At 31.8% G+C, this 57,671-nt stretch carries 62 protein-coding genes (2 of these 62 running past the window's edge); 36 read left to right on the top strand and 26 right to left on the bottom strand.

Annotated features, from left to right (window positions below; all coding sequences use genetic code 11):
• A protein-coding gene (locus Q0912_RS04200; protein ID WP_299112374.1) for a sodium:proton antiporter crosses the window boundary here: on the bottom strand, positions 1–986 show its 5' portion. It extends 262 nt beyond the left edge of the window; the window shows 986 of its 1,248 coding nt (coding positions 1–986); its start codon is at positions 984–986; its stop codon lies off the left edge, out of view.
• Positions 987–1,070: 84 nt separating this feature from the next.
• Between Q0912_RS04200 and Q0912_RS04195 the strand changes: the two genes are divergently transcribed.
• Genes Q0912_RS04195 through Q0912_RS04185 form a run of 3 tightly spaced genes read left to right on the top strand, consistent with a single transcriptional unit; the run spans position 1,071 to position 3,442 of the window.
• Positions 1,071–1,427 (top strand): ArsC/Spx/MgsR family protein, encoded by a 357-nt coding sequence (locus tag Q0912_RS04195; RefSeq protein WP_299112373.1) that lies wholly within the window; start codon positions 1,071–1,073, stop codon positions 1,425–1,427.
• Positions 1,417–2,310: a DMT family transporter gene (locus tag Q0912_RS04190; protein ID WP_299112372.1), complete on the top strand. Its 894-nt coding sequence runs from the start codon at positions 1,417–1,419 to the stop codon at positions 2,308–2,310. Before Q0912_RS04195 ends, Q0912_RS04190 begins: the two co-directional genes overlap by 11 nt.
• Before the next feature lies 1 nt (position 2,311).
• Positions 2,312–3,442: a peptidogalycan biosysnthesis protein gene (locus Q0912_RS04185; protein ID WP_299112370.1), complete on the top strand. Its 1,131-nt coding sequence runs from the start codon at positions 2,312–2,314 to the stop codon at positions 3,440–3,442.
• 3 nt (positions 3,443–3,445) lie between these two features.
• Here Q0912_RS04185 and Q0912_RS04180 read toward each other — a convergent pair whose 3' ends face one another.
• Entirely contained in the window at positions 3,446–3,925 is a 480-nt protein-coding gene (locus tag Q0912_RS04180; RefSeq protein ID WP_299112368.1) for an acyl-CoA thioesterase, read from the bottom strand.
• Positions 3,926–4,010: 85 nt separating this feature from the next.
• Here Q0912_RS04180 and Q0912_RS04175 point away from each other — a divergent pair, with 85 nt between their 5' ends.
• The 4 genes from Q0912_RS04175 (at position 4,011) to Q0912_RS04160 (ending at position 6,498) form a co-directional block, all read left to right on the top strand.
• The gene (locus Q0912_RS04175) at positions 4,011–4,868 is read left to right on the top strand and encodes a YicC/YloC family endoribonuclease (RefSeq protein WP_299112366.1); all 858 of its coding nucleotides are present in this window, start codon (positions 4,011–4,013) and stop codon (positions 4,866–4,868) included.
• A gap of 40 nt (positions 4,869–4,908) precedes the next feature.
• Entirely contained in the window at positions 4,909–5,499 is a 591-nt protein-coding gene (gene gmk, locus Q0912_RS04170; RefSeq protein WP_299112364.1) for a guanylate kinase, read from the top strand.
• Between the two features lie 2 nt (positions 5,500–5,501).
• Positions 5,502–6,086, top strand: coding sequence for a nicotinate (nicotinamide) nucleotide adenylyltransferase (gene nadD, locus Q0912_RS04165; RefSeq protein WP_299112362.1), 585 nt, complete (start codon positions 5,502–5,504; stop codon positions 6,084–6,086).
• A 73-nt stretch (positions 6,087–6,159) separates the two neighbouring features.
• Positions 6,160–6,498 carry a hypothetical protein gene (locus tag Q0912_RS04160; RefSeq protein WP_299112360.1) on the top strand — a complete coding sequence of 113 codons (339 nt, stop codon included), beginning with the start codon at positions 6,160–6,162 and terminating at the stop codon, positions 6,496–6,498.
• Here the strand turns inward: Q0912_RS04160 and Q0912_RS04155 are convergent.
• Complete coding sequence (locus Q0912_RS04155) at positions 6,495–6,854, bottom strand: YraN family protein (protein ID WP_299112358.1); 360 nt, start codon at positions 6,852–6,854, stop codon at positions 6,495–6,497. The two genes, Q0912_RS04160 and Q0912_RS04155, sit on opposite strands and share 4 nt — an antisense overlap.
• Before the next feature lie 45 nt (positions 6,855–6,899).
• On the opposite strand from Q0912_RS04155, the gene Q0912_RS04150 reads away from it, so the two are divergent.
• From Q0912_RS04150 to Q0912_RS04135, 4 genes are all read left to right on the top strand, one after another.
• Positions 6,900–8,105: an AraC family transcriptional regulator gene (locus Q0912_RS04150; RefSeq protein ID WP_299112356.1), complete on the top strand. Its 1,206-nt coding sequence runs from the start codon at positions 6,900–6,902 to the stop codon at positions 8,103–8,105.
• A 72-nt stretch (positions 8,106–8,177) separates the two neighbouring features.
• Positions 8,178–10,286 (top strand): serine hydrolase domain-containing protein, encoded by a 2,109-nt coding sequence (locus Q0912_RS04145; RefSeq protein WP_299112354.1) that lies wholly within the window; start codon positions 8,178–8,180, stop codon positions 10,284–10,286.
• A gap of 9 nt (positions 10,287–10,295) precedes the next feature.
• The gene (locus tag Q0912_RS04140; RefSeq protein WP_299112352.1) at positions 10,296–11,015 is read left to right on the top strand and encodes a CPBP family intramembrane glutamic endopeptidase; all 720 of its coding nucleotides are present in this window, start codon (positions 10,296–10,298) and stop codon (positions 11,013–11,015) included.
• 192 nt (positions 11,016–11,207) lie between these two features.
• The gene (locus Q0912_RS04135; RefSeq protein ID WP_299112350.1) at positions 11,208–12,206 is read left to right on the top strand and encodes an alpha/beta hydrolase; all 999 of its coding nucleotides are present in this window, start codon (positions 11,208–11,210) and stop codon (positions 12,204–12,206) included.
• A gap of 17 nt (positions 12,207–12,223) precedes the next feature.
• On the opposite strand, the gene Q0912_RS04130 is transcribed toward Q0912_RS04135, so the two are convergent.
• A complete protein-coding gene (locus tag Q0912_RS04130) occupies positions 12,224–12,991 on the bottom strand; it encodes a HEAT repeat domain-containing protein (protein ID WP_299112348.1) in 768 nt (255 codons plus the stop codon).
• 2 nt (positions 12,992–12,993) lie between these two features.
• A complete protein-coding gene (locus Q0912_RS04125; protein WP_299112345.1) occupies positions 12,994–14,022 on the bottom strand; it encodes an LD-carboxypeptidase in 1,029 nt (342 codons plus the stop codon).
• A gap of 84 nt (positions 14,023–14,106) precedes the next feature.
• Here Q0912_RS04125 and metG point away from each other — a divergent pair, with 84 nt between their 5' ends.
• The 3 genes from metG to Q0912_RS04110 are packed head-to-tail and all read left to right on the top strand — an operon-like array spanning position 14,107 to position 19,485.
• A complete protein-coding gene (gene metG / locus Q0912_RS04120) occupies positions 14,107–16,161 on the top strand; it encodes a methionine--tRNA ligase (RefSeq protein ID WP_299112343.1) in 2,055 nt (684 codons plus the stop codon).
• Positions 16,162–16,218: 57 nt separating this feature from the next.
• Entirely contained in the window at positions 16,219–18,582 is a 2,364-nt protein-coding gene (locus Q0912_RS04115) for a hypothetical protein (protein WP_299112341.1), read from the top strand.
• Positions 18,583–19,485: a histone deacetylase gene (locus Q0912_RS04110; RefSeq protein WP_299112339.1), complete on the top strand. Its 903-nt coding sequence runs from the start codon at positions 18,583–18,585 to the stop codon at positions 19,483–19,485. It abuts the gene before it with no gap.
• A 2-nt stretch (positions 19,486–19,487) separates the two neighbouring features.
• Here the strand turns inward: Q0912_RS04110 and Q0912_RS04105 are convergent, their stop codons facing one another.
• The 3 genes from Q0912_RS04105 to Q0912_RS04095 are packed head-to-tail and all read right to left on the bottom strand — an operon-like array spanning position 19,488 to position 23,384.
• Complete coding sequence (locus tag Q0912_RS04105; RefSeq protein WP_299112337.1) at positions 19,488–21,782, bottom strand: TonB-dependent receptor plug domain-containing protein; 2,295 nt, start codon at positions 21,780–21,782, stop codon at positions 19,488–19,490.
• A complete protein-coding gene (locus Q0912_RS04100) occupies positions 21,766–22,674 on the bottom strand; it encodes a FecR family protein (RefSeq protein WP_299112335.1) in 909 nt (302 codons plus the stop codon). The genes Q0912_RS04105 and Q0912_RS04100 overlap by 17 nt, the downstream gene beginning before the upstream one ends.
• Positions 22,675–22,721: 47 nt before the next feature.
• On the bottom strand, positions 22,722–23,384 hold the full coding sequence (locus tag Q0912_RS04095; RefSeq protein WP_366125119.1) for a sigma-70 family RNA polymerase sigma factor: 663 nt from the start codon (positions 23,382–23,384) through the stop codon (positions 22,722–22,724).
• Between Q0912_RS04095 and Q0912_RS04090 the strand changes: the two genes are divergently transcribed.
• From Q0912_RS04090 to Q0912_RS04065, 6 genes are read left to right on the top strand one after another with little or no spacing between them, the layout of a single operon-like run.
• Positions 23,350–24,420 carry a hypothetical protein gene (locus tag Q0912_RS04090; RefSeq protein ID WP_299112333.1) on the top strand — a complete coding sequence of 357 codons (1,071 nt, stop codon included), beginning with the start codon at positions 23,350–23,352 and terminating at the stop codon, positions 24,418–24,420. The two genes, Q0912_RS04095 and Q0912_RS04090, sit on opposite strands and share 35 nt — an antisense overlap.
• A 12-nt stretch (positions 24,421–24,432) precedes the next feature.
• Positions 24,433–24,822, top strand: coding sequence for a hypothetical protein (locus Q0912_RS04085; protein ID WP_299112331.1), 390 nt, complete (start codon positions 24,433–24,435; stop codon positions 24,820–24,822).
• 20 nt (positions 24,823–24,842) lie between these two features.
• Positions 24,843–25,586 (top strand): T9SS type A sorting domain-containing protein, encoded by a 744-nt coding sequence (locus tag Q0912_RS04080; RefSeq protein ID WP_299112329.1) that lies wholly within the window; start codon positions 24,843–24,845, stop codon positions 25,584–25,586.
• A 55-nt stretch (positions 25,587–25,641) separates the two neighbouring features.
• Entirely contained in the window at positions 25,642–26,496 is an 855-nt protein-coding gene (locus Q0912_RS04075; protein ID WP_299112328.1) for a DUF5777 family beta-barrel protein, read from the top strand.
• A gap of 11 nt (positions 26,497–26,507) precedes the next feature.
• Positions 26,508–26,870: a hypothetical protein gene (locus Q0912_RS04070; RefSeq protein ID WP_299112326.1), complete on the top strand. Its 363-nt coding sequence runs from the start codon at positions 26,508–26,510 to the stop codon at positions 26,868–26,870.
• 49 nt (positions 26,871–26,919) lie between these two features.
• The gene (locus Q0912_RS04065) at positions 26,920–27,468 is read left to right on the top strand and encodes a YceI family protein (protein WP_299112324.1); all 549 of its coding nucleotides are present in this window, start codon (positions 26,920–26,922) and stop codon (positions 27,466–27,468) included.
• A 21-nt stretch (positions 27,469–27,489) separates the two neighbouring features.
• On the opposite strand, the gene Q0912_RS04060 is transcribed toward Q0912_RS04065, so the two are convergent.
• Positions 27,490–30,069, bottom strand: a complete 2,580-nt coding sequence (locus Q0912_RS04060) for a phosphoenolpyruvate carboxylase (protein WP_299112322.1) — start codon at positions 30,067–30,069, stop codon at positions 27,490–27,492.
• 135 nt (positions 30,070–30,204) lie between these two features.
• Between Q0912_RS04060 and Q0912_RS04055 the strand changes: the two genes are divergently transcribed.
• The 6 genes from Q0912_RS04055 (at position 30,205) to Q0912_RS04030 (ending at position 33,302) form a co-directional block, all read left to right on the top strand.
• On the top strand, positions 30,205–30,723 hold the full coding sequence (locus Q0912_RS04055) for a ferritin (RefSeq protein WP_299112320.1): 519 nt from the start codon (positions 30,205–30,207) through the stop codon (positions 30,721–30,723).
• A gap of 165 nt (positions 30,724–30,888) precedes the next feature.
• Positions 30,889–31,065 carry a hypothetical protein gene (locus tag Q0912_RS04050; RefSeq protein ID WP_299112318.1) on the top strand — a complete coding sequence of 59 codons (177 nt, stop codon included), beginning with the start codon at positions 30,889–30,891 and terminating at the stop codon, positions 31,063–31,065.
• A 50-nt stretch (positions 31,066–31,115) separates the two neighbouring features.
• Positions 31,116–31,958, top strand: a complete 843-nt coding sequence (locus tag Q0912_RS04045; protein ID WP_299112316.1) for a helix-turn-helix domain-containing protein — start codon at positions 31,116–31,118, stop codon at positions 31,956–31,958.
• 90 nt (positions 31,959–32,048) lie between these two features.
• Positions 32,049–32,204, top strand: a complete 156-nt coding sequence (locus Q0912_RS04040) for a hypothetical protein (RefSeq protein WP_299112315.1) — start codon at positions 32,049–32,051, stop codon at positions 32,202–32,204.
• A 130-nt stretch (positions 32,205–32,334) separates the two neighbouring features.
• On the top strand, positions 32,335–32,883 hold the full coding sequence (locus Q0912_RS04035) for a carboxymuconolactone decarboxylase family protein (RefSeq protein WP_299112313.1): 549 nt from the start codon (positions 32,335–32,337) through the stop codon (positions 32,881–32,883).
• A 29-nt stretch (positions 32,884–32,912) separates the two neighbouring features.
• Entirely contained in the window at positions 32,913–33,302 is a 390-nt protein-coding gene (locus tag Q0912_RS04030; protein WP_299112312.1) for a cupredoxin domain-containing protein, read from the top strand.
• 78 nt (positions 33,303–33,380) lie between these two features.
• On the opposite strand, the gene ssb is transcribed toward Q0912_RS04030, so the two are convergent.
• A complete protein-coding gene (gene ssb, locus Q0912_RS04025; RefSeq protein ID WP_299112310.1) occupies positions 33,381–33,713 on the bottom strand; it encodes a single-stranded DNA-binding protein in 333 nt (110 codons plus the stop codon).
• A 1,202-nt stretch (positions 33,714–34,915) separates the two neighbouring features.
• On the opposite strand from ssb, the gene Q0912_RS04020 reads away from it, so the two are divergent.
• The 4 genes from Q0912_RS04020 to Q0912_RS04005 all read left to right on the top strand — a co-directional run bounded on the left by Q0912_RS04020 (position 34,916) and on the right by Q0912_RS04005 (position 37,053).
• Positions 34,916–35,101, top strand: coding sequence for a hypothetical protein (locus Q0912_RS04020; RefSeq protein ID WP_299112308.1), 186 nt, complete (start codon positions 34,916–34,918; stop codon positions 35,099–35,101).
• 403 nt (positions 35,102–35,504) lie between these two features.
• The gene (locus Q0912_RS04015; protein ID WP_299112307.1) at positions 35,505–36,149 is read left to right on the top strand and encodes a fused MFS/spermidine synthase; all 645 of its coding nucleotides are present in this window, start codon (positions 35,505–35,507) and stop codon (positions 36,147–36,149) included.
• A 26-nt stretch (positions 36,150–36,175) separates the two neighbouring features.
• Positions 36,176–36,697, top strand: coding sequence for a DinB family protein (locus Q0912_RS04010; protein ID WP_299112304.1), 522 nt, complete (start codon positions 36,176–36,178; stop codon positions 36,695–36,697).
• A gap of 5 nt (positions 36,698–36,702) precedes the next feature.
• On the top strand, positions 36,703–37,053 hold the full coding sequence (locus tag Q0912_RS04005; RefSeq protein WP_299112301.1) for a hypothetical protein: 351 nt from the start codon (positions 36,703–36,705) through the stop codon (positions 37,051–37,053).
• 4 nt (positions 37,054–37,057) lie between these two features.
• Here the strand turns inward: Q0912_RS04005 and Q0912_RS04000 are convergent, their stop codons facing one another.
• Positions 37,058–37,540, bottom strand: a complete 483-nt coding sequence (locus Q0912_RS04000) for a CBS domain-containing protein (protein ID WP_299112298.1) — start codon at positions 37,538–37,540, stop codon at positions 37,058–37,060.
• Between the two features lie 113 nt (positions 37,541–37,653).
• Here Q0912_RS04000 and Q0912_RS03995 point away from each other — a divergent pair, with 113 nt between their 5' ends.
• Positions 37,654–38,463 (top strand): SDR family NAD(P)-dependent oxidoreductase, encoded by an 810-nt coding sequence (locus Q0912_RS03995; protein WP_299112296.1) that lies wholly within the window; start codon positions 37,654–37,656, stop codon positions 38,461–38,463.
• Positions 38,464–38,552: 89 nt separating this feature from the next.
• A complete protein-coding gene (locus Q0912_RS03990) occupies positions 38,553–39,257 on the top strand; it encodes a hypothetical protein (protein WP_299112295.1) in 705 nt (234 codons plus the stop codon).
• A 73-nt stretch (positions 39,258–39,330) separates the two neighbouring features.
• On the opposite strand, the gene Q0912_RS03985 is transcribed toward Q0912_RS03990, so the two are convergent.
• Together Q0912_RS03985 and Q0912_RS03980 are read right to left on the bottom strand one after the other, a co-directional pair.
• Positions 39,331–41,397 carry a M13 family metallopeptidase gene (locus Q0912_RS03985; RefSeq protein ID WP_299112293.1) on the bottom strand — a complete coding sequence of 689 codons (2,067 nt, stop codon included), beginning with the start codon at positions 41,395–41,397 and terminating at the stop codon, positions 39,331–39,333.
• A 97-nt stretch (positions 41,398–41,494) separates the two neighbouring features.
• A complete protein-coding gene (locus Q0912_RS03980; RefSeq protein WP_299112291.1) occupies positions 41,495–42,022 on the bottom strand; it encodes a hypothetical protein in 528 nt (175 codons plus the stop codon).
• Positions 42,023–42,191: 169 nt separating this feature from the next.
• On the opposite strand from Q0912_RS03980, the gene Q0912_RS03975 reads away from it, so the two are divergent.
• Entirely contained in the window at positions 42,192–43,142 is a 951-nt protein-coding gene (locus Q0912_RS03975) for an NAD-dependent epimerase/dehydratase family protein (RefSeq protein WP_299112289.1), read from the top strand.
• 77 nt (positions 43,143–43,219) lie between these two features.
• Here the strand turns inward: Q0912_RS03975 and Q0912_RS03970 are convergent, their stop codons facing one another.
• A complete protein-coding gene (locus Q0912_RS03970) occupies positions 43,220–43,708 on the bottom strand; it encodes a helix-turn-helix domain-containing protein (protein WP_299112287.1) in 489 nt (162 codons plus the stop codon).
• Positions 43,709–43,796: 88 nt separating this feature from the next.
• Here Q0912_RS03970 and Q0912_RS03965 point away from each other — a divergent pair, with 88 nt between their 5' ends.
• Positions 43,797–45,284: a serine hydrolase domain-containing protein gene (locus tag Q0912_RS03965; RefSeq protein WP_299112285.1), complete on the top strand. Its 1,488-nt coding sequence runs from the start codon at positions 43,797–43,799 to the stop codon at positions 45,282–45,284.
• A 151-nt stretch (positions 45,285–45,435) separates the two neighbouring features.
• Here the strand turns inward: Q0912_RS03965 and Q0912_RS03960 are convergent, their stop codons facing one another.
• From Q0912_RS03960 to Q0912_RS03915, 10 genes are all read right to left on the bottom strand, one after another.
• Entirely contained in the window at positions 45,436–46,569 is a 1,134-nt protein-coding gene (locus tag Q0912_RS03960; RefSeq protein ID WP_299112283.1) for a type II secretion system F family protein, read from the bottom strand.
• Positions 46,569–47,027 (bottom strand): hypothetical protein, encoded by a 459-nt coding sequence (locus Q0912_RS03955; RefSeq protein WP_299112280.1) that lies wholly within the window; start codon positions 47,025–47,027, stop codon positions 46,569–46,571. Before Q0912_RS03955 ends, Q0912_RS03960 begins: the two co-directional genes overlap by 1 nt.
• Positions 47,024–47,350 (bottom strand): hypothetical protein, encoded by a 327-nt coding sequence (locus tag Q0912_RS03950; protein WP_299112277.1) that lies wholly within the window; start codon positions 47,348–47,350, stop codon positions 47,024–47,026. The genes Q0912_RS03955 and Q0912_RS03950 overlap by 4 nt, the downstream gene beginning before the upstream one ends.
• A complete protein-coding gene (locus Q0912_RS03945; RefSeq protein ID WP_299112275.1) occupies positions 47,338–48,588 on the bottom strand; it encodes a hypothetical protein in 1,251 nt (416 codons plus the stop codon). The genes Q0912_RS03950 and Q0912_RS03945 overlap by 13 nt, the downstream gene beginning before the upstream one ends.
• A complete protein-coding gene (locus Q0912_RS03940) occupies positions 48,588–49,043 on the bottom strand; it encodes a hypothetical protein (RefSeq protein WP_299112272.1) in 456 nt (151 codons plus the stop codon). The genes Q0912_RS03945 and Q0912_RS03940 overlap by 1 nt, the downstream gene beginning before the upstream one ends.
• Positions 49,033–49,392, bottom strand: a complete 360-nt coding sequence (locus Q0912_RS03935) for a hypothetical protein (RefSeq protein WP_299112270.1) — start codon at positions 49,390–49,392, stop codon at positions 49,033–49,035. Before Q0912_RS03935 ends, Q0912_RS03940 begins: the two co-directional genes overlap by 11 nt.
• A gap of 161 nt (positions 49,393–49,553) precedes the next feature.
• Complete coding sequence (pilO, locus tag Q0912_RS03930; protein WP_299112268.1) at positions 49,554–50,066, bottom strand: type 4a pilus biogenesis protein PilO; 513 nt, start codon at positions 50,064–50,066, stop codon at positions 49,554–49,556.
• Positions 50,050–51,261: a hypothetical protein gene (locus Q0912_RS03925; protein ID WP_299112266.1), complete on the bottom strand. Its 1,212-nt coding sequence runs from the start codon at positions 51,259–51,261 to the stop codon at positions 50,050–50,052. Before Q0912_RS03925 ends, pilO begins: the two co-directional genes overlap by 17 nt.
• Positions 51,261–53,405 carry a general secretion pathway protein GspD gene (locus tag Q0912_RS03920; protein ID WP_299112264.1) on the bottom strand — a complete coding sequence of 715 codons (2,145 nt, stop codon included), beginning with the start codon at positions 53,403–53,405 and terminating at the stop codon, positions 51,261–51,263. The genes Q0912_RS03925 and Q0912_RS03920 overlap by 1 nt, the downstream gene beginning before the upstream one ends.
• A 41-nt stretch (positions 53,406–53,446) precedes the next feature.
• Complete coding sequence (locus Q0912_RS03915) at positions 53,447–54,856, bottom strand: GspE/PulE family protein (protein ID WP_299112262.1); 1,410 nt, start codon at positions 54,854–54,856, stop codon at positions 53,447–53,449.
• 132 nt (positions 54,857–54,988) lie between these two features.
• Between Q0912_RS03915 and Q0912_RS03910 the strand changes: the two genes are divergently transcribed.
• A complete protein-coding gene (locus tag Q0912_RS03910; RefSeq protein ID WP_299112260.1) occupies positions 54,989–55,189 on the top strand; it encodes a hypothetical protein in 201 nt (66 codons plus the stop codon).
• Positions 55,190–55,337: 148 nt separating this feature from the next.
• Here the strand turns inward: Q0912_RS03910 and Q0912_RS03905 are convergent, their stop codons facing one another.
• Both Q0912_RS03905 and Q0912_RS03900 read right to left on the bottom strand, forming a co-directional pair.
• Entirely contained in the window at positions 55,338–55,751 is a 414-nt protein-coding gene (locus Q0912_RS03905; protein WP_299112258.1) for a prepilin-type N-terminal cleavage/methylation domain-containing protein, read from the bottom strand.
• Positions 55,738–56,415, bottom strand: a complete 678-nt coding sequence (locus Q0912_RS03900; protein ID WP_299112256.1) for a response regulator — start codon at positions 56,413–56,415, stop codon at positions 55,738–55,740. The genes Q0912_RS03905 and Q0912_RS03900 overlap by 14 nt, the downstream gene beginning before the upstream one ends.
• Positions 56,416–57,222: 807 nt before the next feature.
• Here Q0912_RS03900 and Q0912_RS03895 point away from each other — a divergent pair.
• Positions 57,223–57,671, top strand: partial view of a hypothetical protein gene (locus tag Q0912_RS03895; RefSeq protein ID WP_299112254.1) — the 5' end (the start) only. The gene runs 1,162 nt beyond the window's last position; the window shows 449 of its 1,611 coding nt (coding positions 1–449); its start codon is at positions 57,223–57,225; its stop codon lies off the right edge, out of view.

Genomic DNA, 57,671 nt, shown 5'->3' with positions numbered 1-57,671 from the left:
ATAATTGGGATTGCTAATAGCCCTGCATAAATATAATTTTCTTCCAGGGTAAGTACTAGCATTTCCATTCCAATCATTATAAACAGAATTGTATTTAAAAGCACATCTATGAGCTCCCAAAATTTATCAACATAAGCTTCTGTAGTTTCTGACATTGCAGAATTTCTCACTGTATCATTACCAACTATTAAACCCGCTGTAACCATAGCCAAAGGTGCGGACAAATGAAATTTATGAGCTAGCATAGTTCCTCCCATCACTGTAGAAATAGTTAATATAACTTCAATTTCATAATTATCTATAGATTTCATTAAGCGGTAAGTAATCCAGCCTAAAAACAACCCTAAAGCTACACCACCTATAACTTCTTGCCCAAATAAAGTTGCGATATCAGAAAATTCTATAGCAGCTTCAGGTTTTGCTGCAATAGCAAAAATGGTTAAGAATACAACAACACCGACACCATCATTAAAAAGCGACTCTCCAACGATTTTAGTCTCCAATTTTTTTGGAGCTCCTGCTTTTTTCAAAATGCCTAAAACAGCAATTGGATCGGTAGGCGAAATTAAAGCCCCAAATAATAAACAATTTATAAAAGTGACTTCTATTCCTATCCAGCGCAATACATAAAACATAATAATACCTACTAAAAACGTAGACACCAAAACACCTAATGTTGCAAAAGCCAATATTGGACCTCTCTGTACCTTAAGCTGATTAAAATTAGTGTGCAAGGCGCCAGCAAATAGCAGGAAACTCAGCATTATATCTAGTAGAACAGTTTCAAAATCAATACTATTTATAAATGCCTTTTCCCTTAACAATAAGGTATCATCAAACTGCGCAATACCAACTAAAACCACAGTAAAAACAATTGTTATCAGCATTAGGCCAATGGTAATAGGCAATTTTAAAAAACGGACATTTATATATCCAAAAACAGCTGATAAAACAATTAAAATTGTTGCGATTGAGTAATACTCCATGTGATTATATTTTTCTTAAAAGTAACTATTTTTCAATTCAAATACGGTTACTTTGTAGTGCTTAAAATTAATTAGAATCTTAGGATGAAAAAAATATACTATTTAAGTACTTGTAATACGTGTATGAGAATTATTGACGAGCTTGGATTAACAGATGATTTTATGCTTCAGGATATAAAGACCGAAGTTATAACTGAAGCTCAAGTAAAGGAAATGCGAAGTTTAACGGATAGTTACGAAAGTTTATTTAGCAAACGTGCAAGACTTTATAAAGAACTCGACTTAAAAAACAAATCACTTTCTGAAGACGATTACAAGAATTATATTTTAGAACATTATACATTTTTAAAGCGACCTGTAATATGTTATAATAATCAGATCTTTATTGGTAATTCTAAAAAAACAGTAGAAGCAGCAAAACAAGCTATACATGAACAGTAGAGGTTTTGCCATTTTTGCATTATTTATGGTCCAATTGTTATATGGGCTTAACTATACTTTTGCTAAGGTAGTTATGAATGAGAACTTTGTTAAACCTTTTGCTTTTGTGGTTTTAAGGGTTGGTGGAGCTACGGTTTTATTTTGGCTTTTTAGTGTGTTTTTACCTAAAGAAAAAATTGAACGCAAAGATTATATAAAGTTTTTTACCGCTGCTGTTTTTGGCGTAGTCATTAATATGCTTCTATTCTTAAAAGGCTTAGAATTAACAACACCAATACATGCCTCTGCAATTGTAACGATTACCCCTGTTATTATACTTGTTCTATCTGCTATAATTTTAAAAGAAAAAGTTACAGCATTGAAAGTTACTGGCATCGTTTTAGCACTTTGTGGTGCTTTGGCTCTAACTATATATGGTAAATCTACCCGAACTGCGGATAATGTTGTTTTAGGCAATACCTTTATATTTATTAATGCGATTTCTTATAGTATTTATATTATTCTTATAAAACAACTTACAGCCAAATACCATCCGTTTACATTTATAAAATGGCTGTTTTTATTTGGTTTTTTTATGGTGCTACCATTTGGCTATAACGAGGTTTTAGAGGTAAAATGGGAAACTTTTACTCCTTACGTGTCTTTTTCTGTAGGTTTTGTAATTGTTGGTGCTACTTTTGCAACTTATATCTTAAACCCATTAGCATTAAGTAAATTAAAGGCTTCAACTGTCGGAGTATTTATTTATTTGCAGCCTGTAATTGCTGGTTTATTCGCCATTATAATGGGAGTTGACGCTATAGATATTATTAAAGTCATTGCTATGGCATTAATATTTTCTGGTGTTTACCTTGTATCTATAAAACCTAAAAAGACGAACTAGTTTGTCATTAACCACAGAAATATTTAGAACTGTAGACAGCATTCCCAAGGCTTATTGGGAAAGCCTTAATTGTACACCTAACATCTATTATTCTCCAGAGTTTTTAAGGGCTTTCGAAATTGGAAACACCGATATTGAATTCAATTATATTTTTATTCTAAAAAATGCCCAAACTGTTGCTTTCGCTAATACACAGCTTGTTACTATTGGTGTAGAAACAATTACGAAAAATATTAAAATGTCTGGCAAAATTAAACGTGTTGTTAATAATGTGTTCTGTAAAAATCAGATTCGGGTGTTGTTTTGTGGTAATGTATTTTTAAGTGGCGAATATGGTACGTTTTTAAAAGAAGGTGAACCCAAAGTTGAAACTTTTAATGCCATAGCAAAAGCCGTTAAAAAACTCTATACATGCAAACGACTCAGTACGATTTTTATTAAAGATTTTGAAGATGAGTCGCTTTACATCACAGATCATTTAAAAGCGTTTGGTTATGCCTCAATGCATGTAGAACCAAACATGTTTATCTATCTAAAACCCGAATGGCACTCGTTTGATGACTATAAAAAAGCATTAAAGTCTAAGTATAGAGTAAAAGCCAACAGGGCTGATACCAAAAGTGAAGCTTTGGAGGAGAAGTTGTTTTCTCAAAACGATATTAAAACCTATAAGGATGAGCTTCAAGAGTTGTACCAAAACACTATTGATAATGCAGATTTCAATGCTCAAATTTTAAATCTCAACACTTACATTCATCTTAAAAACACATTCAAAGATAAATTTATTGTAAAAGGTTATTTTTTAGATAACAAGCTTGTTGGTTTTCTTTCTGCTATGCAAAACAGAGCACACTTAGACGCACACTTTATTGGTATTGATTATTCTAAAAACAAAGATTATTCAATATACCCAAGAATCCTTAACGATTATGTAAGACTTGGCATAGAAACTAAATCCGATCAAATAAATTTAGGAAGAACCGCTTCAGAAATTAAAAGCACCCTAGGCGCAAAACCAGAAACGTTGACTTGTTATTGTAGACATAAACGTTATCTTCCAAATCAAATCTTAAAGCCTTTTATTAAGAATGTGCAGATAAAATCGTTTAAGCAGCATCAGCCATTTAAGTAAAATTTAAATTTCTATAGGCTTTGGTCGTATTCCATGCTTTCGCGTATCTGCTTTAGTCAACGCTTTAAAATTTTCGGATTTTGGGAATTTTTCAGCTAAGTTCAAAAGCGCTTTTGGTAAGCCAATCAATTTTCTAGATGTCATATCTATCCAAGCTCCCTGCATTTCACAATATGCCAAATGATCCCCTTTTTCGTTGTGAAAATTATGCTCAAACATAAAAAGCATACCATCTTCACTTAAACCTGAAACTTCAATAGTTACGGTAATTGGAGCACCTATAAACGACTCTTTAAAATAATACATGTGCTCATAAAATACTACAGGACCTATGTTGTACTTTCGTATTTCTGGCATTGAGAACCCTTTATTTCCAAAAAAAGACATTCTGGCATGGCTCATAAAATTAGTATATGCAGAATTTGCTAAATGACCATTAGCATCTACATCGCTCCAGCGAATTTCAAATTGTTTTTTGTACATAGTAAATTAATAAATGAACTTGCAAAGTTAAACTTTAAAACCGTTCAATTTTGTACCTTTGCGCAACTTTAATTTCATTATCTTAATGATACAATCCATGACAGGTTATGGGAAAACTGTACTACAGCTCCCAACTAAAAAAATATCTATAGAGTTAAAATCCCTTAATAGTAAAAACTTAGATGTTAATGCGCGTATGCCATCTATGTATCGTGCTAAAGAACTCGATATAAGAAAGCAAATTGCAAAGCACTTAGTACGAGGGAAGGTGGATTTCTCACTTTATGTAGAAATTACGGGAGAAGACACAAGTTCTAAAATCAATAAAACAGTTGTCAATGAATACATAAAACAACTCAAAGAGGTGGTTAATGGAGATGCTACAGAGCTTCTAAAAATGGCTATTCGATTACCAGACGCTATAACTACAGAACGTGATGACATAGACGAAGAAGAGTGGATACAGATTGCTAATGGTATTAAAGAAGCTATTTCTAATATAATAGCTTACAGAAAAGATGAAGGTGCTATTTTAAAACAAGATTTCACGAATAGAATTTTAACCTTAAGAACGCTACTACAAGAAGTTATAATTATGGATCCCGATCGTATCGATGGTGTAAGAGCACGATTAGAAAAAGGTATAGCAGACATTAAAGAAAAGGTTGACGAAAACCGTTTTGAACAAGAATTAGTCTACTATATCGAGAAATTTGATATCACTGAAGAAAAAGTAAGATTAGACAACCATTTAGATTATTTTATAAAGACCTTAAACTCTGATGATTCTAACGGAAAAAAACTTGGTTTTATTTCACAAGAAATTGGTCGCGAAATTAATACTATAGGCTCTAAATCTAATTATGCACCTATGCAAAAACTTGTAGTACAAATGAAAGACGAGCTCGAAAAAATTAAGGAACAATTATTAAATGTACTTTAATAAAGCTAACGGTTGTAGTATTAAGTAAAAAGTTTAAAAAGTGTCAGAAATTAAAAACAAAAATCAAGGCAAACTTATCGTATTCTCAGCGCCATCGGGTTCAGGAAAAACTACTATTGTTCGTCATTTATTAAAACAAAAAGAGCTAAATCTAGAATTTTCAATTTCTGCTACATCTCGCGAAAAACGTGGTAATGAAGCGCATGGTAAAGATTATTATTATCTCTCTCTCAAGGAATTTAAAAGCAAGATAAAGAATGATGAATTCTTAGAATGGGAAGAGGTTTACAGAGATAACTTTTATGGCACTTTGAAAACTGAAATAGAGCGTATCTGGTCTAAAGGCAAACATGTAATCTTTGATATTGATGTATCTGGAGGTTTACGTATTAAACGAAAATTCCCAGAACAAACCTTGGCAGTTTTTGTAAAACCCCCAGATTTGAATGAACTGGTAAGACGTCTAAAAGATAGAGGAGAAGAAAGCGAAGAAAAAATAAGTATGCGAGTGGCAAAAGCACCAGCAGAATTAGCAACAGCTCCACTTTTTGATGAAATTGTTATTAATTCTAATTTAGAAGAAGCCCTAGAAAACGCTTACAACCTGGTTTTGAGCTTCATAAATGAATAATCATGAAAATTGGTCTATATTTCGGAACTTTTAACCCAATTCATGTTGGGCATTTAACTATCGCCAATCATTTGGCAGAACATAGCGATTTAGATCAAGTATGGTTTGTAGTTACACCTCAAAGTCCTTTTAAAAAGAAAAGCACATTATTAGACAATCACCAACGATTAGAAATGGTGTATCGCGCCACAAAGGATTACACTAAACTTAGACCTAGTGATATAGAGTTTGGATTAAAACAACCCAATTATACTATTAATACGCTAACATATCTTATTGAAAAATATCCTGAACATGAGTTTGCATTAATTATGGGAGAGGATAACTTAAAAAGCTTTCATAAATGGAAAAATTACGAACTCATTTTAGAAAATCATAGCATCTATGTCTACCCAAGATTATCGGAAGGAAAAATTGAAACGCAGTTTAGTAATCATCCGAAAATTTTTAACATTTCTGCGCCAATAATGGAGCTATCTTCTACGTTTATAAGACAAGAAATTAAAGCTGGAAGAAATATAAGGCCTATGTTATCCGATAATGTGTGGCATTATATAGACGAAATGAATTTTTATAAACAATTTTAAAGTTATTGCTTTCAAGTTTTTTTCTTTTTAAATAGAATATCTATTTTTATAATCCTATAACAAAGAATAAAGAATGACCTTTACTATAGTTTTTTTGACAGCTATCATTACCCTAATTGCATCAAAAACCAGAACTATTGTGCTTAGAAACAATTTAGATACAAAAAAAGAAAAGCGTATCTTAATTACTGGTGTTTTATTGGCGCTCTTTTTAATCACAAATGCTACCTTACCTTATCCTCAGTCGCTATATTGGTTCATTGGGTTAGGAGTTGCCTTTACAAGCATTATCTTATCATATAGCGTAGTTAAAATTGAGATTAAGCGATTTCTATCTTTAAAAACCAAAGATAAAATCGTTAATATATTATTTTATAGTCTTTTAATTGTAATTACAAATATTTACCTCTAAAAGTGGTAAAAAGCATTTTTTAAATGCTCAATATCGTAACCGTTTTTCGCTTTTACAATTGCTATAATATCAAATCTCGCTTCAATATTTAGGTCGTTTTCTATGACATAAGCATCAACTGCTTTGACTAGGTTTTTTATTTGTTTTGGTTTTACAAAATCTTGAGGGTTTCCAAAATCTGCTGTAGAACGTGTTTTTACTTCAACAATAGCTAGAACATCATTTTTTTTGGCAATGATATCAACTTCCGCTTTTTCAAATCGGTAATTCTGCTCAACAATCTCATAATTATTTTTAACCAAAAAATCTACTGCTAGTTGCTCTCCTTTTTTTCCCAGTTCATTGTGTTGTGCCATGTTACTAAAATAGAAAAATAGTATTACTTTTAAATCATAAACCAAATGCTTATATCTATCAATTTAATATTTGACTTCCCTTTTAGTTTCGGGCAAAAAAGTTCTTTACTTTTAATATTCTTCTTTCATGGAATAGTCTTTTCATTTTTACTTTATAGAAAAGGAATTATTCATAATAATAAAGCGAGCAAATGGCTAAGTTTATTATTATTCTTATATGCCATGTATATAACGCCCTATATGTTGGGTTATGCGAATTGGTATTCAGAGAAATTAACAAGAGAAATCCTCTTCTTTGTGCCTTTTATGCAAGTTCTATTAATTGGCCCAGTGGTTTATTTTTACACTAAAAGCTTGTTGAATGCAAGCTTTAAACTTTCAAGAAAAGACTATATTCATTTTATACCAGCACTATTATATGTTATATATAGTTTAATTGTTTTTATTACAGATAAACTGATTTTAGATGAATTCTTTTTCTATGCAGATGGTAGAGATAAAGATTTAGCCAATTGGTATCAGATTACTGGTTTAATCTCTATGGCATTTTATTTAGTCTTAAGCCTTCGTTATTATTTTGATTACAAAAAACTACTTTTTGATAAGGTAAGTTATGCTGATACCTTATTGTTTAAATGGATTCGCAATTTTATGATTGCTTTTTTAAGTATTCTAATATTAAGAGTGCTATTCTTTATACTTAACCCAGAATGGGGTGAATTTGGAAGCCAGTTTTGGCATTATATTGCTTTTTCTTTTGTCTTTTATTATATCGCTGTTACAGGTTATAGTAACATTATAAAGCAGACTACTTTATCTGCTGAAAAATTCAAAGTAGTTAATGTTTTTGAAGATGAAGTTTCCGTTTCTAAAGATGAATCTAGGATAAATGATAATGAAAAAGATAATATTATCTGGAAAGAGAAACTTTCTAAATTAATGATAGAAAATCATTTATTTGAAAATCCACGTTTAACACTTTCTGATGTAGCTAAAGAATTAAATACTACGACAAAGACCATATCCTCAGTTGTAAATTCTGGTTTTAACATGAATTTCAATGACTTTGTAAACCATTACAGAATTGAAGCAGTAAAAGATAAATTGAATAAAGGCGAACAAACTAAATCTACCCTTCTAGGGATAGCTCTGGATTGTGGTTTTAACAGTAAAGCTACATTTAACAGAGCTTTTAAAAAAAGTACTTCACTATCACCTAAAGATTACATAGAAAAATTGACAAACAAATAGGTCTCAAATCAAGATTTGAAGCGTTTAGCATTCTTTTTACCATGACATTTGTATCAAATTAAATTTTTAGTCATGAAAAAAACAATCGCACTACTCGCTTTTCTTGTCTCAATTTCAACATATACTCAGGAACAATTAAGAAAGATTGATTCTATTGTTAATTCAAAACTATCAGACAACGATCCTAGTTTATTTGTTGGTGTTGTAAAAGATGGAAAGATTATTTATGAAAATTATAAAGGCTTAGCAAGTCTACAGCATAAAGTAAAAGCAGATGCCAATTCTCGTTCAAACATTGCTTCAACGGCAAAACAGTTTACAGCATTAATGGTGCTAGACCTTACACTAAAAGAAAAGCTAAGCTTAGAAGACGATATTAGAAAATATTTACCAAAATTATATCCTAATGTAAGAGAAAAAATTAAGATTAGACATCTACTAAACCATACAAGCGGTGTACGCGACTTTTACGATTTAATGAGCATACAACAAGAACCATGGTGGAGAAGAGAAGGCCTAGATAATAATGATGCGATAGAGTTACTAGAAAAACAAGAAGATTTGGCTTTTAAACCAGGGTCAAGATACATGTATAGTAATTCTGGCTATACTTTACTAACCAAAATTATAGAGGTTGCATCTGGTGAAGACTTTCATGATTACTCGGAAAAATTCTTTAAAAATCTTGGTATGGATAACACCACTTTTCTCAAAAACTATATGGCCGTTATTCCAAATCAAGCTTTACCATATTCTGATTGGGGAGATGGTGTTTGGCAACAATATCCTATGATAACAAATCTTTATGGAGATGGGTTTTTGTTTACTTCACTTAAAGATCAATTAACATTTGAGCAGGCTGTACAAAATGCAAAATTCAATAATAATAGACTGCTCATTGAAAGCCAGCAGCCAATACCTAATAGCGAGATTACAACTTATGGATTTGGGTTAGAATTAGGAGATAGATTAAACTTTAGGTCCGTACATCATTCTGGAGGAACAGGCTCTTACCATTCTCAAACTATTCGTTTTCCAGAAGAGAAATTATCCGTTTTTGTGATGAGTAACAATAGTAGGATTTGGAGTGGAGGTATTGCTGATGAAATTGCAAAGCTTTTTCTACCAAAAAAAGAAGCAGTTATTGCTTACGACCAGCGTTTGAAAGAAGTCTCTAATGATATTGCTACATCTGAAATTTTGGGGCAATACCTTTCACCTGGAAATTATTTGATTCGTATTGAAGAAAAAGACAAAAAAATAACATGGAGAAATGGTAATAATAACCCAATAGAACTTAAAAAAGAAGAACAAAACCTATACAGTATATCATATGACTCTAAAATTAAAATAGGATTTTATAAAAACAAATTAATCTTATTCTATCCATCTGGTAAACTAAGAATTTATAGTAAAATTCCTAAGCAGGATGTAACACTTGCGGATTTAGAGAGTTATGTTGGTCAATATTATAGTAGAGAATTAGATGTTGAATTTTCTATAAATTATAAAAGCGAGAAGTTATCTATTTCGTTACATGGCTGGGATGAAGCTCAGCACCTAGAAGTATTAAACAGAAATGAGCTTTTAGTTTTTGACTATATCTTAAAAATCGAGCGCGATCAATTTAACAGAGTTACAGGTATTCTTTTAACAACTAACCGAGTGTTAAACAATAAATTCATCAAAAAAACGAACTTAAAATTTCAACCCAAAATAGAAACAGATAATGGCTCTATTAATGTGACTACTATTGGGTCTAGAGATGGAAATTCATCTCAGATCTTACTAACAAAAAATTATCCTAATGGTAATGAAATATGGTCGCAACAATTTGGTGGCAAAAGCTACGATAAAGCAAGTTCTATATTAGCAACAGATGATGGATATCTTATCATCGGTTCTACAAGTTCTTATGGCAAAGGTAACTATGATATGTTTGTTATTAAAACAGATAAGAAAGGTAATAAGATTTGGCAAAACACCTATGGTGATTTCTATAACGAGTATGGGTATTCAGCTGAAAAAGTAGAGAACGGTTATATTATCAAAGGTACGATACAGAATTGTTCTTCTAATACTGATGTCTTCAATAGAACTTGTACAACTAATGTCTGGTTTGTTTCTATTGATGAAAATGGAAAGGAATTATCCAATAAAATTCTGGAAGAGATTAAGTAATAATAGTCAATGACAGAAACAAATCAAAAAAGAATTAACAAAACAAAGACAATTATTGTTTTTATTTTAACCATCGTAATTGGGTACGCTCTTTTCATAATTCCTGACATATTCTTTGGCGTTACCAAAATTAATGCCGGAAAGATTGGAATAAATTTACTATTTATTGCTTTGTTTCAGTTTTTCTCGATTGCTGCTTTATTATATGTATCACTTAAGGTTTTAAAAAGAGATTTTAGGTATATCGGACTTCAATTTGCAAATATCAAAAAGGATGTTTTAATAGGTGCTATTTTTGGCTTTTTGTGGACAATTCTTCAATTTGCCTTAATAATTCCCAACACTGGTGGGATTAACCGAACCGACATCAAAGGGATGTTGGAAATGTATGATGGTAGTTTAATAGGAACGCTCTCATTCATTGGGTTAGGCGTAATAGGAGGAGGAATTATAGAGGAACTCTTTAACAGAGGGTATTTCATTAATGTTCTTAAAGATGTCTTTAAAAATCCGAAAATAGGATTATGGTTTTCTGCAATTTTATCTATTGTAATTTTTGCATTTGGTCATATACCTAGTACTATACTAGATTGGTTTGATATTTTAATTCCGACTATTATGTACACTTTATTATTTATAACAAGCAAACGATTGACAGCTTCTATGGTGGCTCACGGAATTTACAATATGACAGCTATAGTACTGGTTTATTATATGTATTTTAATTAATAACTGAGTAAATATTGTATAAGCGCATTATAAGCTTAGCGGCTAAAAGTGAATATCTAGAAATCAACGAACATCACGGCAAATTGAAACTATATAGTTCGAAAATACTCTCTTAGCTGATACTTGCTTTTGGTAGTAATTTTCACTGTAACAAACTTCTGAGAATGATATCTTTAAAATAAACTGCAAAAAATGAAATTAAACCTTGGAATTAAACAATTTAGAATAGCGATTTTTATAATTATCGCTACAGCAACCTTTGAACTGGGTCATGCTCAAAAAAAATCAGAGGAAAAAATAATTGACCAATGGTTTCTATCTACTGGTGACTGGGAAAATGACCCACAGATTTATGTAAGAGAAGTTGGGACTGGAACTGAACCAGTAATTATGCTTCATGGAGGCTGGGGTGCAGAACATAGTGGATTAGTAGAAGCAATAAGCGGACTTAAAGATGAATTTAGGTTTATTTTTTATGAACAAAGAGGTTCATTGAGGTCTCCGTTTCCAGATTCCTTAATTTCATTTGAAGAACACATTAAAGATTTAGAGTTACTAAGAGTTGAACTGAATCTGGATAAGATGACAATTATAGGGCATTCAATGGGAGCTGTTTTGGCTTCTGCTTATGCCTCGAAATATCCTGAACATGTTAAAAAACTTGTTTTAATGAGCCCTGCTCAACTGAAAGAACCATTTCCAGAGGAGGACAAAGAAATTCAACATCAACAGTTCTTAGCGAATAAAAAATTTCAAAACAGAATTGAAATAATTCAAGAGCTCGAAAAATATAACCTAAACAGAGCTGATTCTTTATTAAACTCCAGAGAAAGAACAATAAAATCGAGAATCAACTTCGGTAAATTAATGCTATACGATATAACAAAATGGACTCAATTAGATAACGGAAAAGCTTTATATAAAGGTAAAGTTTACGATTTAACTGCTAAAACTTATCCAGAAAAAGGATGGAATTACTTTTTGGAATTCAACAAACACACATATCCCATAAGTATTATCATTGGCGACCATGACTGGCTGGATTTTGGAAATGGATTATATAAAAAATGGACTAAAGAAGTGCCAAGAATAAAAATGACCAGTATAAAAAATGCTGGACATATGCCATGGATAGAGCAACCCAAAGAAGTGACCAAAGCATTAAGAATTAGTTTGAATTTAAAAAGATAGATCGATGACCATAATATTCAATTGTTGGAATTGTAATTAGCATCAATATAAGCAATAGCTTCTTGCTGAGTTAAAACTGCAAACTTTTTGTAACGCTCATGAACATCTACAATTTCATCCAAAGCCTTTTGTACTAGAGTCTTATTTTTCCAAGTGTTCAAATGTGCAACTACTGTTTTTAGACAACCTTTCTTATATGTGATTTGCCCTAAGACATGGATTAAAGTATCTGACACGCGCTTGGTTTTATCAAACTCTAATTCTTTTAACAATGGTAAAATATCTTGTGGATGCGTTCGTCCTCTAAGTTCTATACCATGGCAAATCTCTCTTCTAATTTCTTTATCAGGATGTTTAAGATAAGGTTTTGCCCAAGCTAAAACAGGAACAGGGTTGCGTTCGCCCATTTTCTTTATTGAACCAATAACGGCATTACGAACACGATGATGATCATCAAACAACCCAATATCCATAAAATCTCGAATTTTATCAAAATGGAATTTCCCAATTTCTCCAGCAGCATTAATTACGGTTTGGCGTATTAATTCATCATCAGATTTAAGGAGCAATTTTAATGTTGAGAAAATTGTGTTTTGTAACTGTGGCGTTGCATAAAAGATTTTACCTATAGCTAAATAAGCTGTTTTACGAATGTAGGTATCGTCATCCGAAAAGTAGTATATAATACGTTCTTCTTTAGCCTCTATTAGATCTTTAGCTACCTCTTGGTTAATTTTTTTAACCAGTAGATTACGTTCTTCTTTATTAAGATCGTAAAACCCCATTATTACTCTTTTTTAAAACTAATCATAGTCTTATCTCCCTCTACCTGTAAATCAACAGTCATACCTAAAGTCATGGCTAAATTTTTCTTTTCATGCCCAGCTGGCATACCGAATGCAATTGGAAAATCATAATCCGCTAAAGCATCACGTATTAATTGCTCAACCGAAGTTCCCCAAAGTGTTGTGTTTTTTCGCAATCTAGACATATCACCAACGATGAGTCCATTTAAATTATCAAAATAGCCTGCACGCTTCATACTTTGTAGCATCCGGTCAATATGGTATTTGTACTCACCTATTTCCTCTATAAATAAAATTTTCCCTGAAGTATCTATAGTCTCTTTAGAGCCTAACATTGTATGTAACATGGTAAGATTACCCCCAACTAATTCTCCAGAAGCCTTACCTTCTCTATTATAGGTTATAGGCTCTAAATCATAGTTTGTTGGGTTACCAAACAATGCCATCTTAAATGTCTCAATAGTATATGCGATCTCACTCAAATCTTTTGTAAGACTCACACACATTAATGCATGTATAGACATAAATCCTTTATTATGCAATTGATTGTGAAACGCTGTGATATCGCTATAGCCAACAACCCACTTTGGGTTTTGTTTAAATTTAGTATAATCTAACTTATCTAAGATACGAACGGTTCCATAACCTCCTCTGGCACACCATATGGCACTAATTGTTGGATCATCCATGGCTTTTTGTAAATCCTCACAGCGTTCATCATCTGTACCAGCAAAATGATTGGCTTTACTAAATACATGCTTGCCTACAACAGCATGTAAACCCCAACTCTTTAACAAGTCTATGGCTTGTTGTACTTCACGTTCTCGGTTTTTTAAAATTCCAGAAGGCGCAACAATCGCAACTGTATCCCCTGCTTTTAGATAAGGTGGTCTTATTAATTCTGATGTCATCTTAGTAGAATTATCTGTTTTACTTTGAGCACATATTGCTTCATTAAAAACCAAAATAATGGCAAAAAAAGATACTATAATAGCTGGTCTCAAAATCATAAAAACTGCTTTTTGTAAATGTACATTTTTTTTCTTACTCGCCTTTATATTGCGTACTTTTGTAGCTTTCAAAATATTGAAATTATGTCAAAAAGATATACCATTACAGCAGCATTACCCTATACCAATGGACCAATACATATTGGTCACCTGGCTGGCGTGTATGTTCCTGCTGATATATATTCAAGATATTTAAGGTTAACTGGTAATGATGTTGCTTTTATATGTGGCAGTGATGAACATGGAGTGCCAATTACTATTAAGGCAAAAAAAGAAGGAGTAACTCCTCAGGATATTGTAGACAAATACCATAAGATCATTAAAGATTCATTTGAAGATTTTGGTATTTCCTTTGATAATTACTCAAGAACCTCAGCAAAAATTCATCACAATACAGCTTCTGAGTTTTTTAAGATACTATATGATAAAAACGAATTTGTAGAAGAAGTAACTGAACAGTTATATGATGCCAAAGCCAATCAGTTTTTAGCCGATCGTTTTGTTGTAGGTACTTGCCCAAATTGTGGTTATGAAGAAAGTTATGGTGACCAATGCGAAAACTGTGGTACTAGCCATAATGCTACGGATTTAATTAACCCAAAATCTGCCATAACAGGTAATAAACCTTCATTAAAAGAAACTAAACATTGGTTTTTACCTTTAAACAAATACGAAACTTTTTTGACGGATTGGATACTAAAAGGGCACAAAAAAGATTGGAAACCTAATGTATATGGACAAGTAAAATCATGGGTTGATGATGGTTTAAGACCTAGAGCGGTAACACGTGATTTAGATTGGGGTATACCTGTACCTATAGAAGGAGGGGAAGGTAAAGTCTTATACGTTTGGTTTGATGCACCAATTGGTTATATCTCAGCAACCAAGGAATGGGCTGAACGCGAAGGCAAAAACTGGGAAGATTATTGGAAAGATGACAATACAACATTGGTTCACTTCATTGGTAAAGATAATATTGTATTTCATTGTATTATTTTCCCTTGTATGTTAAAGGCTGAAGGCTCTTATATACTACCTGAAAATGTACCCGCAAATGAGTTTTTAAATCTTGAAGGTAATAAACTATCAACCTCAAAAAACTGGGCAGTTTGGTTACCCGATTATTTAGAAGATTTTCCAAATCAGCAAGATGTATTGCGCTATGCTTTAACAGCCAATGCGCCAGAAACTAAGGATAACGATTTTACATGGAAAGACTTTCAAGCGAGAAATAATAATGAATTAGTTGCCATTTTCGGAAACTTTATAAATCGTGTTATAGTGTTAACTAACAAGTATTATGATGGTGTAATCCCGCAACCTTCTGCATACAATAAAGTTGACGAAGACACTTTAGCTGCACTTAAAGCTTATCCCGCTGTGATTGCAAGTTCTATTGAACGCTATCGCTTTAGAGAAGGAAGCCAGGAATTGATGAATTTAGCACGTCTCGGAAATAAATATTTAGCAGATGAAGAACCTTGGAAAACTATAAAAACTGATGAGGATCGCACTAAAACTGTGATGTTTATTGCATTACAAATAGCATCTGCCTTAGCAGTTTTATCCGAACCTTTTTTACCGTTTACTTCAAAAAAGTTAAAGGGTATTTTAAATTCTAATGAAAACTCATGGGGCGATATTTCCGAGAAAGATACCCTATTGGCTTCTGGTCATTCTATCCAAAAAGGGAAATCTGAGTTGTTATTCTCTAAAATCGAAGACTCAGAAATACAAAAACAGCTAGATAGACTTGAAGCGAGTAAAAAAGCCAATGAGGCTGCAAAAAAAACTGTAGAACCTCAAAAAGACGAAATCTCTTTTGATGACTTCATAAAGTTAGATCTTAGAGTTGGTACAATTCTCGAAGCGGAAAAAATGCCAAAAACCAAGAAACTTTTGGTATTAAAAGTAGATACAGGTATTGATACACGAACTATTGTTTCTGGTATAGCAGAAAGTTTTACACCAGAAGAAGTGATTGGTAAACGTGTTACCGTTTTAGTGAATCTGTCACCTAGAGCATTACGAGGAGTGGAAAGCCAAGGTATGATTTTAATGACCGAAGACGAAAGCGGTAATTTGGTGTTTGTTAATCCAGATATTGATAATGTCTCTAATGGGTTAAAGATTAGTTAATTGCATATAGTTGATGAGGTTTTTATCCTATCTTTATGGATAAGAACCTTACCGATTATGAAAAACTTAATTACCCTATTTGTCTTCATTCTCATTAACTCGTTTGTAAATGCTCAAACCGATACAAAATTTGATAATGTAGCTAACGCTTTCGAAGACTATTCTACTCCATATAGAGAAGTCGTTTTCACTCATCTTAACAAATCTATTTACATTAAAGGCGAAATGCTTGGATATAGTAGCTATATTCTCGAAAAAGATGCGCATGTTTTATCAAAATCGTCCAAAAATTTATATTGCGTCATTACGGATAGCAATGATAATGTTATTAAAAGCAAGTTGATTAAGGTTACTAATGGATTTGCAAATAATGTATTCGATATTGATAGCTCCTTCTCATCTGGATATTATACATTTAAAACCTACACTAACTGGATGCGGAATTTTAATGAAAAAAATGCTGATATTCAGAATTTTAGAGTCATAGACCCTGAGATAGAGACGCATAATCAAATGCAAAGAATTACAAATGAACTAGATGTTCAGTTTCTACCCGAAGGTGGTCATTTTATAGATAAGGTTAAGACCAATGTTGGTGTTATTGTTAAAAATAAATTAGGGTTTGGAGTGCCTGATTTAGACGGTATTATATACGATAAAAATGATAACGTAATTACGAGTTTTAAAACTAATGCTATGGGAATAGGCAGGTTTGGTCTTATGACAGATATAAGTAAAGCTCATAAGGCAAAGATTAATTACTTAAATGAGAACTTTACCTATAACTTAGGAGATGTAAAACCTCAAGGAATTTCCATAACCGTAAATAACTTTAGAAATAAAGAGGTGTTTTTAATGCTCTCTACCAATGACAGAACATTGAATTTAATTAAAGATAAAACCTACAAACTAGCCATTCATAACGGTAAATCCCTAAAAGTAATGGATGTAAGTTTTAATGATAATGATTTATTAATACAATTTGATCCAAAAAACTTATTTGAAGGAGTAAATATTTTCACTTTATTTGATGATCAAAATCAACCCATTTTAGAACGTCTTGTATTTAATTATAATGGCTTAGACTTAGCAAAATTGGATACGCCTAGTATTGGCAAAGTCAAAGATTCTGTTCAAATTAGTATGAAGATTGATGCGCTAGTAAATAATTTAGAAGATGTAAACATTAGTATTTCTGCACTTCCAAAAGGCACAAAATCTTATAGCGGTCACCATAGTATTATTTCTCAGACGTATTTACAGCCTTATGTCAATGGATTTATTGAAAATGCCTCTTATTATTTTAATAATGTAAACCAGAAAAAAGCCTTTGAATTAGATAATTTACTAATTACTCAAGGCTGGAGTAGTTATGATTGGAACATTATTGTTAACAGTGATGTTTACACTAATCATGTTTTTGAGGATGGCATAGTCGTGCAGGTAAATAATAATAACCCAAAAGATTCTGAATTTTTAATACATCCTATAGGTGAAGAAGGTGGTTATATTGTGAACCTTAGTGATGACAATAAAAGTTTTATAAAACAAGGGTTCTTTCCTACTGAGACTGAAGATTTAAATATTTCTGCCGTAAATAAAAGTAGTGGTATAAGCACACCTAGTGTTTATGTGCAGTATGCTCCGTCTAGAGTACCAAACTTTAATGAGACTTATGACGTTTTAAATCCTAAAGCGCCAGTAATAACAGAGTTTGCATATGGTAATAATGCATTAACACTAGAGAAACCTAAACTGAGTAAAAATAGTATGCTAGATGAAGTCGTCGTTAAAGCCAATACGCAACGACAAAACAAAATTGAAAGCTTGGTGAATAGTCCTTTTTATAGTTACACTGATGTTTTTGAAGAAAACACTCCTTTCTTATATACTACAATTTCTAATTACTTATTGTCTAGAGGAATAAGAGTTAACCAACAAACTACATCTTCTTTTCTCGGTACTCCTGCAAATGTGATTTATTATGTTGATGATGTCCGTTTGATGGAAGAAGATCAAATCTTAAATTTTGATATGTTTTCCATAGATTACATTGCAATTAATCGTTGGGGAATGGGGAATGGCCTCCTAGATGGTATTTCTCCAGTGGTTAAAATTTACACCAAAAGAGGAGGAAGAGCTGCAAATGGTCCAAAGCGTTACCAAACGTATAAATTCCCATTGCACTTTTCTAAATCCAAAAAATTCTACACCCCAAAATATAATGATTATAGTAGTGATTTCTACACTAATTTTGGTGTAGTTGACTGGCTACCAAATTGCAAAATTGATGAGAATGGGTATTTAACTTTTAAACTAAGTGATTTAGCCAATGATGTCACCCTTTATATAGAAGGTATTGCTGGTGATGGGCGCTTTTTGTCTACCAGTAAAACCATAAGTCTTGAAGACTTTAATTAAATGCTAAAGGTAGCGTTTCACCAAATTTACAAACACCCACTACCAAAAGGACATCGTTTTCCTATGGTAAAGTATGAGCTCTTACCTGAACAATTACTGCACGAAGGCACATGCATTGATGATAATTTTTTTGAGCCGATAAAGCCTAATGACAAGCACATTTTAACCGTTCATGACCCAGAATATTATTATGACTTGGTAAATATCACCTTAGATCAACGTGCTGCTCGAAAAATAGGTTTTCCGCTCAGTGAAGTTTTGGTAGAACGCGAAGTTATTATTGCAGATGGCACCATTAAAGCCAGTGAATTTGCATTAAAAAATGGTATTGCCATGAATATCGCTGGTGGCACGCATCACGCCTATACTAATCGTGGTGAAGCATTTTGCTTACTTAATGACCAAGCTATTGGAGCACGTTATCTGCAACATAAAAGTTTGGTTAATAAGGTCCTTATTGTAGATTTAGATGTACATCAAGGGAATGGAACAGCTGAAATTTTTCAAAATGACAGTTCCGTTTTTACATTTTCCATGCATGGAAAAAGTAATTACCCCTTTAAAAAAGAACAAAGTGATTTAGACATTGCTCTGGAGAATAGCACAGATGATATTACCTATCTAAACATTCTTAAAGAAACACTCCCAAAACTAATTAATACGCATCAACCCGATTTTATTTATTATTTAAGCGGAGTCGATGTGATAGCATCAGACAAATTAGGGAAACTAAGTATGACAACAGAAGGCTGTAAAGAACGTGACCGCTTTGTACTAGAGCAGTGTAAAACAAATAACATTCCCGTAATGTGTAGTATGGGTGGTGGTTATTCTCCAGACATAAAGACTATTGTAAATGCTCATGCCAATACATTTCGTTTAGCACAAGAAATTTTCTTTTAAACTCAAAAGCTAACCCTAAACACTAAATTAGGAGTTATGCCTAATGAACGCTGTTTTATTTCAACAACATCATTATTATTGATACGATAAAAACTATTGATAATATTCTTTCTGTCTAAAAGATTCCATATAGATAATCCTAGATTAGATTTGGTTTTTGAGCCTAGCTTAAAGTCGTACAAAGCTGAAACATCAACTCTTAGATAATCTTGAAGATTTGATGAATTGGTGCTATCATAGTTAATCTCGTTACTAATGATTTCATTTCCAGTAACGGGTTGAGATATAGGTCGTCCTGAATTCCAATTTAAACCTGCTGATATTTTTAACCGATTAGAAGTATAATTTGTCCCCAAGGTTATGGCATGTTTTATGTCGAAATTGCTTGGAAACCTATTCTCTGGTAATTCATTAAACTCATACTCACTATTTAGATAAGAGTAACTTAACCATGAATTGAAATTGCTTAACCGCTTCCTTACTATAAAATCTAAACCTATAGCTTCGTTAAAACCACGCGTTCTTATAAATTCATATTGATTCTGAAACCCTTGGCTTTGGGTGGCTATACCTTTTACTTTTTTATAATATCCTTCTGCACTGATTAACCATCCATTTTTACTAAAGGATAATCCAACCGAAGCTTGTCGACTCCTAATTACAGGAATATCATTATCATTAGACAATTGCCATCTTCGCTTTTCAATACCTAAAAAATCGTTTTGAAAGTTAATGACTTGAGACGTGTTTTGATGCTTAAATTCACCTAAAACTTCTAGTGAAAAATAATCTAAAAACTTATGTGAAAAACTTAATCTAGGCTCTAACAAATGCTTACTGAATTTATCTATGTAATTATATCTAAATCCTGTTGACAGGTTTGTTTTTCTATCTTTAGACTTATAGGATATTTGCGAAAAAACACCATGTGTTCTCACCACTTCCGAGATTAATAATTTAAATCGCGGAATATCTACATCATCTAAATTGGTGATCTCAGTTTCAACAAAATGATAACCGCTAAGTAATTGCAGCCTGTCATTAATTTTGTTATTAACCTTTAGTTTTAGACTTGTTTCAGACACTTTATTTTCTTGCAAAAATCGTTGTGAATCTAATATATTAGCGTTTATAGATTTTAATTTGTAATCGGTTTCATAAGCTTCAAACGTCGTTTGCCATCTATCATTCCAAACCCGGGAGTATGCTATGGCTCCAGCAATACTATTTTGTGTTAAACCACTCTCTCTTGAGTCTTCAACAGTATTAACCGATGTACTTTCATTAAAAACCAATTCGTTAGCTACATTTATAAAGTTGACTCTTAGTTCTTCATTATCATTTATTCTGTATATCCAACGTAATGAAGTGTCGTAAAAATCAAATGCTTTATCAGAGTTGATAATACTCATAGCATTACTTTCTACTTCAGTATCTTGCGAAATACGTTCAAAAAAATTGTTATAGGTTGGCGTCTCTGTAAAATCGCTTATCGATTTCCTTGCCGCAACTTGTAGCGATGATTTTTCACTGATGGGTATATCTACAAAGCCATTAGCATCAATAAAATTCACTCCTACATTCCCTTTAAATTTTTTATTAATTCCTCTTTCCGTTTCCATTGAGATAGTTCCTGAAACTCCATCTGTAAACTCAGTTGAAGAGCCATTTTTAGTTAAAGAAACTCTTTGCGTAATTTGTGGATTAAACATGGATATTAGTCCAAAAAAATGACCCGATTGGTACATTTTAATATCATCCCATAGAATTAAATTTTGATCGTGAGAACCTCCTCTTATGTTGATATTAGACACTGTTTCGTTAATACTTTGAATTCCAGGAAATGCCTGTACTGCTTGTAGCACATCTGTATCAACTAAACCAGGCAGTATGTCAAAATCTGAAACATCTATCTCAAAAGAGCCATTACTTAATTTATTGATGCCATTTACTATATAGCCAGAAACCATAACTTCCGATAATTGCTGTAAATCAAATGAAGTGTTATTAATAATGACTAAAACCGTATTGTCATCAGTAAGTCTAAATAAAAAATTGGTTGTTGCTTCCAAATAATTTAGAGTTTCCTCCTTTGACAGTGCTTCTGAAGGTAATGTAATTAGCACATTAGAAACAGCATCCTCAGCATAGTTAAATTGAATATTAAAACGCTTTTCTAATACACTTAAAATTTCGGACAAGGGTAATTTATTTTCAGACTCTTGCGAATGCGCTTTGAATGAAAAAATAAAGCTAAAAAGAAGTACTATTATATACTGCTTAATCTGTATTGCCATGAATTAGTACTTGGTTGGATGAACTAATTTTGAAAGATAAATTCATAGGTTGAGTTATTGCAGAAAGGGCATTCTTTAGATTATTATGGGTAAAACCCCCCGTAAATAATCGTGTTGTATCTGTATCTTTAAACGAGACTTTAATATTAAACTGTCGTTCTAACTCGTCTATTACTTTTTTCAACGGAACAGCCTTAAAACGACTTCTATTATTAGTCCATGATGGTTTGGAAGCATTAACTCTATCTTCACTGAACGTATTATTTAGTATACGGTACATGTCGCCTGCTAATAATTGCTTTGTGATGGTATCTGAAACTACTTTTACAATACCTTCATAGCATATAACTTCAAAATAATTATCGCGTGCTTTTACATTAAATTCTGTACCTACTACCGTTACCACACCACTTTGGGTAATGACATCAAATGTTTTTCCTTTAGCAACTTTAAAATAAGCTTCGCCTTTTAAATTTATGCTTCTTTTAGAGTTCCATAAATCCGAATCATAATTAATTTCTGACTCAGCATTTAAGGTTACCTGAGATAAATCTGGTAAACTTATAGTAGTTTTTTCACTTGCTAGTGTACGCTTTACTATTATATCATTATTAAAAAATGTAGTATAAATCCCAAACGAAATAAGTAATATAGCAGCTATCCTTAACAAGGGTTTTATCCATTTATTAGATTTAATTTTTATGGGATTATGGTATTTGTTTTTAAAGTCATTGAAATCATCAATCTTAGAAAATTTAGAAGCTTTAAAATGCTTCGCATTCTCTATAATTTCTCGATTTAAGGCATAGTCATCTCGTTTACTAAACGCTTGTTTTTCTGCATCTGTAAGCTCTTCATTTAACCATTTTTTTAATAAATTGTCTTCAGTCATAAACTATCTCCTTAATTATATAACAACTTATGTTTTATTTCTCCTTATTATTTTATTTTAAAATTTTCCAGCTCTTTTTTTAAGATATTAAAGGCGCTATAAATTCGATACTCAACTACTTTTTGTGTCACATCTAACATATCTGCTATTTCACTGTGTTTTTTACCTTCTACTTTGCTCAATAAAAAAGCAACGCGTTGTTCTTCCTTTAGATTAGAAAGCACCTTATTATATTTTTCTAAATATTGTTCTTGTTCTAAAATAAATTCTGGCGTTTCATTGGTATAATGTTTAGATTTTGTTCTCTGGTGGTTTAAAACTACTTTTTGATGTTTAATTTCATTGAGCATCATATTGTTTGCAACCGTAAATAAGAACGATTTAGCTTTAGCAAAAGTAACCTGCTTACAATTATCCCATAACTTAATAAATGCTTCTTGAGCTTTATCTCTAGGGTTAAATTGTGCTCCATATTTATAGTACAAAAAATTATGTACATCATCAGAGTATTTATTATAAATACGCTCAAATGCTCCTTCTTCGCAGATATTTTCACTAAAATTTTTTGGCAAGGGTCTATAGTTTTGATAAAGGTATTGAAATATTTTTTTAAAAAGTTCAGTAGTTTTTAAAAGTGAGTTGTTATATATTAAATGGCAATAAAATATAGCCATCATGAAATTAAAAACGTCATTATTTTTTTTACTCATCATCACCTTGGTTTTCTCATCGTGTAGAAAAGAAGAGACAGAGTTTATTGAAACGCCAGAAGATGAAATTTTAGAAGCAAATTCTAATATTGCTGATCTAATTGAAAGAACAACTTCTAATGATGGTTCTCAAGACAATATAGTTGACAGGGCTAACTGTTTTGATATTGCTTTTCCATACTTGGTTAATGTAAACGGAGTACAAATCACTGTAAATTCTGAAGACGATTATGCAGTTATCGAATGTGTTTTTGATGCCTCAGATTCCGATACTGATATCCTAAATATCAATTTTCCTATTACCATTATTTTAGCTGATTTTTCTGAAGTTATTATATCAAGCATATCAGAATTTAATGATATTACCAACAATTGTAATGGAGAAAATGAAGCAGATAATGATATTGAATGTATTGATTTTCAATACCCAATTGAAGCCCCAATTTTTAACCCTAATAATGAGTTATTAGAAACCGTAACTCTTGAAAATGATCATCAGTTTTTTGATTTCATTCAAAATATTGACGAAAACAACATTGTTTCTATAGACTTTCCTATTACAGTATATCTTACAGATAATTCTGAAGTTTCTATTAGCAATTTTGTTCAACTCGAAACCGCTATTGAAAATGCTATAAACAGTTGTGATGAAGATGATGACTACGACTATAGTGATGATGATTGCGATGATTGCACAATTACTGATATAGAGGACCTGTTAATCAATTGTTCTGATTGGAATGTAAACCGATTAAAACGTAATGCAACAGATTTCGATAGTGCTTACGAAGGTTATAATTTCAATTTCTTCAATGATGGAACTATGTCTGTTTTTTGGAATACCACTACTGTGTTCGGAACCTGGACAGCTAGCGGGTCTGGTAATAATTTAGAAATTATAATAGATGTCCCAGCGCTACCATTATGTAATAATAACTGGATACTGCAAGAGATTAAAAATTGTAGTGATGATACCGAAATTAATCTAATTGTTGGTAACGATGATAGGTTACAATATAATAATGGTTGTAATTAATTTAAAAAAAGTATGAAACGGAATTGGATTGCTTTACTAATTATTTTAATAATTACTGCTATTGTTGGCTATAACTATGTCTATCAAGATCATAGAGATGTGGAAAGTGAAGTCGCTGAATTTTCAATCACATCTTCTGAAATTTCACTTTTATTTTCTAAAAATGCAACCTCAGCTGAGCAAAAGTTTTTAAATAAAACTATTGAAGTTTCTGGGTTAATCTCGGATATCAATATTAACGATATCACTATTGACGATAAAGTATTCTGTCAATTTTCTAACAACATAGAAACCACATTAAATAAAAATGACAAAACCAAAATAAAAGGACGTGTTATTGGCTATGATGACTTGCTAGAACAAGTAAAACTAGATCAATGCATCATCATTAATAATAATTAATCTGTTAAAAAAGAAAACTTATGAAAAAGAATTACTTTTTAAAAGCAATATTACTATTTACAGTAGCTGTATTTAGTTATAGTAGCTTGATGGCTCAGGTAAGAATTGCAAAATTAGATCCAGCATCTAATTCTGTTACACTAAAAAACTTTGGGAGCTCCAATGTTCCGATTTCAGGATATTGGTTATGTAATTTTCCAGCTTATGCACAAGTAAGTACTATGACTTCTGTAACTAGTTTAAATCCTGGTGAGGAAGTAAATATTGCCAGCTCAATAAATTTTGCAGTTGCAGAAGGAGAATTTGGGCTTTATAATACTAATAGTTTTGGATCTGCTGCTGCTATGGAAGATTATATACAATGGGGAAACGCTAACCATCAAAGAGAATCAGTAGCCGTGGCCAAAGGTATTTGGACAGCAAACACCTTTATTAATGTAGCGCCACCTTTTGAATACACAGGAAATGGTTCGCAAAATGGCGTCTCTTTTTGGAGTACTTTGAGTGTTAACGAATTCAAAGAATTAAACCATTTAAATCTGTATCCTAATCCCTCAAGTTCTGTTCTTAATATTCAAACTCAAGGGAGCATTTCAAACGGAACATTAGAAGTATTCAATATACTTGGTAAACGAACCTTATCACAGTTTATAATTTTTAACGAGGTTGCCCAAATTGATGTATCAAACTGGAATAGTGGTGTATACCTGATCAAAATTTCTTCAGAAAATGGAGAAGAAACCAAACGATTTGTAAAACAATAAAAATAAACTCTACTTAGAAAAGAGAAGCCTTAACATATAATTTAAATTTAAAAAAATGAGATATCCATTTATACTCGTCATGTTCTTTGTATGCCTGATTTCTAGGGCTCAAGAAGACGATTTATTGAGTGAAATAGATACAGATTCTATTGGAGAGCAATATGCCACAGCTACCTTTAAAGGTCTGAAAATTGTAAATTTTGAATCCACAAAACTTGTAGCAAAAAAGGAATTAACCCTTATTGTTTCGCATAGGTTTGGGAGCATAGAAAATGGATTTGACAGCTTCTTTGGTCTTGATGATGCTGTAACCAGAATTAACTTTGTCTACGGTATAACTGATGCTATAAACATTGGTGTATCTCGTAGTTCTTTTCAAAAAATTTATGAAGCTTCAGCAAAATACAGATTAGTGAGGCAAAAAGAAAATGGTTTTCCATTTACAATAGTTGCCTATAATTCAATATTACTTAATACTGCATTAGAAGAAGAAAATTTACCAAAGTTAGAATTTAGTGATCGTCTTGGGTATACAGCACAGTTGCTTATATCTAAAAAAGTAAGTTCAAAATTGTCATTAGAAATGGCCCCAACATTTTTTCATGACAATTTTGTGGCTTACGATGAGCAACACAACTCTCAGTATGCTCTGGGATTTGGTGGACGACAAAAACTTGGCAAGCGTTGGTCTATAAACTTAGATTATGGCTGGCATTTAAATCGTGCTAAAGATTCACCGTTTAAAAACCCCTTGTCTATTGGATTTGATTTAGAAACCGGAGGTCATGTATTTCAGATGCATTTCTCAAATGCTCAAGCCATGAATACTAATGGTTTTCTAGGACAAGCTACAGGAGATTGGAGTGACGGAAACATCTACTTTGGATTTAATTTAAGTCGTGTATTTTAAAATCTATAATTATGAAATCTAAATATCTCGTATCATTTTTTATTATCTCGTTTTTCACTAGCTGTTCGTACAATAGTGAGGACGATTTAATTGAAGCTATTATTATTGAGGACTTTGTAACCTATGAAGCCAATATTAAACCAATTATAGACAACAACTGTATAGGTTGTCATAACAGTCCACCTGTAAATGGAGCCCCAATGACATTAACAACATATAACTCTGTAGTTGAAGCTATTGAAAACAGAAATCTAATTGGTAGAATATCTACTAATGACCTGTCTTCATTAATGCCATTTGGAGGTCCAAGATTGCCACAAAATCTTATAGACCTTGTGATTCAGTGGGAACAAGAAGGTCTATTAGAAAATTAAAACCCTTAATAACACTAAAATCAGATAATCAATAATAACTCTTTACAAAATGAAAAAAATCACATTTATAGTACTGCTGTGTATCAGTTTAAGTGCGATCGGACAAAATAAATACTTGACCAAAACCGGGACATTGGCTTTTGAAGCTTCTGTACCTTCATTTGAAGAAGTTGCAGCCAAAAATAAATCTGTAACCGCTATCTTAAATACAGACAACGGTGAATTTGCTGCACTAGCATTGGTTAAAGCTTTTCGTTTTAAAAATGCCTTAATGGAAGAGCATTTTAATGAAAATTATGCCGAGTCCGATAAACATCCCAAGGCTACTTTTAGAGGCAAAATAGAGCACTTTAATTTTGAGAGTTTAAGTGTTTCTAAGAGTACAACATTTGTTAACGGCTCATTAGCCTTTCATGGTGTAACTAAAGCAATAAAAGATATTCCTTTAACTATAAAGCTAGTAGACGATAAAATTATTCTATCAGGAAGTTTTAAGGTACTGGTATCAGATTTTGAAATTGAAATCCCAAAGATTGTCGCCAATAAATTATCGAATGAAGTTGAAGTTGATTTTAATTTTGAATTAGTCAAAAAATAATTTGCCTAAAAAACCAAATTTTTAAGCAGAATTTCTACTTGCATTAATATTACCAAACATAGCGCGCGTTACCATTTTTGAAAATATTTCGAGTTGAGCTTCGTCTTTATCTTCAGCTTTTTCTAACTCTTGTATTTTCTTCAATGCATATTGTTGTATGGTAAGTAATGGCAATACTATAGATTCCCTAACCTCAATAGAAGCCTTTCCTACGGGTTCATTTTCCATTAAATTTTCAAAACCTGCGAGTTTTAAAATTAAGCGTTTAGAGGTTTTATATTCTTCATAGATAAGATTCCAAAAATCCCCATATTCTTTATCTTCAGACATATACTTGGTTAAATCGAAGAATGATTTGGTTAAAGACATCATACTATTACTAATCAACGCATTAAAAAACCTGGACTCGTTATACAATTTTTGAACTTTTTCAAAATCACCATTGTCTTCATAAACTTTAAGCGCAGTACCCACACCAAAAAAGCCAGGTACGTTTTGCTTTAATTGTGTCCAACTACCTACAAATGGTATAGCACGTAAATCTGAAAATACCAACTCTGTAGATTTTCCTCTTTTTGATGGGCGACTACCAATATTTGTCTTAGCATAATACTTTAGTGTACTCATATTTTGTAGATAACTTAGAAACTTTGGGTGCTTTTTAAAATCTACATATGTTTGATAACTCAAATCCGCCAGGTGATTCATAACCACTTTATTTTCTGAAGACATTTCTTTGTTCTTGTCATTTAAACGATTAGAAATTCCCGAACTTATAAGTTGTTCCATATTGTATTGTGATGAATCTAGCGTCCCAAAATTAGAGCTTATGGTTTGCCCTTGTATGGTTAATTGAATTTCTTTGTCTTCAATAGTTGGACCTAATGAAGAATAAAACTGATGTGTTTTTCCACCACCTCTTGCCGGAGGTCCACCACGACCATCAAAGAATATAACATCGATACCATAATTTCTTGATAAGCTTGTTAAAGCCTCTTTGGCTTTAAAAATTGCCCAATTGGCCATAAGATAGCCACCATCTTTGGTACCATCACTAAACCCAAGCATAATGGTTTGTCTATCTCCTCGTGCCTTGATATGTGCTCTATAATTAGGGTTGGTATATAAATCTTCCATAACCTGAGGTGCATTCTCCAGGTCTGGGACCGTTTCAAATAACGGCACAACATCAGCTGTGAGGATATCATTAAACGCTACAACCTTTAGCATAGCAAACAACTGTAATACATTTAATGTCGTTTGGTTATTGCTTATGATATAACGGTTACAAGCAACTTCACCATTTTCATCTTGTATGGATTTCATGGCTTTTATTGTATTAACAATATTTATAGCCAGTTCATCTTTAAATTCAATATTGCCCATTGGACCTTTAACTTGAGATAAATGCTGAAGTTGTTTTTCCAGACTTAAATCAAAAAAGTCTTTCGGAAATAGATCACTGCCATTAGCTATCAATTCTGTTACTAAGGCTCTAAACATCGCATCATGCACTCTACTATCTTGTCGTATATCTAAGCTTGCAAAATGATAACCAAACAAGGTCGTTTTATTGATTAAGCTCGTAACTCTATCTACATAAAGTGATTGGTGTTGTTCTATTAATTGAGTTCTAATGGCTCGCAATTCATTAGCAAATTCATTTACTGAAATACCATTTTCTTTATTTAATAAGCTATCTACTAAACCATAATTTAAAGCTATGACACGCTCTCTAATGCCTCTAAAACTCAAACGACGTCGCAGATATTTTATGTCTTTAATATATTTTTTAATAATGGATTCTTTTAATTTTTTGGCCACATTTCTTGTAATTTCAGGAGTTACAAAAGGATTACCATCGCGATCACCACCAGGCCAAAACCCTATATTTAGTATTGGATTTTCTATTTCTCTATCGTCAAAAATATTTTGCTGTGCGTAATCGTAAATACTACCAAACGAATGATAGAATACATTTTTTAAATACCATATCAGGTTTTTTGCTTCGTCGTAAGGCGTAGGTTTTTTGTCCTTAAAAAATGGAGTTTTACCCAATTGAGCCAATAAACCATTAATCTCTTGTAGATTGTTGTCTTTAACCGCTTCAGATAAATCTGTAATTATCCCAAGTACGGCACCAGGATAAAACTGTGTAGGATGTGCTGTGAGTACTATCCTAACTTTAAAATATTCGAGATATTCTTGAAGTAGCTCTTTTTTATTTTCGGCTTGTGCATTTTCTTTTAAACTTCTTAAAGAGCCTATACCATCCATATTATTTACTGTAGAAAATGAAGCATCCTCAACTGCATCAAATAAAACCACCTGACGTTCTATATACTGAATAAATCGAAATAATAAATTAATTTGACTTTGGGGTGAACGCCTGGCCTGATACTTTTTAAAAAATGTATCTACTATTTCTGTAGGGTTATCGCCAGCTTTAAACCCTTTTTGGCAGGTTTCAAAAAACAATGGTAATAGTGCTACAGTCTTTGATATTGTATCGAAAGGTAAGTTCATAAAAATCCCATTATAGATTTGGTATTTCTGGAGAACTTCTGTGTTGAATCGTTTTAATTTAGGCTTAATAGACATCTCATAAAATTTAAACTTAAAAATACTAAAGCTAACTTAGATTAAATATGAATTATTGGTTAAATTTTAATACCATGTTAATACATCTTAAGAATGACATAATTACTTATTATCTTTGATAAAAATTAGAGTATTATGTTATCAAAAACAATAGAAGCTGCATTAAACAAACAAATACGCATAGAGGCTGAATCTTCTCAAGTATATTTAGCAATGGCTGTTTGGGCTGAAGTAAAAGGATTAGAAGGTATTTCTAACTTTATGTATGATCAATCTGATGAAGAACGCGAACATATGTTAAAGTTGGTAAAGTTTGTAAACGAGCGTGGTGGACATGCCCATATCTCTGAGCTCAATGCACCAAACGTAACCTTTAATTCATTTAAAGAAATGTTTGAAAAGCTTTTAGAGCACGAAATTTTTGTATCTGAAAGTATTAATGAACTGGTACACATTTCGCTTCAGGAAAAAGATTATGCATCTCACAACTTCTTACAATGGTACGTTGCTGAACAAATCGAAGAAGAAGCTGTTGCAAGAACCATCTTAGATAAAGTTAATATGATTGGTGACGATAAAGGTGGATTGTATTTATTTGATAGAGATATACAACAACTTACGGTGAGTTCTGCTGCTGACACACCTACTGAATAGAACGTTCTCAATAATGTATAACAGAAAACTGGTAAACTTAAATAGGTCTACCAGTTTTTTTACGATGACATTTCAACTAAACAATGTTAAAATTTATTTAGAATAAATAAGAATAACTATTTTTGTGACCAAATTTAAAGATCCTCATTTACTAGGGAACTGAAGATGGGCAAAAAAAAGAAAGACAAAAAGCTTAAAAAACAACGTATAAAAGTTCTTGAGACTTCTGGCTTTGACACTTTGGGTAAGGTAAAGTCTAAATGTTGTAAAAAGTATAAAAAAGCAGAGCATAAACGCTGTAAAAAATGCCCATGTTTTGATCTTATTAAAAAAGTAGCTTAATATTTTGCGTTATTTGTAATGTTTTTCTTAGTAAACAGACTTAGTTGAACATGATACGTACTTTCAAGGAATTTTCTACTGATGCATTTTTTAAAATAGGTAATACTTCTAATTTAAAGTCCTTTTTTAAACCTCAACAAGTAGAGCTATATACGTTTATTTGGAGTCATTCCCAACCTATAGAACTTATAATTGATAGTATTCCATTAGCTCTAGAGCCTAATAGTATATTGGCCTTAACACCTATTCAATATTTACAATATATAGAAGGGGAAAATGCAATCGTTTATCAATTCAACAGAGAATTTTATTGTATTAAAGACCATGACCAGGAAGTCAGCTGTGTTGGTATGTTATTCTTCGGAAATACAAACATTCCAATAATACATCTCGATACTAACGAACAACAAAAATTTAAAACACTTCACGAAGTTTTTATAGATGAACTAGAGACCGAAGATAATATTCAGGCAGAAATGCTACGTATGTTAATGGCTAGATTTATTATTAAAAGCACACGGCTTTTAAAAGCCAAAGAAGGTGTTATTGAAACACCTAAAAGTTCTAAAGTAGATTTATTAAGATCTTACAATTTCTTAGTAGAACAGCATTTTAAGACTGAACATAGTGTCTCTTTTTATGCAGACCAATTGTTTAAATCCCCTAAGACCCTATCCAATAATTTTGCAAAACTTAACAGAAGTCCGTTACAAATCATTCACCAGCGTATTGTATTAGAAACAAAACGTCTTTTAACCTATACAGACAAAACCGCAAAAGAGATTGCATACGAAGTCGGCTTTGACGATGCCTCTCACCTTAGTCGATTATTTAAAAAGTATACTTCACAGTCACCTTCTGAGTTTAAAAAAAGTATAAAATCTTCACATTAGGAAAAATTGACAAGCCTTAGGGCAAATTCTTCATTTTATAACACTGGCTTCTACTCCATCTTTGCATTGTAATAATAAAACAATTGAAAGATGACATTTAAAAACAAATCAATATTCAATCTCATTGAAATATTTAGAAGTAGCCCAAAACGTATTATTAATACCATTGTACCAAAAACGCATTGCGAACAAAAGCAAATTCACGACTATTATTGTGATGCTGAAAAACCTCACATAAGTCAATAGGAAAAATTGACAAGCATAAGGGAATTATAATCATTTTATAAGAGCCTAATCAGTCGCAACTTTGTACCAGCAAAAAACAATTATTAAAAACAATACTCTGAATTTAAATTCAGAATAAAAACTAAAAATTATGAACACATTTAATGTACCAACAAGAGAAGAAGTAAGTACTAACAACCAAGCAATTTTTGATAGCCTAAATAAAGGTTTAGGTTTTGTACCAAACTTATACGCAACGTATGCACATAGTGATACAGCATTAGAAAACTACTTAAACTTTGCTAATGCTAAAACATCATTATCTGCTAAAGAAAAAGAAGTAGTGAATTTAGCCGTAAGCCAAGTAAACGAATGTATTTATTGTCTTTCTGCACATACAGCAATAGGGAAAATGAATGGCTTTACAGATGAGCAGATCTTAGAGCTAAGAGCGGGTTATTCTTCTGTTAATACTAAATTAGATGCCTTAGCAAAATTAGCTAAAAACATTACTGAAAACAGAGGTAGAACAGACCAAACTGTTTTAGAAAATTTCTTTAATGCTGGTTATACTAAAGGTAATTTAATTGATACCATTTCTTTAGTAGGAGACAAAACTATATCTAACTATGTACATAGTACAACACAAGTTCCTGTTGACTTTCCAGTAGCGCAACCTTTAGAACTAGAAACTATTTAATAATTAATAAACCATAAATTTTAAAAATCATGAAAAAAATCATTTCAATATTAGTAATAGCTTTAGCATTTTCATTACAAACAAATGCTCAAGACAAAATGATGAAAAAAGATAACGTAAAAACAGTTTCTTTAGAACAAACTAAAGGAGAGTTTACGCAAAAATCTTTAACACTGTCTGAAGGGACTTATATCTTTGAAGTATCTAATAACAATGCAGCACCAGAAGTAGGATTGGTATTGATCGAAGATGGTAAAGATGGTTCGGATGCTAACAACCATATTAAAGAAGCTTATGTTTCTCAAATGGTAAAACATGGAAAAACAGAATCTTCTAAATCTGTAACACTTAAAAAGGGGACTTATAAATATTTTTGCCCTTTTAATGAAACACCTCAATATACTTTAGTTGTTGAGTAGAGGATTAATTATATAATAAACTATAAAAAGAGCTAACCAATGGTTAGCTCTTTTTAATTACTAATTCATCGAAAAGGATTATTTCCCTAACATTAAAAGTTCGTTACAAACTACTTCTGTTGTATAGCGTTTCATCCCATCTTTATCTTCCCAGGAGCGTGTTGTTAATTTTCCTTCTATAGCCACTTCCTTTCCTTTGCCTACAAATTTTTCTACAATTTCAGCCGTTTTACCCCAAGCCACTATATTGTGCCATTGCGTATCGGTTACTTTTTCACCTTGAGCGTTCTTATAGCTTTCGTTTGTAGCGATTGAAAATTTTGCAAGGATTTTACCACTTTCTAAATTGATGATTTCCGGATCATTTCCTAAGTTACCAATCAACTGTACTTTGTTTCTTAATGTGTTCATGTGTTCTAAATTTTAATGATTAAACAGTTAATACTATCGAGTTCTTATGTTACGACATGGCAAAGATTGTGAGGTTGGCAAATTTTAGTCGGTAGTTACCTATTTACATTCGTTTGTAAATAATTGTAGTCGTTTGTAAATAAATAATGTCATATATGCCTAGGCATCTATATACAATTTACCACAAACTTTTAAGGAAATTCTACAAAACGTTGGAACACGTTTTTTTAATGTGAAGTACGCAATTCATTTAACCGTCTTTCCCTTGCTACCTATTCAGCAATTCGAGATTGAGCATCTTGCCTACCATTCAAGGTATAATTAAACTATTGCAGTCAATGAACGTGAAACCTATTAACTAAAAAAGATTCCGTAAATAATTGGTATAACAATAAATATACAAGCTATAATATTTAAACCTAATGTAAGTTTGTCAATCGCTTCAATATTAGCGTGTTTTTTATTCTCAAGAGATTGTACAAGTTGAGATAATAAAAATATACCTAAACCTATAAAAAATAACCAAAGCATATTAATCTTTCTTCTTGTCCTCTTTTGGACTAGGTACAGACACTTTTAGAACGTCGTCCAATGTGCCTTTTATTTTTAAGCTGTCGTTTTCGACTGGCTTTTTGTCGTGATTTTTTGCCATAAAACAAAGATAGTTAATCTTTTGGCATCAAGTAAATATCATTTATATTTATCAAAACAATAAAACTAAATAATTTGAGAGCAGCTGTTGGAGATTCTGTAAAAACAATTTTAAAAGAAAAATTAAATGAATTATCAGCATCTATATACAACTTTACACTAACCAGAAAAGTATAATTCCAGATTATTGAAAGTCCATTTTTTGAAGTATGTAAGCCAATCAATTTAAGTAATGTATTACCACCTTATCGGTAAAGCTACTTAGGCTCTTGCCGAACAAAGTTCAAATTTATTATCTTAGCACCTATTAAGACTGGTTAGGGGGTCTTAATATAATAATCCCTTATAACCGTATGGTTAACCCTAAAATTAATAGCCTTCTAAAAGCACTTCCCTCAAGAGGTGCTTTTTAATCCAAGTAAAATACTATCTCTGTATCTCATCGGCAGGATTATCAATAAAACAAAGACCTATTATCCAAATAGAATATCTATAAAATAAATGTCTTTGTTTTTTAATTATATTTATAAGTAACATTAATTTATTAAAAGATGAACGAACATCAAGCAAACCAAATGCTGGATTTACTAGATCATATAGCTAATTCACTAAATCGTATAGAAGATAGATTAGAGGGCAATATAGACCTATCTAAAATAGAAACGACCTTATCTTATATGGAAACCTCTTTATCAACAATTGAATCAGATGTTGGAAGTATAGAGCAGTCAGTTTAAATTATTTTTATTTGTTGTCTTTAGGATTTCAGTTTAAGCTTTGCTTTAATTTGTCACTAAAACTTAATCGTTTTTAAGGTACTTTTTTAGGGAACCGATACCTGTTTACACCAATAAGCAAAGTTTAACCAAGCGGCTTTAAGACTCACAACATGGTTTTAAAATAAAAGAAAGCACCCATAAGGGTGCTCATTGTCTTTCGTTATTATTAAGGGGTCTAATCAAACAAGAATAAATACAAAAAGTAAATCCCTAAAATACTTTTTGATGCGTAAATGTAAGAAAAATATTAAACTTAATTGCTCTTACTTCTTTTTTGTATATAACTTAAATAGTTATTGTGATTAATTGTAGTTTTAAAGCAATTGACGGAAATAATAAAACTCGGCTTACATTTATTTAAATGAAACAACTTCTTAGCTATATCTTACCAATTACAAAAACCATAGAGTCTAAGCATAGTGGTACTTTAGAAATCACATGGCATAACGGCAAGAAGCACCTTAACTCCCAAAATGCTAATTACAGTTATGGTTCACTACAGCGTATTCTAAAATATGGATTAGAGAAAATAAACCTATCTAAAGTCAATACTACATTAATTCTAGGCATGGGAGGTGGAAGTGTTATTGAAACACTACGGCAAGATTTTAACTACAATAAACCTATTACTGCTGTAGAAATTGATCCTGTAATTATTGACATTGCAGATACCGAATTTGGTATTTCGGAAAACGAAAACCTAAAAATTCACTGTATTGATGCCTTAGAGTTTGTACAAAATAGTACTCAAACGTTCGACTTAATTATTGTAGATCTTTACATAGATCTTTCTGTTCCCAGTCAATTTATTTCTGAAGCTTTTTGGGACAATATCATTAAATTAAAGTCCTCAAAAGGAGATGTTATCTTCAATGCGTCTGTAAAAGATGCTAAAAACCAAGCACTAAAACCACTTATTGAGTATCTAAAAACAAAGACTTATAAAGTCGAAGTCTTTGAAAAAGTAAACAATACCAATACACTAATCATTCTAAAACATTTGTAAACGAATATTTTGTACCTTGTCTATGTATGGAATATAATATTGGTAAAAGCATTGAAATTTTAGAACAAACACCTAAAACCTTAAGGTCATTTCTGGAGAATCTTTCAGATGATTGGGTTTTTTGCAATGAAGGAGTAAATACTTGGAGTGCTTACGACATCGTCGGACATTTAATCCATGGTGAAAAAACGGATTGGATACCTCGGCTACATATTATTCTAAGTAATTCTGATGAGAAGGTTTTTAAACCCTTTGACCGGTTTGCACAGTTTGAAGACTCAAAAGGAAAATCACTCTCTAACTTACTTGATGAGTTTGAAGTTTTAAGGCAACACAACCTTAATACTTTAAAAGACCTAAACGTATCAAATGCCCAATTACAATATAAAGGAATTCATCCAGAATTAGGGGAGGTGACTTTATCTCAATTATTAGCAACTTGGGTTACACACGATTTAGGTCATATTGCGCAGATAAGTCGAGTGATGGCTAAGCAATACAAAACTCAAGTTGGTCCCTGGATAAACTATATTTCAATTCTAAATTAAGTTTTATGAAAAGACAATGCCCTGAGTGTGGAGATAAAATTATTGGTAGAATAGATAAAAAATTCTGTAGTGATGGCTGCAGAAATACTCACAACAATCGCCTAAATAAAGATTCTAAAAATCTTATAAGAAATACCAATAATCGATTACGAAAAAACTATAGAATTCTCGAAATCTTAAATCCTAATAAAAAGACCAAATGCTCAAGAGCAAAAATGATAGAAAAAGGCTTTGACTTTAATTATTTTACAAGTATTTACAAAACCAAAGCCGGTACTGTATATTATTTTGTGTACGATCAGGGCTATTTACCTTTAGAAGGCGAATATTACGCTTTGGTAAAGCGTGATGATTAATTCGCTATCCTTTTGTTTTGCTATTCCAGTTTACACCTTTAAGCTTTAGTGCAGCTTTTAAAATATCTTTTTGGCTAATCTGCCCAACCAACTTACCATTTTCTACAATGGGGAAACGTCGTCTCTTAGATTGTAAAAATTTATTTGCTGCATCAAATACATCCATATTACCATCTATGGTTTCTACATTAGTAGCCATACGTTTTTCTACATTGTCATGTTCTAGAGGCATATTATAGTAACGACTCTCGCTTAGCTGTTTTAGACAATCCCCTTCAGAGATAATACCAACCAATTCTTGTTGGTTATTTACCACTGGACCACCAGATATTTTGTACTTTATCAGAGATTCAACCACTTCTTGTACAGACTGGTCTGGTTTAAACGTTATAAGATTGGTGGTCATGTAATCTTTCACTTTTAATGCAACCTGCTCGTTAGTGTTTTGCTGTTGCTTTCGCGCACCTTGAAAACTTTTTATTCCCATAACGATATATTTTTAGAGTTCATTTTAAAGTTACTGAAAATTAATTGGTTAACAAAATACTGAGCCTTTGGTCTAATATTCTGTATTTTTATCGTTAAGAATTATAATAGAAATTGAAGAAACAAATAAGTGTTATCGGTTGTGGATGGCTTGGATTCCCTTTAGCAAAAAAGTTGATTCAACAAGGCTACACTATTAAAGGTTCAACAACTTCTAAGAATAAATTAGAAATCCTTAAAAATGCCTCCATAGAAAGCCATATTGTTATGCTAAATGAAGACGGCATCTCAGGAGATTATACAGCATTTCTAGCAAAAAGCGAAACAGTAATCATTAATATTCCACCTGGGCTGCGAAAAAACCCATCAAAAAATCATGTTACAGAACTAGAGTATTTGGTCTCGGCAGTAGAAGGGCAACGTATTAAAAATGTGCTTTATATAAGCTCTACATCTGTGTTTAAGGACGAAGTACATTTTCCGATTATTGAAGAAAACACCATACCTAACGCTACTTCAAATTCTGCAAAACAGTTAATTGCTATTGAGCAAATGCTTCAAGATAATGTCAATTTTAACACAACCATTCTTAGATTTGGAGGATTGTTTGATAAGGATCGGCATCCGGCTAAATTTATATCAGGAAGAAATAATGTTTCAAACCCAAATGCGCCAATCAACTTAATTCATAAAGATGATTGTATCTCCATTATTTTAACTTTAATAAAACAAGATATTTGGAATATTAGCCTTAATGCTGTGTGTCCAAAACATTTAGACAAAAAAAGTTATTATTCTGATTATTGTAAGCGTTATAATTTGCCCTTACCTAGTTTTTATTTTTCAGAAAAAAGCAAAGGAAAACGCATAGACAGTTCTAAATTGGTACATCTTTTGAACTATAGTTTTAAACAGGCACCCTAGAAATTAACGGATAACAATATAATTAATAGTTTTTTAAGTAGTAAATCCTTAAATTTTTATAGTTTTAGCCCTTTAAATTTAGAAGACAAATGAAACAGATTACAATTGCAGTTATTATGTTGTTCTCGGCAAGTATTTTCGCCCAGACCAATACAGAGTTAAAAGACCACTATGAAGTTTATTATCAGCAAATGAAAAAACAAGGAGATGTGCAAGGTATCATTAACGCGATTACACATCTTAATATTTTAGAACCATCAATTGCCAGACAAGATACATTAGCTTACTTATACCTTTCTGAAGGTAAGTACTTGCAAGCATTAAACACTATTGGTGTTGAGAAAAATGCTACAGATTCTGACATTAATGTTGAAGTTAAGGCTTTAGCACTTAAAAATTTAAATCAGCCTAAACTTGCTTTAGAGCACTATGAAGAATTATTTAAGCGAAACCCTAATGTGTTTTTAGCTTATGAAATGGCTGATATGAAACTACAAACCAATGATATTGCAGGTGCTAAAAGTAATATTGAATATGGTTTAGCCAACGTAAAAGATGATATGAAGCGTGCTTTTTACGAAACACAACAACCTTATGAGACTTCTATGAAAGCCGCTTTATTATATCTGAAAGGTATAATGTTGTATTCAGAAAATAAAACTAACGTTGACGCTTCCATTAAATTAATGAATGATGCTTTAGCTATTGATACTAATTTTAATATGGCAAAAGTATCTCGCCAGGCTTTAGAAAATCAAAAAGCACAACAAGCTGCTGCTACTAAAAAGAATTAAAAAATCTTTCCTAAATAAAAAGTGCTGCTCAGTGAGCAGCATTTTTTATTTAAATCAATTAGTATTTGGTTTGTTACCAAATCCTAACACGTTTTTCTGGTTCCAAATACATGGCGTCACCTTCTTTAATATCAAATGCTTCATAAAATGCATCTATATTCTTTAAAGGTTGAGTTGCTCTAATATTTCCTGGAGAATGCGGGTCTGTATTAATTTGTGTTCTTAAGGCTTCGTCTCTAATTAGAGTTCTCCATACAGTAGCCCAAGACATAAAGAAGCGCTGTTCTGGTGTAAATCCATCAATTTTATCTGGCCTTCCATTTTCTTTGAAGTGCAATTGTAATCCGTCATAAGCACCAAGGACTCCGCCCAAATCACCAATATTTTCTCCTAAAGTAAAAGGTCCATTGACATAAACGCTGTCTAAGACCTCAATAGCAGAGTACTGATCTGCCAAAGCTTTTCCGCGTTTTTCAAATTCAGCTAAATCCTCTGGTGTCCACCAGTTATTTACATTACCATCACCGTCAAAACGCGCACCAGAATCATCAAATGCATGTGATATTTCATGACCAATTACTGCTCCAATACCACCATAATTAACAGCTTCGTCAGCAGTGTAATTATAAAAAGGTGGTTGTAAAATAGCAGCTGGGAAAACAATTTCGTTGTTTAATGGATTGTGATATGCATTAACCATCTGTGGTGGCATTCCCCATTCGTTTTTGTCAACAGGCTCGTTTATCTCTTCTAAATTTTTCTTTTGAGACCAATGCCCTACGGCTAGCATATTCTCAGCATAAGAATTTCCTTCTTTTACTTGTAAATCGGAGTAGTCTTCCCATTCATCTGGGTAAGCAATTTTTACCGTAAACTTGTCTAGCTTTTCAATAGCTTTCTTCTTGGTTTCTTCACTCATCCAATCTAACTTGGTAATACGATTTTGAAAAGCAGTAATAACATTTTCTATCATTTTTTCTGCTTTCTCTTTAGCTTCTGGCGGAAACTTAGCCTGTACATATAACTGACCAACAGCCTCACCTACACTACCATCTACTGTACCTAAAGCACGTTCATCAGCTGGACGCATTTTTTTAGATCCGTTAAGTGTTTTTCCATAAAAATCCCAATTCGCTTTTTCTATTTCTGTAGTTAAAAACCCTGCAGCACCATTTAATGTGCTCCAATCCATAAGTGTCTTTATATCTTCAATCGAAGTAGACTTTAAAAATGCATCCATAGCTTTCATATACTTAGGTTGCATTACCAATAAGGTATCTACTTGCTTTTCAATGCCCATATCATCCATGAATTTTTGCCAATTGATAGATGGCACCATTGTCTGTAGATCAGCAAGCGATGTTGGGTTATTAAAGTTTCTTATATCTCTACTTGCTACTTTGTCTAATCTTGGCTCTGCCAATTGTGTTTCCATTGCTAAAATTTTATCAGCAGCAATACGTGCATCAGCTTCAGAATAATTAATGTATTGAAGCATTCTTGTTATGTGGTCTATATATTGCCCTCTAATCTCTTTGGTTTTCTCGTCTTCATCTAAATAATAATCACGTTGTAATCCCAACCCAGAAGGAAAAACCCAAGCTGTATTCATACTACTATTATTAAGGTCTGGATTAGATCCAATACCAGTAAATGGTGCACCAATACCTAGTGTAGAAGCAAATACGGTTTGCATATCATTAAGATTGTTAATACCATCTATCTTATCTAACAAAGGTTGTAATGGCTTAATCCCCGCTTCGTTACGTGCAACAGTATCTAGTTCTGATTCGAAAATCAGCAATGCTTTTTGTTGATCCGAGCCTTCTTTATAAGTTCCTAATTCTTTTGATGTGTTTAAGATTTCTAACACATCTTGTCTTGTGGATTTACGTAGCACCCCAAATCCTCCCCAACGCGATTCATCGTCTGGGATTGTATTGGTTTCCATCCATTTACCATTAACGTAATTGTAAAAATCTTCTTTTGGACTTATTGTAGTGTCCATGTTCTCCAGAATAATTCCCGGAATCTTTTCTCCTGCCATAGCAGTGTCTTCTTTGGCTTCATCTTTACATCCTAAAACAGTAAATAAAGCCAAACCTGATAGCGCTAGTACGCGACTCAAATTGGTTTTCATAATTTGATTTGATTAATTCGAATTAAAAGTAATTATAAATAAGACCGCTAAATCATTGAATTGTTACAACTTAACAAAACTTTAAGATTATTATCGACTAATATTCTGCCTCTATTTTATTGTATTTATCGCGCTCTAATTTCTTATTTATTTGATAATTAAGGTTTGAAAAAGCAACCAAAACTTCTTTAACGCTTTTTAATTTTAAATCATCGTCAATATTGTCTAGGATTAGGTTTTCATTAAGCCTATATAGTGAAGTCTCAATAATAGCCAATCTCGATATAATTGGATTGGTTTTAAAGTTTTCGGGCAATGCGAGCTTAAACTCTTCAATAAACTTTATAAGTAAATCTTTATCCCCATTAAAAAAAGATAAATCTGCTTTTTTTAGATAATTAATTTGAATGGCCAACTCTTGGTACTTTTCCCAATTTGCCAGAGCTTTTTCTGCACTAGGACTTAACACGTAATCTGTATAATTAAAGCTTTTTATAGCCTTAGCAGTTATTATTGTTTTTTGGTCTGTACTTTCTGATTTAGCATCGTCTGGTTTAGCATTATCAGTACCGCAACTTACTAAGATAAAAAAGCATATGTTTAGAAGTGTTAGTCCAGTCTTCATATATTATAAAATTTTGTTTGTAAATATACTTAAACTATAATTCTAGACTTCTAGTATAAGCTAAAATTAAGATTATCAAGTTCTTAAATAATCTATCTTTTTTTTGAGAAAAATAATATTTCCACTTCCAATTTCTTAGTATTTTTGAAAATACTCTAATCTTGAATAAATGGCTTCTAAAATACTAATCATTGGTGCTTGCGGACAAATAGGAACAGAACTTACCACAGCGTTACGAAAAATTCATGGTGTCAATAATGTTATTGCAAGTGATATCAATACCAGAAAATTAGATCTGGTAAATTCTGGTCCTTTTGAGATAATTGATGCCAAGAATTTTAACGCTATTAAAGATTGTTGTAAAAACCATAATATAGATACGATTTACCTTATGGCTGCTTTACTGAGTGCTACAGGTGAAAAATATCCAATGGAGGCCTGGGACCTAAATATGAATTCTCTTTTTCACGTGCTTAATTTAGCAAAAGGAGGTACTATAAAAAAAGTATATTGGCCAAGTAGTATTGCCGTTTTTGGCCCAACTACACCGAGAGAAAACACACCTCAGCATACTATTTGCGAGCCTACAACAGTATATGGTATAACCAAACAAGTGGGTGAACGTTGGTGCGAATATTATAATAAAAAATACGGAGTTGATGTACGTAGTATTCGCTATCCTGGTATTATAAGTCATAAAGCTATGCCTGGCGGAGGTACTACAGACTACGCTGTTGAGATTTACCATGAAGCCCTTAAAAATGGTAAATACGAATGTTTCTTATCTGAAAACACAAGTCTACCAATGATGTTTATGGACGACGCCATTAAAGCCACTATAGATCTAATGACAGTAGACTCTAAAGCTTTAACTATAAGATCTGCTTATAATTTGTCAGCCATAAGTTTTACACCAAAAGAAATTTTTAAAAGTATTAAGTCGCAACTCCCGGAGTTTACAATTACCTACAAGCCCGATTTTAGACAAGCCATTGCAGACAGTTGGCCCTCATCTATTGACGATAGTATTGCCCGAAAGGATTGGAATTGGAAACATCGCTTTGATTTGGATGCCATGACCGCAGAAATGTTAAAGGCACTTAAAAAAAGATACGATTAACACCTTTTGATTCCTCTAAAATAAATTTGAAGAAAAGAAATTCTTAGTTAGTTTTTGGTAGGATTAAAGCTTTAATCTTATTTTGAAGTCATTGTGACTTCAGAATTAGGGATATCTAAAATACTATCTTCTTCTTCACTTGAAAACTGCAACATTAAAAGTAAAAGGAGCGTTGCTGCAATTGATAAATACACAATTTTAGGCAGTAACTTTCTTTTCTCAGTTACGATATCATTGCTTTCAATAACTAATAATTTATAACCTTTTTTAGGTATAGTAACAATATTTAGTTCTTTTTCAAGATGATTCTTTTTTATCAAATTTCTGAGTTTGTATATATTTTTCCTCAGCGCTGTTTGTCCAACAAAAATATTGTCAGCCCAAATAGAAGTTATAAACGCTTCTTTTGTAACTATAACATTTTTAGAGTGTATTAACTTTAATAGAATAGCCGTGAGTTGTGGCTCTAACTTAGAAGTAATAACATTACCTTCTTTATAAATTATAAGAATATTTTCATCTTCTAATAAAGCAACTGATTTTGATATTGTTAATTGCGATTTCATAAAAAAGACATTAAAAGGACATGTATTTTAACTAAAAGTAACCAACCAGATTTAATTTTAAAAAATATTAACAAAATTATATCAAATCATGAAACGTTCATCAATCATCATTTTATTTTTAGTTACCATATTATTTGACTGTAGACAATCTCCTAATAATGATATTGCGATGTCTGAAAGCAATGGAAAAGACCTCAACCAACTCGATGTTTTAATCCAAAATCTTGAGACAGAAGGTATGTATGGGAGTTTTCTATTAATGGAAAATGACAGTGTTCTATTTCAAAAAAGCATTGGATTCTCTAATAAAGAAAGAGGAATTAGAAATAACTCAAATACAATATACTTATATGGTTCTATTGTTAAAGATTATACAATGGCACTCATGTTCTTATTAGAATCTGAAGGTAAACTCAATACAAATGACAAAATTTCAAAGTATTTTGAAAATGTTCCTGAAGACAAGAAAAATATCACTATTGGACAGGTTATTAATCATACATCTGGTTTAGTTGAGTATCAAGACTTAGTTGATGAAAATGTTGGTAAAAAATATCAAGATCTAGGATATCCTAACGATTTATTTCCAATGACCAGAAAAGAGAATTTGGATGCTATTTTTAGTGCAAAACTTAGGTTTAAACCTGGTACTGGTGATGGTTATTCTAACGCTGGTTATACATTATTAGCAATTTTAGCTGAAGAGGTTACTGGGAGATCTTTTGAGGATCTTATTCATCAATACATTTTAAAACCTGCAAAAACCAAAACTGCCGACTTCTACGCTAGTCCCTTATGGAAAAAAGATAATGTCGCTGTAGGGTATAGCAAATTTACTTATGGCGAAGAAAATAGTCCGGTATATTGGCCAAGAAACCCAGGCGCAATAAAAGGGAATGGCGGATTGGCTGGTTCTCTTATGGATATCTACTTAGGAACAAGACATATGCTTTCTCTAGAACAAACCAACCCAACCTTTAGAAAACTTGCAAAAAAATACAAATACACTCCAGGAATCCCAATGAATTATCATGGTTCTGCTGGTGGAGGTATGCTAGGGTTTGTAGCGTTTAATTTTGTAATTAAAGATAAAGACCAATATCTCATTTATGCATCAAATAATAATACTGAAGGCGAAGATGAAAATATGCTAAGAAAAGTTATGAAATTGGGATTTGGGTTTGATATTGCCTCAATTGCACCAGGTGAATTTGCTGACGAAACAAAAGGGGAAGAAGAAGTAAATACGACTAATAAAGGTGAAAGAAATAAATGGGGCTTACCTAATAAGTTAAAGTATGACAGAGTTGGGGCTTTTATAGATTTATTGTCAAACAAAATAGATTTAGAAACCTTCAAAACAAATGATTGTACAGACAAGTTTTCGGGTAAAGTATCAAAACTATTCAAAACATGGCAAAAATCTGAACACTTACAATATCATCAGGTTACTTCTTATGGTACAGAGATGGAATTAATTCTTAAAGACACCTTAACTCAAAAAGAATATATATTTGATTTAAAACTAGAAAAAGATATTAATGTAAAATTTAAGAGTATTAAATTCAAAAAGTGATTCTAACCAGTGAATGTTTTTAATATCATATTGACTAATCGCCTCACAAGCAAAATACTATAACGACATTATAGATACAAAAAGAGACGGTTAGTCTAGACAAGAAATCTATGGTTAGAGACTACTTTAATGAAGTTTTTAATAACAATCATTAACCAAGTATACTACTCAACTTAAACATAGGAAGATACATAGCAATTAAAATAAATCCAACGAACAAACCCACAAAAAGAATAATTATTGGCTCCATAACAGTTGATAATAATTTAGAACGCTGTTGTACTTTTGCATTGTACTGACTGTTTAAGCGTTCAAACATAAATTCTGTTTGATTCGTTTCTTCGGCAACCTTAACTAAAGCAATCATTTTTTGGTCAAAAAGTTTGTGTGCACCAAGACTTTCACTCAGCGATTCTCCTTTTAATAGTTGTTTCTCTACTTTATTAAGTGCTATTGTTAACGGATAATAATCTATCATTTGTTTTACCAAAGTAATACTATTGACTATCGGAACTTTAGATGCTGTTAGTAATGCTATAGCCTGAGTAAATTGAGACAGATATACTGTTTGGATAAAGGACCCGACAAATGGAATTCTATTTAAGCCTTTGTCTTTAATACGTTTATACCAAGGTTTTTTATTAAAAAACAGCCTTAAAAAGATTAATGATACTATTCCTAAAACCAACCAAATTCCATGAGATTTAATAAATCCGGAAATATTAACTACAAAAACAGTAATTGCAGGCATTTCTATCTGTTGTTGTTTAAATATATCTTCGAACATTGGTACTACAAATTGCAACATAAATATAACCACCAATATTGCAGTAGTGAGTATAATACATGGGTAGGTAAGAGCATTAATTAAATGTTTTCGTTGTTCGTTTTTTCTATTATAAAATGAACCTAACTGTTCTGCTATTCTATGTAGTGTTCCTGTCTCTTCTCCTATTTTTAGTGAATGATATTCGTAATCAGAAAACTCGTTTTGATTTTTAATGGCATCCGAAAGGCTTTTACCAGAAACCACATCACCCAAAATAGTTTGCAGTATAGATTTTGTCTTTTTATTTTTTTGCGTATTCGTTATTAGCTCAAGTGCTGCTTTTAGATTTATTCCAGCTTTTAGTAACACACTAAGCTCGGTGTAAAAATCCTCTTTAACTTTATTAGAAAAAGCTTTTTTTAAAACCACAACTTCCTTCTCTAACAAAGAATTTATGGTAGATTTTGCCTCGGGTTTTAATGGTTGCTTTGATATATTTTCTAATTGAAAAGCCATTAGTTCATAAATTGTTTGGCATCATTGGTTTTAAAAATAAATATCTGTTGATCTTTATATTTTCTTGATAATTCTAAACGTAGTGCATCAATTTTCCCTTCTTTTATCTTTTCACCGTTAAAGAACAATTCTTTATGCTCAATTTTAATGTGAAATGTATCCTTGTTTCTCAGCACATAATTATCATGAAAACGATAGGTCATAGAATCTTTTATAGTTCGGAATTTTACTAGATTATCCGTTTCGGTGTAGCTCATTGAACTATAATTATTAACATCTATCCATAAGGCCTCTTCTAATCGATTAAACTCTGTATTTAAGCTAAAATTCTGTTGTATAGACCACATATGTCGTTGCACCAAGGATAATACGGTGAACGCCAAACCTACAGTAATTACTGTAATAATCATTACAATCACCATTTCATTAAGTGTAAAAGCCTTGACTTTAGATTTCATTTTTTATAAATCTCTTTTTCTAATGTTTTTTTTGTTGCTGTATTATATGCTCTAATGTTTATCTTTTCTGAGTCTTTGATGCTTTGGATAACAATTTCCCATTCATTATAATCATCATAATATGGCAGTGTAATTTTATCGTTTTTATAGATGTATTCCATTTCATTTAACTTTGCCGTAATTGCTCTTGTATTGTTATTTATACCACTTGAAAACAAGTTGTTTAAAATCATAGTAGCTACTATAAAAATGACCATAATGAGTACTGTAGCTATTAAAGTTTCCATAAGAGTAGAGGCTTTTATTTTTCTTAGTACAGCCATTTTGCAACACTTTTTTTTGAGTTTATAAAGCTTATTCCTGCATATTTCGAGGTTAGTTTACTACTATCGATGAGAGCATTATACAAGTGATTTTGAAAAATAGATCCTCCTTCTTTAATGATAAAATTATCTGTGTAAACCGAACCGTAAACGGTTCCTCTTAATTCTACATTTTGCTCACAATACACCATACCTTCTACGATAGCATTGGCACTAATTTTTAGTTGTGCATCATAATTATTGGCTCTTGTGTTTCCTAAAACAACAACTTGTCCAGCAATCTTTGAATGGTCTGCTATGGTGATGGCTTTAGAATTTCCGTTCCCTTCCTTAGTGTAGTTTTGCAATAATACTAATGCTGACGGATAGGATAGCTCTACATTGGTACCTATATTGATGCCCTTTGTGGCAATTGCCTGAAACCTTCCTGTTACATTTGGCTGCACTTCTATAACTGGCGCAATTAATATTACATCAGAAAGCTTGGCAGTAGCATCAACCGTAATTTTAGACTTAGACCGAATAATAATATGACCTACAATTGTACTATTAGACAAAACAATTTCTGATTCTGTATAGGCTAATTGCAACTCATTTTTAAAAGAGTTTGTGTACGATTTTGAAGGCTCAAGATTAATGTCAAGAGCTTCAAAATTCCCTGCTTTTAATTCTTCCAAATACTGCAAAAGATTACGATCTAACATAGGCAAATCATTACTAACTTCGGTACGGCCATAAACATAACGTTCACCGTAAAACGATTTACCTGAGATATGTCCTGTTTTAATTCCGCTTTTAGGTAAGACCGCATTCCCATTAATTCTTGTATCACCCACTAAAACCAAGGGCTTATTATTATCCTTTACATATAATGCTGGTTTATTTTTAGTGGATATTGCAGAACCTATTAATGCTGTTTTACTCAAAGACGTAGTCTTAATTTTAGCTTTGGCGTATACTTTTTCAAAACTGCCCCAAAAACTGTGATGTACTTTTAAGGATTTATAAGTTTTATCGTGCAAATTAATTGTCACTGTATCTTTCAGGTTTCCTTTACTATAAAGTACTTCTCTTATACCTTTATCTACTAAAGCTACAGTTTCAATAGTATGATTTGTTTTTAAACGGAATTGTTTATGTATGTGGATGAATAATATAAAAGACGATAGTAATACCGCTATAACCACAATAATAAAAGTAACTAATTGTAATGCGCCAGATTTGAGTTTTTTTCTCATCATTTTTGCTTTAGATAAAAAGTTCTGGAATTGTTTTTATAGCGCATTGTAATACTTTTAGTAGTTCCGTATACCAAAGTAATACTGTCTTTTGTTTGTCCCTTTTTTAATAAATATTGTTTATTATTTATGGTAACAATGAACATTTGGTTTTTATCTTTTTTTACGATACCATAATAATGTACAGGTTTCCATTGTGTCTCTTTTCTTTTTATTTTAGTCTTCTTCTTACTTTTCTTTTTTAAGTAGGTACCTAAGAACGGGTCTCTATTTACGGTTTGTATAGAAAAGGTGTCGATTTTGGTGTCTAATTTGTAATTGGTATTAACGGCAAAATCTTGTTGTTGAATATCTGGTAAATCCGGATTTAAGGCCGAAATAATTTTATAGCCAATAGTTCCCCAAACCGCGAGTACTAATATTAAAAGTATATATGTTTTTTTTTTATTCTTCAATAGTAAGGTTTAATGTAGTATACTGTGTTTGGTAATTAAAGTTAATTGCTCTAACACGCCATTGATAACTAGCGGCTTCTAAATCTTTAATAAAATTTGTAGCAGTAATCATAGTGTCTTCTACTATAACTTGAGCATTATTAAATTCTGGCCGAGCTATTTGTAAGTGATAGGATTCTGCATGTTCTAATGGTTCCCAAGAAAAACTTACAGCAGAACCATCTAAAGTTGTATTATTGGCAGGCGCCAAAATACTTATGTTTTCATCGGATATATCTTCAACTTCAATAAGCTCTTCGCAACTGAGAAAACATAAAACACCCAAAAGAAGATAAAACTTTCTTATCATAATTAACGTACTTAGATTAAATGGTTAAGATAGCTTATAAACTATCAAAATCACTAAGCAAAATGCTTAGTTTTTATAAGCATTTTGCTTAGTTTTTATATTGATATATTGATTCTTTTTTCATTAAATTTTTTAGCTTTTTTTTTATTGACTTAAATACTCTACCCGAAATTCCTCAGCAAAACATGAGCTTGTAAATAAAATCGCCCTGTTTTATAATTCTTTTGCTTTTTAAAATTGAGATTAATGATTTCACCAAATTTGGTATGTTGCTCTAATTGGTATACAAGTGATAGAATGGCATTATAATTACCTTCTAATGTAAACTGATATGTGTTTACTATTAAATCATTTTGTATAATTTTATGAGGCTCAATAAAGTCAACAACTTTTAATTGGTTGGCGTCAGCAAAAGTATTTATAGCGCTTAACATGTTATTCTGCATAGAGCTTTCGCTTAATTGATATTTAGTTAACAGCGAATCGTAATAGTGTTTTCGCTGTTTTAGAGCAGACAATTGTAAAGGCATATTATCAAACGCCAAGGCTTCTTGCTGTAATGTCTTATATTCATTTTTTAGTTGAAGTGTATTAGCAATAGCATAATTATAAGCTATAATTATCAATAAAAAGAAACCAACAACGAGCAATATGTTTTTAGTTTTCTGTGTCATGTATATTGAGCTTAATTATAAAATTTGAAGCTGTTTTACTATGGTCTTCAAAACTTAAAATACTAACTGAGTTTATCCAAGATTTAGCTTCTAATTGAGAAATCCATTCAGAAAAAAATATACGCTTATATGTCTGCCCAGACATAACAATAGTGTTCTTATTATTCTCAATAGCCTTATTATCTTTTATTTTTTTTACCAACGGCTGAAAATTGAGTTCTTTTAACAAAATATGCTCTGGCAGATCCGTAATGATGGCATTGACATAAAAAGAGCTTTTAGAACTACTACTCTTTAAAACATCATTAACCATTTTCTCTGTTTTTTTTACGTTTTCATTAAGGTTAATCATTTTAGTTTTTGAAGTTTCTATAACTTGAGCTGTTTCTTTTAAAGTATTGACCTCGTTATAATAATGGTTAAAAAACAAGAAATTAATAAGCAGTATGGCAAACAAAACACTTAAACCCATTTTAAGAAATTGACTGGCAAATCGTTTTTGATTATATATAGTACCTAACTCATTTTTTTTGTCATCAAAACTAGATTGAATTATCTGGCTTTTTACAATCAGATTTAGCGCAGAAGCAAAACTCAATAAAGCTGTATTTTTAACATTGAGACCATTTATATCATAACCAGACTCAAAGTGTGTTTCATCAAAACTAATTTTAGTAATGTTTTTATCTTTTATTATAATGCTCGCATTAGATGTCTTTATACTTTCAATATCAATAAAAGGGACTAGTGTTGTAGAAATTAAGTTCCCTAAAGTAAAATCAATAATAACAAAACCTTGAGATAAATAAGAGTTTAATAAATCTTCGACATACGTTTTTCTACATATAGACACAAAGTGATTCTTTCCTTGACTTATAGTTTCGTAATAAAAGTCTTCAACTTTAATATTAGGAAAGGCCATATGAACTAACTTAAGGCTTTCATTACTATTGCCCTCGACCCATTTAGTTAATACAGAATTGGTGTTGATAACTAAGCTTAAAGGAGCACCTTTGGGCACATGCTCCTTTAAAGTCTCTAAATTTTCAGCTTCAAAACTTGTATTAATATCTAGTTGTTGCTTTGTCTTTTTTAACGTTACACCATAAAAACAAGTCTTGCCATTTATTTGTGTTTGCTCAACACCATAAAAGCGATTACCAAATTTTAAATATGTAATTAACTTTTCTACCATTAGTATATTACTGTTGGTTTAATAAACACTGTAAGCTTAGATTTTCTACCCTCTCTTACACGCTTGCTAAACAACCATTTAATCAATGGAATTCTTGCTAAAAAAGGCACACCAGAACCCGAGTTGTTTGAATAATTCTCTTCTAAACCACCAAGCACGGCAATATCCTGATCTTTCATTCTGACAACTGAGGAGAAATTACGAGAGCTAATATCTGGTGGTGCATCTTCTGCAATACGTTGACCAAAATTAGATTGTATAACATTGATATCTAACAATACCTGATTATCGCCAGTAACATAAGGCTTTATGTCTAAGCCCAATTTAGCATCTATAGGAAAGTAATTTCTAATCTCTGATGTCTGAGGGTTATCTGTACCAATAATGTTTCGTTGTACTACAGCATAATAAGATGTTTGCCCATTAGAAAACGAGGCTCTATGTCCATTAAGGGTCGCAAGTTTTGGTGTAGATTTTATCTTTAGGTCACCATTGGTTTCCATGGCTTTAACAGTAGCGAAAAAATTAGGGACCACACGTCCAAAATTAAATACTGAAGTACTACTGAATCCACTTATAATTCTATTGATGGTTTCGGCACCAACATTTAAATCTGTTGTAGGAAATATAGACCCTTGAGTTGTGGTAGGCTCATTACCAATTCCCCAACTTACACCAGCTTCTACAGTATTAGTAACCTGTGCTTCCACTATCATAACTTCTATAAGGATTACAGGAATTGCTTTATCTATACTTTTCACAAACTTTTTAAAATATTCGATTTTAGCCCCAGTTCCTGTAACATATATACTGTTTAACTCTGTATCTATCTTACAATCTAAACCTTCCTGAACCTCTTGAGGGATTAAATCTAAAATATTACCTCCATTTTCATTGATTGATGAGCTTCGGGAGTTTGTTGAATAGTTTCTGTTTTGAGGTCTTGAATTGTTAAGGTTATTATTATTAAAGCCATTGTTAAGTTGATTTCTAAACCCCTGTTCAGCCACCTGATAGTTTCCTCTTATATCATTACTAGGCATTCCTACTTGTGGATCTGCCATCATATTTACCGAACGGTGTTTTAATTTAATAATCTCAACCTTTCTAACACTGAGCTGTTTTTCTGTGCCAAAAAAATAAATATCATCTTCTTTTTTAAAAGTAAACCTATTGGATTGTGCTGACGAATTCGTTTTATTTTGAGTATTATTAGGTACTGCACTGGTTAAATTTGAAGCCTGAGGTTCAAATAGTTTAATCAATAAATCGTCAAAGCTTATCGATTTTGCATTTAGAGTTGCACTACCTGCACCATCTAACGGAGATGCCATAAACATATTAATATCTAAGATATCCCCTATCTGTTCTACTATACGTCTTACAGAAGCATTTTTAAAATCAACCTCTAAAAGTTGAAGTGTTGTATCTATGACTTTAAAATTTAAGTTTGGACTTAAACGACTACCAAGTCTATTAGTGTTTTCATTTTTATTATTGGTTAAAGCCTTATCAAAAACATAAAAATTATCTTGAGTTTTAGTAAGTGTTAAGTTATTGGTTAAGGCCATCTTGTCCATAGCTGTATCAAAATCTGTAGATTTTATATAGGCTGTCAATTCCATATTTTCCATATCGGGAGCATACAGTAAATTTTTTGCGCTTTTATCCATAATAACCTTAAAAACTTCATAGAGGCGATTATGTCTTGCATCTATAGATAAGCTTTCGTCTGTTGGGTCATAGTCGATTTGCATAGGGTAAATTTCCTCTACAGCTTCTTCAATAAAAGGTTTTACAGAAAGTATGTTTTTTGTAAAATCAATAGTTAAACTATATTCCTTACATAGAAATAATAGCATATCCGAAACCGTAACATTAGAAAAGTTATTCTTAATCGTTATAGAATTTAACTCTTGAGAAACATTAATATTAATTTTATGAATACTGGAAACAGCTAATAAAAAATTAGGTAAAGTGACATCATTAAGAGAAATACTCGCATCTAACTGTTCCGTTAAACCTGTGTTATCTATTGAAACTTGTTTTAGCTGCTGATCGATATCGAGTAATCTTTGGCTATTTTGAGAATAGCTAGCTGTTACGATACACAATGCAAATATTATTTTTATAAATAGTTTCATCTGTTCTTCATTAGAGTTTAAGAATAATAGATTAAATTCTATTATTCGATTAAGAGTGAATAGACCTCTTCAATAGAAGTAATACCTTCTTGTATAAGTTTTACGGCATTAGTTTTTAATGTCGCTATGCCTTTTGTTTCTAAATATTCATCAATTTCTAAACGGTTATTTTTAATATGCTTAATCAAAGACTTTGTGATTGGTATAATTTCGTAAATAGCCTTTCTTCCCTGGTAACCTGTAAAATAACATTCATTACAGCCCAATGCTACATAATGTACTGCAAGTGTCTCGGGAATTTCAAATTGCTCAGGAAAGTCCTTACTGAGTATTGGTTTTTCTACCTTACAATTAGGACATAATTTCCTTACCAATCGTTGAGCCACACTGACATTTAAAGTACTGGCAATTAAAAAAGCAGGAATATCCATGTCTATTAAACGAGATATCGTAGCCCAGGCCGAATTGGTATGTATGGTCGATAGCACCAAATGACCTGTTAAGGCAGCCCTAATAGCCATATTTGCTGTTTTGGCATCTCTGATCTCTCCGACCATGATCACATCTGGATCCTGCCTCAAAAAAGTACGTAAAGTGCTTGAGAAGTCTAATCCAATATTTTCTTTGAGCTGTACCTGATTAATGCCTTCCAAAGTATATTCTATCGGATCTTCAATAGTAAGTATATTGGTCTTTTCATCATTTAAAAGTTTTAATGTAGCGTATAAGGTTGTTGTTTTTCCAGATCCAGTTGGCCCGGAAATAAGAACAATACCATTAGGTTTTTTTATAGTCTCTAAATAAGCATTAAGCTCTTTATCCGTAAAACCTAAATCATTAAGCTCTATATGGTCGGTGTCTTTGCTTAGAATTCTGAGAACAATTTTTTCACCATGCAATGTCGGTAAGGACGATACCCTAATATCAAATTCATCCGTTAAAGTTTTTATGGTTATTCTACCATCTTGAGGTAGGCGCTTTTCAGAAATATCCAATCCGGCTCTAATCTTAAGCTTGTTAACAATAATTGGGTATTGATCTTGCTCTATAATAAAATATTCTTTAAGCTTCCCATCTAATCGCAAACGAACACGACAGCGCTCTTCATAAATTTCAAAATGAATATCACTACTACCAATAGCCTTGGCTGTAGCCAAGAGTTTTTCTAAAAAATCTGAAGAATAATGAAATGCTTCAGAATGTGCTTGCTCACGTTTTCTAAAGTTAGAAGCAAGATATTGTTTAATGTTAGTCTCAGATTCTGGTATTAAGGTTATAGACTTCCCTAAAACAATTTTTAATTCTTGCTTTAATAGGTCTGAGGTATCGTAAGATTTAAACGTATAGCTCTCAAGGGTGCTCTCTACCGGAATAATACCATACTGATATGCTTGTTCACTGCTAATAAGCTGTGTAAGATGAACTGGTATTTTAAAATCTTCTTTAATCATAACTATAAAACATATAAAGATGATATTATACCTGACCAGTGCGATAGATAAACCATTCCAAAAAACAAGCTGATATAACCTGCTAAAGGAACCGATTGCAGTTTCGAATACCGTTTAATGATAAGATGTAACATGAGCGAAAAGACCAGGGAAAACACAAAAATCACTAAAAAGGAAATCGTAGAAAATGAGAATATTAACCCAAGGAATAAGAGCACATCTCCAAGGCCAAAAACCTCATTAAATGCAGATTTAAGCTTCAGTTTTGCATACAGAAATACAACTAACAATAAGATGAAAATGCATATAAAATTCATACCTACAGAAACATAAAAGAGCGCTGGTAAAGTGCTGTTGTAAAATAGAATAGCACTGCAAATTCCAAATACCGGAAATAAAAACCAATAGACTTCACGCGCTTTAAAATCCTGATAAAAAATCAGTATAAGCGAAACGATCGTTATAATTTTTAAAACTAGCATCAGTCTTTTATAATTTGTTTAGGTGTCCCATTCTCATTGATTTCCCAAACATTGAATATCCCATCCCCATCAAAGTCGGTTATTGCTGTAGCTCGTGCCGTAAAATTGGTATTACTGGCACTTAAAACCTCATATGTGTAGTTGCTTGTTCCATTCTCTTTTACTGTTTTTGGCGCCTCAAAATCTAGCTCATAAAGATCAGTAGTGTATTTAGAGTATAGGTAACGGTGAGACGTTTGGTTATTATAAATGTATTTTAATTGCATTTGCGCCTCTATACTTTTAGCTTTTACAACCAAAGGCATAAGATTAGGTAAGGCAATTAGCATAAACACACCTATAATCAATAGAACTATTAATACTTCCTGCAGGCTAAAAGCATTCGTTTTTAATTTTTGTTTATATAAATCCATGTTTTTCTGCTTTTAATATGAGTTTTCGATCATCACCGGTTTCTATGCCAAAAAGAGATTTTAAATTACGTTTCCTGGATTCGATTGCACTTTTTGACAAACTCACCATTTTAATAAGGTCCTTTGTTTTTGCACCTTTTGAAATATGATACAACAATTGTCTATCAATAGTATCGAGAGAAAAGTCATTGACAAACTGTTTTCGCATCAGTTGAAGCACTTTTTTACTATAAAAAGGCGAATCATCCAATACACAGTCTATTGCAGAAACCAGTGAATCAAAATCAATATCTGTTTTAATTATAAAACCTTCAGGGTTTAAAGATTTTAGAATATTGTTTAAACGAAAATTATCGGAATGGTTAGTTAATACCATGATCTTTACACAAGGAAAAAAACCCTTGATCATAACCCCTAAATCTTCACCAGAGAGTATGACTTTATCATTAGAATGCGGAATATTGATATCGAGAAGTACAAAATCAATAGGCGTGCTGTTGACTGCCTTGTCAATTTCATATTTAGCTTCATCGGCATTTGCAACGGACTTTACCTTAAATTCTATCAAAGGATTTAAGTCACTAATCCTTTCCAGGACATTTAATAAAACACCTACAATCAACGGCTCATCCTCTACGATCAGGACGTTATATTTTTTCACCATAGTAAATCTTCAATTTAAGTTCTTAAGGGATTATGACTTAAAATATTCAGACTACTAAATTAAGTGCTGTGTTCATCATTACACAAAGCAAAATGCTTGGTTTTTTAAAGCAAAATGCTTGGTTTTTTAAAGCAAAATGCTTGGTGTAATCTCAAAAAGTCAATCTAACTTTACGGCCTCATATCTACGCAACAGAATTAAATATTTAAAACAGGCACAAAAAGAGTGCTAGTAAAAATATATAAAATTCCTACATTTTTTTTCAGTTCATCGATAAAATAACAAATTTTTAAGACCTTTTTCTATGAAAACACATTTCAACACGCTGCTTAGTATTCTTATGCTCACATTTTCAATTGGTGTCTCTGCACAGGTAGTGTTCCAAACGGGAGCTTTTGCAAAATAGTAATCATTAACTACTGATAGTTAATAACTTATAAAGTTAACAGGCTCTTAAAAAAGAGCCTGTTCTTGTTCATTGAAATGGTGAACGTTTCTTAAACCTTATAGAATAAGGGTTTTATATACTGTGGTGTTTCAAACGGGCTCCTAAGATATACTTGTAGGATATTTCATATATTTACGATACTTCCTCTTGGTTTTAAGCAAAAAAATAATTCTTAATTACAATATAAAACTTAACAAACATATCAGATCAATATATTAGCTGACTAGTGTCTTGATCTTTATTGAGAACTCGTAGAGTTCATAATAAAAAATGTATTTTTATTGATATAAATATAATGGGAATAAACGTAATACGTTTATTCCATTGTTGTGCTTCATGCAAAGAAACCTAATACATAAATGATAGATTGGATTAAAAACTTACTTGAAAACAAAAATGAATTCGAAGTTACCGAATGGCGAACTGATAATTCTATCTTACAGTTTTTGAGGAATAATATAGACAGTAATGGAACTTTAAAAGATTCAGCAAACGATTTACCTGATGAAAAAAAATCTGATGAAAATGGAATTAGATTTGCACCAGGATTAATGGATTCAATGTTTGGAGCGGATGAATCTTCAGAATCGAAAGTTAAAATTAAAGAGTTATCAAAACTGATAAAAACAATAGCAAAAAAAGGAGATGCAGGAAGCAAATCGGAATTTTATAAGAGAATAACTGAAAGTGACGGAGTAATTGGAATAATAGATGAATTTCTTCAAGAAATAGTAAATCAATCTTTACCCATTGAGCCATATCTATTTGGATTTGCTAAAAATTTAGCAACGAAAACAAGTCATAGAAA

The sequence above is a fragment of the uncultured Winogradskyella sp. genome (genome assembly GCF_947498345.1).
GTDB lineage: Bacteria > Bacteroidota > Bacteroidia > Flavobacteriales > Flavobacteriaceae > Winogradskyella.
Note: the sequence above shows the minus strand (reverse complement) of the source record. Positions and strands in the feature narration are given on the sequence as shown.

What these genes read in the sequence shown, in the direction of transcription:
- Q0912_RS04195 (WP_299112373.1), top strand. Translation starts at nt 1,071, where the DNA reads ATGAAAAAAATATACTATTTAAGTACTTGTAATACGTGTATGAGAATT.
- Q0912_RS04190 (WP_299112372.1), top strand. Translation starts at nt 1,417, where the DNA reads ATGAACAGTAGAGGTTTTGCCATTTTTGCATTATTTATGGTCCAATTG.
- Q0912_RS04180 (WP_299112368.1), bottom strand. Translation starts at nt 3,925, where the DNA reads ATGTACAAAAAACAATTTGAAATTCGCTGGAGCGATGTAGATGCTAAT.
- Q0912_RS04175 (WP_299112366.1), top strand. Translation starts at nt 4,011, where the DNA reads ATGATACAATCCATGACAGGTTATGGGAAAACTGTACTACAGCTCCCA.
- nadD (WP_299112362.1), top strand. Translation starts at nt 5,502, where the DNA reads ATGAAAATTGGTCTATATTTCGGAACTTTTAACCCAATTCATGTTGGG.
- Q0912_RS04160 (WP_299112360.1), top strand. Translation starts at nt 6,160, where the DNA reads ATGACCTTTACTATAGTTTTTTTGACAGCTATCATTACCCTAATTGCA.
- Q0912_RS04155 (WP_299112358.1), bottom strand. Translation starts at nt 6,854, where the DNA reads ATGGCACAACACAATGAACTGGGAAAAAAAGGAGAGCAACTAGCAGTA.
- Q0912_RS04150 (WP_299112356.1), top strand. Translation starts at nt 6,900, where the DNA reads ATGCTTATATCTATCAATTTAATATTTGACTTCCCTTTTAGTTTCGGG.
- Q0912_RS04145 (WP_299112354.1), top strand. Translation starts at nt 8,178, where the DNA reads ATGAAAAAAACAATCGCACTACTCGCTTTTCTTGTCTCAATTTCAACA.
- Q0912_RS04140 (WP_299112352.1), top strand. Translation starts at nt 10,296, where the DNA reads ATGACAGAAACAAATCAAAAAAGAATTAACAAAACAAAGACAATTATT.
- Q0912_RS04135 (WP_299112350.1), top strand. Translation starts at nt 11,208, where the DNA reads ATGAAATTAAACCTTGGAATTAAACAATTTAGAATAGCGATTTTTATA.
- Q0912_RS04130 (WP_299112348.1), bottom strand. Translation starts at nt 12,991, where the DNA reads ATGGGGTTTTACGATCTTAATAAAGAAGAACGTAATCTACTGGTTAAA.
- Q0912_RS04125 (WP_299112345.1), bottom strand. Translation starts at nt 14,022, where the DNA reads ATGATTTTGAGACCAGCTATTATAGTATCTTTTTTTGCCATTATTTTG.
- metG (WP_299112343.1), top strand. Translation starts at nt 14,107, where the DNA reads ATGTCAAAAAGATATACCATTACAGCAGCATTACCCTATACCAATGGA.
- Q0912_RS04115 (WP_299112341.1), top strand. Translation starts at nt 16,219, where the DNA reads ATGAAAAACTTAATTACCCTATTTGTCTTCATTCTCATTAACTCGTTT.
- Q0912_RS04110 (WP_299112339.1), top strand. Translation starts at nt 18,583, where the DNA reads ATGCTAAAGGTAGCGTTTCACCAAATTTACAAACACCCACTACCAAAA.
- Q0912_RS04105 (WP_299112337.1), bottom strand. Translation starts at nt 21,782, where the DNA reads ATGGCAATACAGATTAAGCAGTATATAATAGTACTTCTTTTTAGCTTT.
- Q0912_RS04100 (WP_299112335.1), bottom strand. Translation starts at nt 22,674, where the DNA reads ATGACTGAAGACAATTTATTAAAAAAATGGTTAAATGAAGAGCTTACA.
- Q0912_RS04090 (WP_299112333.1), top strand. Translation starts at nt 23,350, where the DNA reads ATGAAATTAAAAACGTCATTATTTTTTTTACTCATCATCACCTTGGTT.
- Q0912_RS04095 (WP_366125119.1), bottom strand. Translation starts at nt 23,384, where the DNA reads ATGAGTAAAAAAAATAATGACGTTTTTAATTTCATGATGGCTATATTT.
- Q0912_RS04085 (WP_299112331.1), top strand. Translation starts at nt 24,433, where the DNA reads ATGAAACGGAATTGGATTGCTTTACTAATTATTTTAATAATTACTGCT.
- Q0912_RS04080 (WP_299112329.1), top strand. Translation starts at nt 24,843, where the DNA reads ATGAAAAAGAATTACTTTTTAAAAGCAATATTACTATTTACAGTAGCT.
- Q0912_RS04075 (WP_299112328.1), top strand. Translation starts at nt 25,642, where the DNA reads ATGAGATATCCATTTATACTCGTCATGTTCTTTGTATGCCTGATTTCT.
- Q0912_RS04070 (WP_299112326.1), top strand. Translation starts at nt 26,508, where the DNA reads ATGAAATCTAAATATCTCGTATCATTTTTTATTATCTCGTTTTTCACT.
- Q0912_RS04065 (WP_299112324.1), top strand. Translation starts at nt 26,920, where the DNA reads ATGAAAAAAATCACATTTATAGTACTGCTGTGTATCAGTTTAAGTGCG.
- Q0912_RS04060 (WP_299112322.1), bottom strand. Translation starts at nt 30,069, where the DNA reads ATGTCTATTAAGCCTAAATTAAAACGATTCAACACAGAAGTTCTCCAG.
- Q0912_RS04055 (WP_299112320.1), top strand. Translation starts at nt 30,205, where the DNA reads ATGTTATCAAAAACAATAGAAGCTGCATTAAACAAACAAATACGCATA.
- Q0912_RS04050 (WP_299112318.1), top strand. Translation starts at nt 30,889, where the DNA reads ATGGGCAAAAAAAAGAAAGACAAAAAGCTTAAAAAACAACGTATAAAA.
- Q0912_RS04045 (WP_299112316.1), top strand. Translation starts at nt 31,116, where the DNA reads ATGATACGTACTTTCAAGGAATTTTCTACTGATGCATTTTTTAAAATA.
- Q0912_RS04040 (WP_299112315.1), top strand. Translation starts at nt 32,049, where the DNA reads ATGACATTTAAAAACAAATCAATATTCAATCTCATTGAAATATTTAGA.
- Q0912_RS04035 (WP_299112313.1), top strand. Translation starts at nt 32,335, where the DNA reads ATGAACACATTTAATGTACCAACAAGAGAAGAAGTAAGTACTAACAAC.
- Q0912_RS04030 (WP_299112312.1), top strand. Translation starts at nt 32,913, where the DNA reads ATGAAAAAAATCATTTCAATATTAGTAATAGCTTTAGCATTTTCATTA.
- ssb (WP_299112310.1), bottom strand. Translation starts at nt 33,713, where the DNA reads ATGAACACATTAAGAAACAAAGTACAGTTGATTGGTAACTTAGGAAAT.
- Q0912_RS04020 (WP_299112308.1), top strand. Translation starts at nt 34,916, where the DNA reads ATGAACGAACATCAAGCAAACCAAATGCTGGATTTACTAGATCATATA.
- Q0912_RS04015 (WP_299112307.1), top strand. Translation starts at nt 35,505, where the DNA reads ATGAAACAACTTCTTAGCTATATCTTACCAATTACAAAAACCATAGAG.
- Q0912_RS04010 (WP_299112304.1), top strand. Translation starts at nt 36,176, where the DNA reads ATGGAATATAATATTGGTAAAAGCATTGAAATTTTAGAACAAACACCT.
- Q0912_RS04005 (WP_299112301.1), top strand. Translation starts at nt 36,703, where the DNA reads ATGAAAAGACAATGCCCTGAGTGTGGAGATAAAATTATTGGTAGAATA.
- Q0912_RS04000 (WP_299112298.1), bottom strand. Translation starts at nt 37,540, where the DNA reads ATGGGAATAAAAAGTTTTCAAGGTGCGCGAAAGCAACAGCAAAACACT.
- Q0912_RS03990 (WP_299112295.1), top strand. Translation starts at nt 38,553, where the DNA reads ATGAAACAGATTACAATTGCAGTTATTATGTTGTTCTCGGCAAGTATT.
- Q0912_RS03985 (WP_299112293.1), bottom strand. Translation starts at nt 41,397, where the DNA reads ATGAAAACCAATTTGAGTCGCGTACTAGCGCTATCAGGTTTGGCTTTA.
- Q0912_RS03980 (WP_299112291.1), bottom strand. Translation starts at nt 42,022, where the DNA reads ATGAAGACTGGACTAACACTTCTAAACATATGCTTTTTTATCTTAGTA.
- Q0912_RS03975 (WP_299112289.1), top strand. Translation starts at nt 42,192, where the DNA reads ATGGCTTCTAAAATACTAATCATTGGTGCTTGCGGACAAATAGGAACA.
- Q0912_RS03970 (WP_299112287.1), bottom strand. Translation starts at nt 43,708, where the DNA reads ATGAAATCGCAATTAACAATATCAAAATCAGTTGCTTTATTAGAAGAT.
- Q0912_RS03965 (WP_299112285.1), top strand. Translation starts at nt 43,797, where the DNA reads ATGAAACGTTCATCAATCATCATTTTATTTTTAGTTACCATATTATTT.
- Q0912_RS03960 (WP_299112283.1), bottom strand. Translation starts at nt 46,569, where the DNA reads ATGGCTTTTCAATTAGAAAATATATCAAAGCAACCATTAAAACCCGAG.
- Q0912_RS03955 (WP_299112280.1), bottom strand. Translation starts at nt 47,027, where the DNA reads ATGAAATCTAAAGTCAAGGCTTTTACACTTAATGAAATGGTGATTGTA.
- Q0912_RS03950 (WP_299112277.1), bottom strand. Translation starts at nt 47,350, where the DNA reads ATGGCTGTACTAAGAAAAATAAAAGCCTCTACTCTTATGGAAACTTTA.
- Q0912_RS03945 (WP_299112275.1), bottom strand. Translation starts at nt 48,588, where the DNA reads ATGAGAAAAAAACTCAAATCTGGCGCATTACAATTAGTTACTTTTATT.
- Q0912_RS03935 (WP_299112270.1), bottom strand. Translation starts at nt 49,392, where the DNA reads ATGATAAGAAAGTTTTATCTTCTTTTGGGTGTTTTATGTTTTCTCAGT.
- pilO (WP_299112268.1), bottom strand. Translation starts at nt 50,066, where the DNA reads ATGACACAGAAAACTAAAAACATATTGCTCGTTGTTGGTTTCTTTTTA.
- Q0912_RS03925 (WP_299112266.1), bottom strand. Translation starts at nt 51,261, where the DNA reads ATGGTAGAAAAGTTAATTACATATTTAAAATTTGGTAATCGCTTTTAT.
- Q0912_RS03920 (WP_299112264.1), bottom strand. Translation starts at nt 53,405, where the DNA reads ATGAAACTATTTATAAAAATAATATTTGCATTGTGTATCGTAACAGCT.
- Q0912_RS03915 (WP_299112262.1), bottom strand. Translation starts at nt 54,856, where the DNA reads ATGATTAAAGAAGATTTTAAAATACCAGTTCATCTTACACAGCTTATT.
- Q0912_RS03910 (WP_299112260.1), top strand. Translation starts at nt 54,989, where the DNA reads ATGAGCGAAAAGACCAGGGAAAACACAAAAATCACTAAAAAGGAAATC.
- Q0912_RS03905 (WP_299112258.1), bottom strand. Translation starts at nt 55,751, where the DNA reads ATGGATTTATATAAACAAAAATTAAAAACGAATGCTTTTAGCCTGCAG.
- Q0912_RS03900 (WP_299112256.1), bottom strand. Translation starts at nt 56,415, where the DNA reads ATGGTGAAAAAATATAACGTCCTGATCGTAGAGGATGAGCCGTTGATT.